The organism is Lapidilactobacillus salsurivasis, from assembly GCF_054785215.1.
In genome coordinates, this window is sequence record NZ_BAAABI010000006.1 from 57,672 (window position 1) to 113,976 (window position 56,305).

64 protein-coding genes, 1 tRNA gene and 2 pseudogenes (2 of these 67 only partly in view) are annotated in these 56,305 nt (G+C 47.6%); 48 read left to right on the plus strand and 19 right to left on the minus strand.

Annotated elements, in window-relative coordinates:
• On the minus strand, positions 1-930 hold the 5' portion of the coding sequence (locus ACYVSB_RS08435) for an IS110 family RNA-guided transposase (protein ID WP_461219112.1). 189 nt of this gene lie to the left of the window's left edge; the window shows 930 of its 1,119 coding nt (coding positions 1-930); the start codon lies at positions 928-930; its stop codon lies off the left edge, out of view.
• Positions 931-1,210: 280 nt separating this feature from the next.
• Positions 1,211-1,366: a hypothetical protein gene (locus tag ACYVSB_RS08440; RefSeq protein WP_461219113.1), complete on the minus strand. Its 156-nt coding sequence runs from the start codon at positions 1,364-1,366 to the stop codon at positions 1,211-1,213.
• A gap of 294 nt (positions 1,367-1,660) precedes the next feature.
• On the opposite strand from ACYVSB_RS08440, the gene ACYVSB_RS08445 reads away from it, so the two are divergent.
• Positions 1,661-1,972, plus strand: coding sequence for a hypothetical protein (locus tag ACYVSB_RS08445; protein WP_461219114.1), 312 nt, complete (start codon positions 1,661-1,663; stop codon positions 1,970-1,972).
• Here ACYVSB_RS08445 and ACYVSB_RS08450 read toward each other — a convergent pair.
• Both ACYVSB_RS08450 and ACYVSB_RS08455 read right to left on the minus strand, forming a co-directional pair.
• Entirely contained in the window at positions 1,907-2,836 is a 930-nt protein-coding gene (locus ACYVSB_RS08450; protein WP_461219115.1) for an SPFH domain-containing protein, read from the minus strand. The genes ACYVSB_RS08445 and ACYVSB_RS08450 overlap by 66 nt on opposite strands.
• A gap of 32 nt (positions 2,837-2,868) precedes the next feature.
• Entirely contained in the window at positions 2,869-3,063 is a 195-nt protein-coding gene (locus ACYVSB_RS08455) for a hypothetical protein (RefSeq protein ID WP_125596736.1), read from the minus strand.
• 416 nt (positions 3,064-3,479) lie between these two features.
• Between ACYVSB_RS08455 and ACYVSB_RS08460 the strand changes: the two genes are divergently transcribed.
• Positions 3,480-4,817, plus strand: coding sequence for an APC family permease (locus tag ACYVSB_RS08460; RefSeq protein WP_461219116.1), 1,338 nt, complete (start codon positions 3,480-3,482; stop codon positions 4,815-4,817).
• 215 nt (positions 4,818-5,032) lie between these two features.
• Here ACYVSB_RS08460 and ACYVSB_RS08465 read toward each other — a convergent pair whose 3' ends face one another.
• Positions 5,033-5,632, minus strand: a complete 600-nt coding sequence (locus ACYVSB_RS08465; RefSeq protein WP_461219117.1) for a DUF4828 domain-containing protein — start codon at positions 5,630-5,632, stop codon at positions 5,033-5,035.
• Positions 5,633-5,765: 133 nt separating this feature from the next.
• Here ACYVSB_RS08465 and ACYVSB_RS08470 point away from each other — a divergent pair, with 133 nt between their 5' ends.
• The 10 genes from ACYVSB_RS08470 (at position 5,766) to ACYVSB_RS08515 (ending at position 15,190) form a co-directional block, all read left to right on the plus strand.
• Positions 5,766-6,764, plus strand: a complete 999-nt coding sequence (locus tag ACYVSB_RS08470) for a Gfo/Idh/MocA family protein (RefSeq protein ID WP_461219118.1) — start codon at positions 5,766-5,768, stop codon at positions 6,762-6,764.
• On the plus strand, positions 6,761-8,041 hold the full coding sequence (locus ACYVSB_RS08475; RefSeq protein WP_461219119.1) for a DEAD/DEAH box helicase: 1,281 nt from the start codon (positions 6,761-6,763) through the stop codon (positions 8,039-8,041). The genes ACYVSB_RS08470 and ACYVSB_RS08475 overlap by 4 nt, the downstream gene beginning before the upstream one ends.
• 350 nt (positions 8,042-8,391) lie before the next feature.
• Positions 8,392-8,688, plus strand: coding sequence for a PTS lactose/cellobiose transporter subunit IIA (locus tag ACYVSB_RS08480; protein ID WP_125596981.1), 297 nt, complete (start codon positions 8,392-8,394; stop codon positions 8,686-8,688).
• A gap of 108 nt (positions 8,689-8,796) precedes the next feature.
• Positions 8,797-10,164: a PTS sugar transporter subunit IIC gene (locus ACYVSB_RS08485; RefSeq protein ID WP_461219120.1), complete on the plus strand. Its 1,368-nt coding sequence runs from the start codon at positions 8,797-8,799 to the stop codon at positions 10,162-10,164.
• A 256-nt stretch (positions 10,165-10,420) separates the two neighbouring features.
• Complete coding sequence (locus ACYVSB_RS08490; protein WP_461219121.1) at positions 10,421-10,645, plus strand: hypothetical protein; 225 nt, start codon at positions 10,421-10,423, stop codon at positions 10,643-10,645.
• Positions 10,646-10,668: 23 nt separating this feature from the next.
• A complete protein-coding gene (locus ACYVSB_RS08495) occupies positions 10,669-10,929 on the plus strand; it encodes a hypothetical protein (RefSeq protein ID WP_461219122.1) in 261 nt (86 codons plus the stop codon).
• Positions 10,926-11,339, plus strand: a complete 414-nt coding sequence (locus ACYVSB_RS08500) for a DUF3284 domain-containing protein (RefSeq protein WP_461219123.1) — start codon at positions 10,926-10,928, stop codon at positions 11,337-11,339. Before ACYVSB_RS08495 ends, ACYVSB_RS08500 begins: the two co-directional genes overlap by 4 nt.
• A 145-nt stretch (positions 11,340-11,484) precedes the next feature.
• Entirely contained in the window at positions 11,485-12,939 is a 1,455-nt protein-coding gene (locus tag ACYVSB_RS08505; protein WP_461219124.1) for a glycoside hydrolase family 1 protein, read from the plus strand.
• Positions 12,936-14,132, plus strand: coding sequence for a GNAT family N-acetyltransferase (locus tag ACYVSB_RS08510; RefSeq protein WP_461219125.1), 1,197 nt, complete (start codon positions 12,936-12,938; stop codon positions 14,130-14,132). The genes ACYVSB_RS08505 and ACYVSB_RS08510 overlap by 4 nt, the downstream gene beginning before the upstream one ends.
• Before the next feature lie 476 nt (positions 14,133-14,608).
• Positions 14,609-15,190 (plus strand): sugar O-acetyltransferase, encoded by a 582-nt coding sequence (locus tag ACYVSB_RS08515; protein ID WP_225422127.1) that lies wholly within the window; start codon positions 14,609-14,611, stop codon positions 15,188-15,190.
• A 453-nt stretch (positions 15,191-15,643) separates the two neighbouring features.
• On the opposite strand, the gene ACYVSB_RS08520 is transcribed toward ACYVSB_RS08515, so the two are convergent.
• From ACYVSB_RS08520 to ACYVSB_RS08530, 3 genes are all read right to left on the minus strand, one after another.
• Positions 15,644-15,717, minus strand: a tRNA-Arg gene (locus ACYVSB_RS08520).
• Between the two features lie 83 nt (positions 15,718-15,800).
• Complete coding sequence (locus ACYVSB_RS08525) at positions 15,801-15,986, minus strand: hypothetical protein (protein ID WP_125596697.1); 186 nt, start codon at positions 15,984-15,986, stop codon at positions 15,801-15,803.
• Positions 15,983-17,221, minus strand: coding sequence for an aminopeptidase (locus tag ACYVSB_RS08530; RefSeq protein WP_461219126.1), 1,239 nt, complete (start codon positions 17,219-17,221; stop codon positions 15,983-15,985). The genes ACYVSB_RS08525 and ACYVSB_RS08530 overlap by 4 nt, the downstream gene beginning before the upstream one ends.
• A 123-nt stretch (positions 17,222-17,344) precedes the next feature.
• On the opposite strand from ACYVSB_RS08530, the gene ACYVSB_RS08535 reads away from it, so the two are divergent.
• From ACYVSB_RS08535 to wecB, 4 genes are all read left to right on the plus strand, one after another.
• Entirely contained in the window at positions 17,345-17,470 is a 126-nt protein-coding gene (locus ACYVSB_RS08535; RefSeq protein ID WP_263853211.1) for a hypothetical protein, read from the plus strand.
• 234 nt (positions 17,471-17,704) lie between these two features.
• Entirely contained in the window at positions 17,705-17,878 is a 174-nt protein-coding gene (locus ACYVSB_RS08540; protein ID WP_164511058.1) for a hypothetical protein, read from the plus strand.
• Between the two features lie 255 nt (positions 17,879-18,133).
• Positions 18,134-18,391, plus strand: a complete 258-nt coding sequence (locus ACYVSB_RS08545) for a hypothetical protein (RefSeq protein ID WP_125596691.1) — start codon at positions 18,134-18,136, stop codon at positions 18,389-18,391.
• Positions 18,392-18,451: 60 nt separating this feature from the next.
• Positions 18,452-19,597 carry a non-hydrolyzing UDP-N-acetylglucosamine 2-epimerase gene (gene wecB, locus ACYVSB_RS08550; RefSeq protein WP_125596688.1) on the plus strand — a complete coding sequence of 382 codons (1,146 nt, stop codon included), beginning with the start codon at positions 18,452-18,454 and terminating at the stop codon, positions 19,595-19,597.
• 249 nt (positions 19,598-19,846) lie between these two features.
• Here the strand turns inward: wecB and ACYVSB_RS08555 are convergent, their stop codons facing one another.
• From ACYVSB_RS08555 to ACYVSB_RS08565, 3 genes are all read right to left on the minus strand, one after another.
• Positions 19,847-20,386, minus strand: a complete 540-nt coding sequence (locus ACYVSB_RS08555) for a GtrA family protein (protein ID WP_125596685.1) — start codon at positions 20,384-20,386, stop codon at positions 19,847-19,849.
• A 6-nt stretch (positions 20,387-20,392) separates the two neighbouring features.
• Positions 20,393-20,848: a flavodoxin gene (locus ACYVSB_RS08560; RefSeq protein WP_125596682.1), complete on the minus strand. Its 456-nt coding sequence runs from the start codon at positions 20,846-20,848 to the stop codon at positions 20,393-20,395.
• Positions 20,849-20,938: 90 nt separating this feature from the next.
• A complete protein-coding gene (locus ACYVSB_RS08565) occupies positions 20,939-21,274 on the minus strand; it encodes a hypothetical protein (protein WP_125596679.1) in 336 nt (111 codons plus the stop codon).
• 314 nt (positions 21,275-21,588) lie between these two features.
• Between ACYVSB_RS08565 and ACYVSB_RS08570 the strand changes: the two genes are divergently transcribed.
• From ACYVSB_RS08570 to ACYVSB_RS08615, 10 genes and pseudogenes are all read left to right on the plus strand, one after another.
• A complete protein-coding gene (locus ACYVSB_RS08570; protein ID WP_125596676.1) occupies positions 21,589-22,023 on the plus strand; it encodes a hypothetical protein in 435 nt (144 codons plus the stop codon).
• A 122-nt stretch (positions 22,024-22,145) separates the two neighbouring features.
• Positions 22,146-22,736: a P-loop nucleotide/nucleoside kinase family protein gene (locus tag ACYVSB_RS08575; protein ID WP_125596673.1), complete on the plus strand. Its 591-nt coding sequence runs from the start codon at positions 22,146-22,148 to the stop codon at positions 22,734-22,736.
• Positions 22,737-22,792: 56 nt separating this feature from the next.
• On the plus strand, positions 22,793-23,053 hold the full coding sequence (locus tag ACYVSB_RS08580; protein ID WP_125596670.1) for a YdeI/OmpD-associated family protein: 261 nt from the start codon (positions 22,793-22,795) through the stop codon (positions 23,051-23,053).
• A gap of 205 nt (positions 23,054-23,258) precedes the next feature.
• Complete coding sequence (locus ACYVSB_RS08585; RefSeq protein ID WP_125596667.1) at positions 23,259-23,714, plus strand: helix-turn-helix domain-containing protein; 456 nt, start codon at positions 23,259-23,261, stop codon at positions 23,712-23,714.
• Positions 23,715-24,059: 345 nt separating this feature from the next.
• Positions 24,060-24,992 (plus strand): 2-dehydropantoate 2-reductase, encoded by a 933-nt coding sequence (locus tag ACYVSB_RS08590; protein ID WP_461219127.1) that lies wholly within the window; start codon positions 24,060-24,062, stop codon positions 24,990-24,992.
• A 43-nt stretch (positions 24,993-25,035) separates the two neighbouring features.
• Complete coding sequence (locus ACYVSB_RS08595; protein ID WP_125596661.1) at positions 25,036-25,578, plus strand: hypothetical protein; 543 nt, start codon at positions 25,036-25,038, stop codon at positions 25,576-25,578.
• Positions 25,579-25,884: a hypothetical protein gene (locus ACYVSB_RS08600; protein ID WP_125596658.1), complete on the plus strand. Its 306-nt coding sequence runs from the start codon at positions 25,579-25,581 to the stop codon at positions 25,882-25,884.
• Between the two features lie 104 nt (positions 25,885-25,988).
• Positions 25,989-26,966, plus strand: coding sequence for a GMP reductase (locus tag ACYVSB_RS08605; RefSeq protein ID WP_125596655.1), 978 nt, complete (start codon positions 25,989-25,991; stop codon positions 26,964-26,966).
• A gap of 266 nt (positions 26,967-27,232) precedes the next feature.
• Positions 27,233-27,466, plus strand: a complete 234-nt coding sequence (locus tag ACYVSB_RS08610; RefSeq protein ID WP_125596652.1) for a DUF1858 domain-containing protein — start codon at positions 27,233-27,235, stop codon at positions 27,464-27,466.
• Positions 27,463-27,651, plus strand: a pseudogene (locus ACYVSB_RS08615) (DUF438 domain-containing protein); the annotation flags it as partial. The gene ACYVSB_RS08610 and the pseudogene ACYVSB_RS08615, both read left to right, overlap by 4 nt.
• 187 nt (positions 27,652-27,838) lie before the next feature.
• Here the strand turns inward: ACYVSB_RS08615 and ACYVSB_RS08620 are convergent.
• Positions 27,839-29,002 carry a radical SAM protein gene (locus ACYVSB_RS08620; RefSeq protein ID WP_461219128.1) on the minus strand — a complete coding sequence of 388 codons (1,164 nt, stop codon included), beginning with the start codon at positions 29,000-29,002 and terminating at the stop codon, positions 27,839-27,841.
• 574 nt (positions 29,003-29,576) lie between these two features.
• Between ACYVSB_RS08620 and ACYVSB_RS08625 the strand changes: the two genes are divergently transcribed.
• Positions 29,577-31,169, plus strand: coding sequence for an ATP-binding cassette domain-containing protein (locus tag ACYVSB_RS08625; protein ID WP_057823587.1), 1,593 nt, complete (start codon positions 29,577-29,579; stop codon positions 31,167-31,169).
• A 138-nt stretch (positions 31,170-31,307) separates the two neighbouring features.
• Here ACYVSB_RS08625 and ACYVSB_RS08630 read toward each other — a convergent pair whose 3' ends face one another.
• Positions 31,308-32,636, minus strand: a complete 1,329-nt coding sequence (locus tag ACYVSB_RS08630) for an IS4 family transposase (protein ID WP_157051236.1) — start codon at positions 32,634-32,636, stop codon at positions 31,308-31,310.
• Between the two features lie 105 nt (positions 32,637-32,741).
• Between ACYVSB_RS08630 and ACYVSB_RS08635 the strand changes: the two genes are divergently transcribed.
• The gene (locus tag ACYVSB_RS08635) at positions 32,742-33,815 is read left to right on the plus strand and encodes an IS30 family transposase (RefSeq protein ID WP_029507734.1); all 1,074 of its coding nucleotides are present in this window, start codon (positions 32,742-32,744) and stop codon (positions 33,813-33,815) included.
• Positions 33,816-34,631: 816 nt separating this feature from the next.
• Here ACYVSB_RS08635 and ACYVSB_RS08640 read toward each other — a convergent pair.
• The 4 genes from ACYVSB_RS08640 to ACYVSB_RS08655 all read right to left on the minus strand — a co-directional run bounded on the left by ACYVSB_RS08640 (position 34,632) and on the right by ACYVSB_RS08655 (position 37,606).
• Positions 34,632-35,867 (minus strand): XRE family transcriptional regulator, encoded by a 1,236-nt coding sequence (locus tag ACYVSB_RS08640; protein ID WP_057824529.1) that lies wholly within the window; start codon positions 35,865-35,867, stop codon positions 34,632-34,634.
• A gap of 286 nt (positions 35,868-36,153) precedes the next feature.
• Positions 36,154-36,519, minus strand: coding sequence for a hypothetical protein (locus ACYVSB_RS08645; protein ID WP_057824527.1), 366 nt, complete (start codon positions 36,517-36,519; stop codon positions 36,154-36,156).
• Entirely contained in the window at positions 36,519-36,887 is a 369-nt protein-coding gene (locus ACYVSB_RS08650; protein ID WP_057824525.1) for a DUF961 family protein, read from the minus strand. Before ACYVSB_RS08650 ends, ACYVSB_RS08645 begins: the two co-directional genes overlap by 1 nt.
• Before the next feature lie 452 nt (positions 36,888-37,339).
• Positions 37,340-37,606, minus strand: a complete 267-nt coding sequence (locus ACYVSB_RS08655) for a hypothetical protein (RefSeq protein ID WP_057824523.1) — start codon at positions 37,604-37,606, stop codon at positions 37,340-37,342.
• A gap of 252 nt (positions 37,607-37,858) precedes the next feature.
• On the opposite strand from ACYVSB_RS08655, the gene ACYVSB_RS08660 reads away from it, so the two are divergent.
• The 4 genes and pseudogenes from ACYVSB_RS08660 (at position 37,859) to ACYVSB_RS08675 (ending at position 42,123) form a co-directional block, all read left to right on the plus strand.
• Complete coding sequence (locus ACYVSB_RS08660) at positions 37,859-38,740, plus strand: helix-turn-helix domain-containing protein (RefSeq protein WP_057824520.1); 882 nt, start codon at positions 37,859-37,861, stop codon at positions 38,738-38,740.
• Positions 38,741-38,825: 85 nt separating this feature from the next.
• A complete protein-coding gene (locus tag ACYVSB_RS08665) occupies positions 38,826-39,974 on the plus strand; it encodes a site-specific integrase (protein ID WP_057824518.1) in 1,149 nt (382 codons plus the stop codon).
• A 129-nt stretch (positions 39,975-40,103) separates the two neighbouring features.
• Positions 40,104-41,456 (plus strand): annotated as a pseudogene (locus ACYVSB_RS08670) (DUF438 domain-containing protein); the annotation flags it as partial.
• Positions 41,457-41,559: 103 nt separating this feature from the next.
• Positions 41,560-42,123: a macro domain-containing protein gene (locus ACYVSB_RS08675; RefSeq protein WP_164511057.1), complete on the plus strand. Its 564-nt coding sequence runs from the start codon at positions 41,560-41,562 to the stop codon at positions 42,121-42,123.
• Positions 42,124-42,312: 189 nt separating this feature from the next.
• On the opposite strand, the gene ACYVSB_RS08680 is transcribed toward ACYVSB_RS08675, so the two are convergent.
• Complete coding sequence (locus ACYVSB_RS08680) at positions 42,313-43,158, minus strand: putative RNA methyltransferase (protein WP_125596975.1); 846 nt, start codon at positions 43,156-43,158, stop codon at positions 42,313-42,315.
• A 315-nt stretch (positions 43,159-43,473) separates the two neighbouring features.
• Between ACYVSB_RS08680 and ACYVSB_RS08685 the strand changes: the two genes are divergently transcribed.
• The 15 genes from ACYVSB_RS08685 to ACYVSB_RS08755 all read left to right on the plus strand — a co-directional run bounded on the left by ACYVSB_RS08685 (position 43,474) and on the right by ACYVSB_RS08755 (position 54,841).
• A complete protein-coding gene (locus ACYVSB_RS08685; RefSeq protein ID WP_125596622.1) occupies positions 43,474-43,734 on the plus strand; it encodes a hypothetical protein in 261 nt (86 codons plus the stop codon).
• Between the two features lie 28 nt (positions 43,735-43,762).
• Positions 43,763-44,035, plus strand: coding sequence for a hypothetical protein (locus tag ACYVSB_RS08690; RefSeq protein WP_125596620.1), 273 nt, complete (start codon positions 43,763-43,765; stop codon positions 44,033-44,035).
• Positions 44,022-44,684: an HD domain-containing protein gene (locus ACYVSB_RS08695; RefSeq protein WP_125596617.1), complete on the plus strand. Its 663-nt coding sequence runs from the start codon at positions 44,022-44,024 to the stop codon at positions 44,682-44,684. The genes ACYVSB_RS08690 and ACYVSB_RS08695 overlap by 14 nt, the downstream gene beginning before the upstream one ends.
• Before the next feature lie 224 nt (positions 44,685-44,908).
• On the plus strand, positions 44,909-45,553 hold the full coding sequence (locus tag ACYVSB_RS08700; RefSeq protein WP_125596614.1) for a deoxynucleoside kinase: 645 nt from the start codon (positions 44,909-44,911) through the stop codon (positions 45,551-45,553).
• A 440-nt stretch (positions 45,554-45,993) separates the two neighbouring features.
• Positions 45,994-46,347, plus strand: coding sequence for a hypothetical protein (locus tag ACYVSB_RS08705; protein ID WP_125596611.1), 354 nt, complete (start codon positions 45,994-45,996; stop codon positions 46,345-46,347).
• Positions 46,348-46,643: 296 nt separating this feature from the next.
• Complete coding sequence (locus tag ACYVSB_RS08710; protein ID WP_461219129.1) at positions 46,644-48,134, plus strand: glycoside hydrolase family 1 protein; 1,491 nt, start codon at positions 46,644-46,646, stop codon at positions 48,132-48,134.
• 271 nt (positions 48,135-48,405) lie between these two features.
• On the plus strand, positions 48,406-49,251 hold the full coding sequence (locus tag ACYVSB_RS08715) for an aldose epimerase family protein (protein ID WP_125596607.1): 846 nt from the start codon (positions 48,406-48,408) through the stop codon (positions 49,249-49,251).
• A gap of 162 nt (positions 49,252-49,413) precedes the next feature.
• Complete coding sequence (locus tag ACYVSB_RS08720; protein ID WP_164511056.1) at positions 49,414-49,587, plus strand: hypothetical protein; 174 nt, start codon at positions 49,414-49,416, stop codon at positions 49,585-49,587.
• A 116-nt stretch (positions 49,588-49,703) separates the two neighbouring features.
• On the plus strand, positions 49,704-49,931 hold the full coding sequence (locus ACYVSB_RS08725; RefSeq protein ID WP_461219130.1) for a hypothetical protein: 228 nt from the start codon (positions 49,704-49,706) through the stop codon (positions 49,929-49,931).
• Positions 49,932-50,108: 177 nt separating this feature from the next.
• A complete protein-coding gene (locus tag ACYVSB_RS08730; RefSeq protein WP_125596601.1) occupies positions 50,109-50,324 on the plus strand; it encodes a hypothetical protein in 216 nt (71 codons plus the stop codon).
• A 536-nt stretch (positions 50,325-50,860) separates the two neighbouring features.
• Positions 50,861-51,697 carry a type I methionyl aminopeptidase gene (gene map / locus ACYVSB_RS08735; RefSeq protein ID WP_125596598.1) on the plus strand — a complete coding sequence of 279 codons (837 nt, stop codon included), beginning with the start codon at positions 50,861-50,863 and terminating at the stop codon, positions 51,695-51,697.
• Between the two features lie 341 nt (positions 51,698-52,038).
• Positions 52,039-52,989 carry a YihY/virulence factor BrkB family protein gene (locus tag ACYVSB_RS08740; protein ID WP_164511054.1) on the plus strand — a complete coding sequence of 317 codons (951 nt, stop codon included), beginning with the start codon at positions 52,039-52,041 and terminating at the stop codon, positions 52,987-52,989.
• A gap of 79 nt (positions 52,990-53,068) precedes the next feature.
• Entirely contained in the window at positions 53,069-53,974 is a 906-nt protein-coding gene (galU, locus tag ACYVSB_RS08745; RefSeq protein ID WP_461219131.1) for a UTP--glucose-1-phosphate uridylyltransferase GalU, read from the plus strand.
• Positions 53,975-54,030: 56 nt separating this feature from the next.
• Positions 54,031-54,363: a hypothetical protein gene (locus ACYVSB_RS08750; protein ID WP_461219132.1), complete on the plus strand. Its 333-nt coding sequence runs from the start codon at positions 54,031-54,033 to the stop codon at positions 54,361-54,363.
• Positions 54,364-54,586: 223 nt separating this feature from the next.
• Entirely contained in the window at positions 54,587-54,841 is a 255-nt protein-coding gene (locus ACYVSB_RS08755; protein ID WP_461219133.1) for a hypothetical protein, read from the plus strand.
• A gap of 18 nt (positions 54,842-54,859) precedes the next feature.
• On the opposite strand, the gene ACYVSB_RS08760 is transcribed toward ACYVSB_RS08755, so the two are convergent.
• The gene (locus ACYVSB_RS08760) at positions 54,860-55,156 is read right to left on the minus strand and encodes a hypothetical protein (RefSeq protein ID WP_461219134.1); all 297 of its coding nucleotides are present in this window, start codon (positions 55,154-55,156) and stop codon (positions 54,860-54,862) included.
• Between the two features lie 177 nt (positions 55,157-55,333).
• Here ACYVSB_RS08760 and ACYVSB_RS08765 point away from each other — a divergent pair, with 177 nt between their 5' ends.
• On the plus strand, positions 55,334-56,305 hold the 5' portion of the coding sequence (locus ACYVSB_RS08765) for a thiolase family protein (RefSeq protein ID WP_461219135.1). It continues 198 nt past the right edge of the window; the window shows 972 of its 1,170 coding nt (coding positions 1-972); it begins with the start codon at positions 55,334-55,336; the stop codon falls past the right edge of the window.

A 56,305-nucleotide genomic window follows, 5' to 3' on the forward strand; every position in this document is an offset into this window, starting at 1 on the left:
GGTCTTAGATTTATGGTTGATTTGTCCCCTGACTAAAGACTGAGCGGATTCGACTAATATCGTTCTAATCGCCGAATTTCCTTGTTTGGTTATGCCACCATAGGCCTGATGATCGCCGCTTGAATGTTCGGAGGGAGTAAGGCCGAGAAAGGCCATATAAGATCGCGCAGTCGGAAACCGTGAGAAGTCTGCCGTTTCAATATGGATCGTCATTGCGGAAGTTATCGCGATTCCTTTGAAGCAGGTTAATTTCCCGATTGACTCCGCGTATCTCTCACTGCGTGAGAGGCTTTCGATTCGTTGATCGAAATGATTGAGTTTATCTTGTAGTTCTTCGATCTGCACAAGATATTCATCAATAACTTCTCGTAAAAGTTTTGAGACAGGAATTGTTTTAACCCAGTCGAAGAAGGGCTGTGTCCACTTTGTTCTAGTTGCACTATATTGAAGTCCCTCCCGCAATAATAGTGCACCAAGTTGTTGTTTAGCCCTCGTCAACGCTTTTTTGAAGGATTTGCGCATTCTGACGTACTCTTTGACTTCAATGTCTTCTTGAATTGGAACATAAACAGCGTGATACGTATTTGCGGCTAAGTTTCTCGCAATCATCTTCGCATCCATCTTGTCATTCTTAACGACCTTGTTTTTTGAAGAGCTATACATGGTTGTAGGCGCCATGATGACACAGTCAATACCTTTTCTGTATAAACTGTAATAAAGCGAGTAACCTAGAACTCCTGCCTCATAACCAGCTAGGAACTGAGTATCTTCAGAACATTCTTCGGCAATCCTTTGAGTAAATTTATCAACTAGTTTTGGATCCGAGGCGCATTTGGTTTCGCCGAGAATTTCACCAGTCTTGCCATTAAGCGCACATAAACTGAACGAATCTTTGTGGACATCCATCCCGATATAAACTATACTTTGCATTGTAATGACCTCCTAATTGTCATGGGGTAAGGGATATTGTTTATACAAACACATTATCTCCCTGAATCCCCGAACTGGCAACTTAGGGGGTCATTTCATATTATCTCTGTTTCGAACTCGGCCTTATTGTAGGCGATAAATCGCCAACAATAATTGGTTCAGAGTGAGAGCCGACCTGCATTGCTTCTGAACATTAGCCTAGCAACTATTTTGGCGGCGGGTTTGTGCCTCCGAAATAGTTGCGTAGCTAAGCGGAAGAAGCTAGGTCGGTGAACACGTTTCAACGCCAGCCGTTCAACGTTATAACAGCCGTTTGGGCAGTCCCGCCAACAGGCAAGCTATGATCAATTGATGAGGAGCCACGCAATTGACAACCATGGTTAGTGGTCACCAGCTTTAAATTGGTGAGACCAGGACAGTCTGCCTGATGAACCAAGGCAAGTTCTTGATGAATCAGCTAGATCGGTCATCTTTCATCCATCCATATTCTCAGTGAATCAGCTGAATCGGTCGGTTTCACCAAGGATTGTTTAGGGAACAGGTAAAGATGTTCAACCAACGCAAACTGTCCCAACCTCCTAATCTGAATCCATTGGTATTGCCGTACCACCCCAAAAGTGGATGATTGTTTTGACCTCTAGCTCGCAAAACCACTTCGTCAGATACCCAACTTCGATTGGAGATCGGCTCGATTCTGCCTAGCAACCGGGTCGGGCCATGCGGCTCAGCAGTGAGATTATTCTTTGCGGCTTTGCCGCTTAGAATAAGGCTCGATTTTGAGACAAGCCGCGGGTTTTGCGGATTGGCTCAAAACGACGCCCACTGCGTTCCAGCCGCACAAATGGCCCGACCCGGTTGCGCTCACGCGCAACACCCACCAGTCCTGCAATCAGGTGAGAGGTCTGGATCAAAACCGAACCATCCCAACAAAAAAAGTCATAACCCCAGCCGGAGTTATGACCACATCAAATTCAAACTAGATTTTCTTCGGAGCGTTGCCGGTGCTGTCCCACAGTTTCTTAGCTGCGGGAATATCGCCTAGGCGATCGAGACTAGCAGAGGGCATGACAATTGTGTTGTTCTGTCCTTCCGCCAATTTCTCCATGGCTTCCAAGTTCTTATATTGCAGATAAGCGTTGGAATCCTTGGTCAGCGCCTCGTTGACAGAGTTGATCTGATCGCGAATGGATTCATATAGCAACCGTTGACTTTGCGCGCGTCCTTCCGCTTCCAAAATCTGAGTTTGCTTGTTACCTTCAGCTTGCAGGATCGCGGATTGCTTGCCACCTTCTGCTTTCGCGATGGCGGCTTGTTTCAAACCGTCTGCTTGCATGATGTTGGCTTCCTTTTCCCGGGAGGCGCGAAGTAATTTGTTCATGGATTCTTGGATTTCTTGGTCAACTTCAACCGAATCGATATTGGCCCGGTCAACGTTCAAACCGTAGCCGGCGGTGACTTCACTCAGCTGTTCAAACAGAGAGCGGTTAATCGCTTCAGTGCCGTTCAAAACATCGTTCAGATCCATATTACCAATGATACCCCGTAACGCGGCCCGAGTGTCCTGAACCATACTGGTGACGGAATCTTTGTTCTTGTAGACATAGGCGTTAACGTCGGTGATGTGGTATTTCAGCGTTTCGGAAATCTTGACCACAACGTTATCTTTAGTGATAACTTCTTGTTCGGCGACACGCATTGGAATCTGTTTCATGTTCACGACTTCGGTGATGCGATAAATGATCGGCATGACCATGTGAAAGCCAGGTTGCAGCGTCCGCACGTAAACACCTAAACGTTCGACGATCCCAACTTCACCAGTATGAATAATGGCGATCGAAGAGAAGAAAATCCACAGCAATAACGCGATGGCTAAGACGATGATAATGATAGTAATGATATTTGACATGCTTAAATCCCCCTTACCTTAGTTTAGTGACACTAATAATCTAACCGGCGATCCGCTACCCGAACAATCAGCGCCAGGGGTGTGATTCGAATAATTTCCAGTAAGTCACCCGCCGTTGCTTTGCCTTCGATCTGATAGTGATAAAAGACGCCGAAAATTTCAATGACACCCGTCGTGATACTGGCCGGATTGATAAAGGTCAAGCCAAGTAAACGATCATCGAGCATTTCGGTCATCCCTTTCTCTGGTTATGATAGTTCTTATTCTACCATTGTTTGGTGTAGAAAAGAATAAGGCGCTGTCAAAATCGGGCGAATCGGCAGAGAATCTGGGCTGGACAACTTCCCACCGAATGGCACCACCGTTCAGCGTTACAGTAACGCCGTTATAACGCCGCTATGCTTTTTGGCTGTTCTTAGGCCTGGTTAAGCACACACAACCGCGTCTGTTTTTGCTAAATTTAGCGTTTAGAACCAGTGGTCAGTTTAAGCAAGACCGAACGAGGCAAGGGACCTTTGCCCGATTGACGGGGGTTTCACAGTGCAGATTCTAAAATAATAAGTAAGATCATGCCTAGATGATGGTGTCAACGCGGAAAATCCTGTAAAATGATAAAATGGATTTTTAGGAAAGGCGCGGCAGGATGGTACAGAAGAAAGCAACATTGAAACGGGAAATGGGGTTGACCTCCGCATTGACCACCGTTATGGGCACGGTGATCGGCGGTGGGGTCTTCTTCAAAGTGTCGATCTTGGCGCGAGATACGGGTTCAGGGAGTTTATTATTAGTGACGTGGGTGCTGGCCGGTCTGTTGACGATTGCCGGGGGTCTGTGCGTGGCTGAGATCGCCACGTCGATCCCGAAGGCTGGCGGCGCCGTTAACTATATTGAAGCGGCGTACGGCAAGCTACCTTCGTTTCTGCTGGGGTGGGCGCAGATTTTGATCTACTATCCGGCCAATATCGCGGCCTTAAGTATTATTTTCGCGACGCAATTGGTGAGCCTGTTGGGTCTTGGCCATAGTTTGATCGTGCCGATCGCGGCGTTGATTGCGCTGTCGATCACCGGACTCAACCTGCTGGGCGCGCGGTTGGGTAGCGCCGTCCAGAATTTGACCCTGTTCATCAAAATGATTCCGATCATCCTGATCATTATTTTCGGGCTGCTCCAACCCCATGGACAATCGGTGCCCTTGTGGCCGGTGGCGCCAGGGAAGAATATTGGCTGGTTCGCGGCGCTCAATGGCGGGCTGCTGGCCACAATGTTTGCTTATGATGGTTGGATCAGTGTGGGCAATATGGCCGAAGAAATGAAGGATCCCAAACGACATTTACCGATCGCCATCGTCTTGGGTCTGGGTCTAACGACAGTGATCTACGCCTTGATCAACTGGGCTTTTTTGAAAAGTCTCCCTATCGGTCAGCTGGCCCATGATCCCATGGCGGCGGCCAGTAGCGCCAAATTGATCTTCGGCCAGTTAGGCGGGCGCTTGGTGACCATCGGCATCTTGGTGTCCGTTTATGGCGCGATCAATGGCTACACCATGACAGGCATGCGGGTCGCCTATGCCATGGGGGTCAATGACACGATTCCCTTCGCCCGTCAATTTCGTCGGTTGACGGGAACCAAAGTGCCGCTGTGGGGCGCGTTGTTTCAAGTGTTGGTGGCGCTGGTCATGTTGCTCTTGGGCAACTTCACCTTTCTGACGGATATGTTGGTGTTCGTCATGTGGATCTTCAATACAATGATTTTCGCTGCGGTGTTTATTTTGCGGCGGAAGGACCCGGGGTTGGAGCGACCCTACCAGGTCAACGGCTATCCTTGGGTGCCCATCATCGCCATTATTGGTGGTAGCTTCATTGTGCTGTCCACCTTGATCACGCAACCGCGGTTAGCGGGGATCGGCTTGGGCATGACCCTGCTAGGCGTGCCGGTCTTTTATTGGCAGCAGCGACGCCAGCGAGCACGCCGCCAGGATTAAGCGACCAGTCTCCGGCGGTGGTCAGCCGCAACCGACTTACCGACTTACGGCCACATCTACTGTTTTCGACCAACGAAAAAAAGCTAGCGCAATCGATTTTTCGATCTGCGTCAGCTTTTTTTATCGTGTTTTTTTTTTATCGTGTTTTTTTGTTTATCGTGAACCATTTTGTTTATCGTGAACCAAATTGAACCGTTGGAAAACAGTGACGTCGGTTAGTCAGGTTGACGCGGTTGGTTATCGTCAGCAAGGTTGTCGTCAGTAGTGGGCGCCACGTCCGTAGTTTCCGGCGTGGGTTCCTCCGCACCAATCGTGGTCGCGGGCTCAGCGCCAAATTCTTCCGGTTCGACCAGGTCAGTCACATCCAAAATCAAGTCGTCTTCTTGAGCCGTTTCTGGCTCGGAATCGGACTGGTCAGTTGATTCAGTGGGGTGGCGGCGAGGAACGTCGCGATTATTGATCACGGGATAGGTCTGGTTGCTGGACTCGTCATAGATTTCCACTGGGCCTAAGTGATTGGCGAAGACCTTCAGTTGGAACCCGTAATGATCGAGAAAGACCAGCTGTTCCCCATCCAGGCCAATGATTCGACCGGGCAACGCCTTATGATCGATCTTGATCGTGAAGTCACGGCCGATCGACATGTCGTGTTTTTGGTTTGTTTTGGGATCAATGAACGACCAGTCACCACCATAGCGCAGTGAGAGATCAGGCTCGCGCTTTTGCTGCTGTTTGCGATGCCGTGTCTGCGTCAGAAACCGACTGACTTGGTTGATGCCATGGATCCCGGCAGCGTAGATATCCGAAATTCGCATTTTTATCTCCTTTGCTTCATACTCCAATCATATCATCAGTTATTCTAAATTGGTACGAAAAACAATGATTTCTCCGTGGCATTTTTGTTACAATAGGGTAACGGGACAAAAGAAAACAAAGGGGTCCATGCACATGACAAATGTAGGAACGATCGGTACCAGTCAAATTACTAGAACTTTCGTTGAGGCGTGTATCGCCAGTCGCGCCTTTAAAGTCAGTCACTTGTACTCGCGGGATAAAGCGAAAGCGCAAGCCTTGATCGATGACTTGTTTTTACCAGAAGCAACGGCGCTAGACGACTTGGAGGCCTTCTTCAGCGCGCCTGACTTAGAAGTCGTTTATGTGGCGTCACCAAACAGTTTACACTTCACCCACGTTAAAGCTGCCTTGGAACATGGCAAGAGCGTGATTGTGGAGAAGCCCGCGTTCGCCACGATTGCCGAGTACGACGAAATCGACGCATATTTGCAGGCGCACCCAGATTTACACGTGATTGAGGCGGCGCGTCATTTATTCGACAGTAATTACTTAACGGCCCAGGAGAAAGTCCGCCAACTGACGGAAATCACTGGGGCAACTTTGACGTATATGAAATATTCCAGTCGCTTTGACGCCTTCCAAGCTGGAAAAAATCCCAACATTTTCTCACCGAAATATGCTGGCGGCGCGCTTTACGATTTAGGCGTGTATCTATTGTATGCCGCAGTGGATTGGTTTGGTGTGCCTGAATCCAGCGCTTATTACCCCACCAAGGCGGAGAACGGCATTGATTTACATGGCTTGGCGCGGCTCCATTATCCTAAATTCGATGTGGCTTTGATTTTCGGGAAGGATCAACAATCTTTCTTGGCCAGTGAAATTTATTCCCACCGCAAGACGCTGTGGCTGGATAATCTGGGCGAACCAACACAAGTGCGGCTTTACGATAGTCCTGCGGTTTATCAAGATCTCAGCCAACATACCGCTGAGAATAGCTTGGTGGAGGAGGTCAACACAATCAGTCTGATGTTCTCCAACCGGGAGGAAGACAAATTCAAACATTACTGGCAGCTGGCTGGTCAAGTCAATCGGTTATTGGTTGAATTGCGGGCCAGCGCCGGGATCGTTTTCGAAAGTGACCAAACAAAATGACAATACAACCTGAATATGTAACGCCGATCCCGCCCTTCCAACCTTTATGGCAAGCGGCGGGCTATACGGTACCCACCCCGATCCAAAAGGCCGTTTATTGGCCGATCAAACGCGGCGAGCCTGTCTTAGGGTTAGCGGCCACCGGTAAAGGCAAGACCTTAGCCTTTGCGCTGCCATTATTAGAAACGTTGCAACCGCGGCAGGGCAGTCAATTACTGATCCTGGAGCCTAGCGCTGAATTGGCGATGCAAGTCCGCGAAGTGGTCCGACCATTTGCGGCGGCCATCGACTTGAAGGTGCAGGGCGTGGTGGGCAAGGCCAATTTGAAGCGCCAATTGACACAATTGAAGACCCATCCAGAAGTCCTGGTCGCCACAGTGGGCCGGTTGACGGAATTGTTGAATCAGCGCCAGCTCAAAGCGGACCGCCTGACCACCTTGGTGATCGACGAGGCCGATCTGCAATTGGATCCGGAACATTTGACCGCGACCCGGGAGCTGATCAGCAAATTCCCCGCCGATACCCAAATGGTTCTGATGTCCGCCACAGAACAGCCGATTTTCCAGGAGTTGGCTCAATGGTTTGGCTATGACTTCGTGCGCTGCGATACCCGGCGTCAAGATCAAGAACAGCAGCAAACCGCCCATGATTTCCTGATCGTCGGCAACCATCATAAGGCCGAACTGATGAAGCAGTTGGCGCGGGGACCGATCGCCGGCGATCACGCCTTGGTCTTCGTCCGCCACCAAGGCCAGGCCCAGACCCTCTTCAAGACCTTGAAATACATCAATTTAAAAGTTGGCATGTTGACAGGGCGCGAATCCAGTCAGGAGCGGCAGCGGATCATGCAACAATTTCGTCAAGGCAAGTTGACTTATTTAGTGACCACGGAGTTAGCGGCGCGCGGCTTGGATTTCGCCGGCCTGAGTTTCGTGATCAATTATGATATGCCCAGCGATCTGACCAGCTATATTCATCGGGCTGGTCGGACCGGGCGGATGAGCCACCAAGGTACGGTGATCAGCTTAGGTAACGACCACGATCGCCGTGATTTGCAAAAGTTGGTGAGCCCAAATTACCAAATTCGGACGGTTTATTTGATCGATAAACAGCTACAAACGGACAAACCACTCAAAACAAAACCAATTCGCGAGAAAAATTGGTCTATGCCAAATGAAAAAGCGGGTCATTTGCCCCAAAAACCAACAGAATTGCGAAAAAAGACACATAAAAAGAAGCGCTTTCGTGATCAGAAAAATATTGGTAAACACCAGTGAATCCTTATTTTAATTTAGGCTTTTCTTAAAGAATCGCCCATTTAGCGCGGCGCCACCCGGTCTTTCGATCGCTGAGGTGGCGCCGCTTTCATTTGCGCTATACCACTAAAAAAGGGTTGACAAATCCAGTAGTGAATCCTTATAATCTAATTATGGTCTGGACCAATCATAAACTTTTAACAAAAACAGACTTGTTGTGAAGTTTTGATTGTGCTAAACTTGGTTGTAGCAATGAAAATGTTTTCATTGTTGGCTGCTGTTGGAGCAGTTTTTGCAATTATTTTTGTTTAAACTTTGAGAGCGGAAGGAGGCTAAGAAGATTGGACGAAGATCAAAATCTACAAGCGGTCATGGGCTTGATTGTCAATGGCGGTAACGCAAAGAGTAGCTCGATGGAGGCAATTCAAGCTGCTAAGACGGGTGATTTTGAGGGCGCTGACGCGAAGCTGAAAGAAGCGGACGCATCATTAGCGGAAGCTCATAATTCCCAGACCGGGATGCTGACCAAAGAGGCGAGTGGTGAGCATGTCACAGTTACCTTGTTGATGGTTCATTCACAGGACCATTTGATGAACGCGATCACTTTCCGTGATTTAGCTGGCGAAATCGTTGATTTGTACAAGAAATTAGCTGGCAAAGAAGCATAGACAACTATGTTTAGCACTTAGCTCTACTAGTTTTTAGCTATTTTTTATTTTTTGGGTTGGTCGAAAGGCCGAAAATATGGGTTAGCTTTTATTTTGGAGGTTATATTTATGCAAGGGATTGTAAATTGGCTTGAGAAATATGTTGTGCCAGTTGCAACAAAAATTGGTTCTATTCCTTGGTTAGTCGCTTTACGTGATGGCTTCATTTCCACGATGCCTGTCACCATGGCTGGTTCGTTCGCAACACTGTTAAACGCGTTGTTGAACACTTATCCTGCTCAATGGGGCTGGGACGGCTTTGTTAAGGGCGTTCAACCAATCGTTGCCATTGATGGCTTGGTTTGGAATGGTACTTTAGGGATCTTCGCGGTCTTCTTCGCAGCAATGTGGGGCTACCACTTGTCTGAGAACTATCATGCTGATGGTTTAGGCGGCGCGTTGGTTTCCTTATCAGCGTTCTTCATCTCTGTTAATAGCACGACTTCATTGAGCTTAGCAAAACCTTTATCTAAAGGTGTCGCTAAAATGTTCACTGATGCTGGCGCAACAGTTGCTGATAAGACCGTTACTATTGGTAGCTTGTTCACCATGGGTCAATTGAACTCAGCTGCTTTGTTCACTGCCATGATCCTTGGCGGGTTAGCAGTTGTTATCTACATCTGGTTACTGCATAAAGACATCACGATCAAGATGCCTGACACAGTGCCACCTGCAGTATCTAAAGCATTTACAGCCATGATTCCTTCAATGGCCGCAATCTTCTTCGTTGCAATCGTTAACTACTTGTTTACAAAGATGACTGGCCAAGTCTTCGGGGATTGGATCAATGCAACGATCCAAGCACCATTGATGAAGTTAGGCCAAGGTGCTGGCTTAGTTATCTTGGTTTCCTTGTTAGTTCAAATTCTTTGGTTCTTCGGTATTCACGGACCAAACGTTTTGGGCCCTATCTTGGAAGGTGTTTGGACACCAACACAGAACTTGAACATCGAAGCATTAAAGAATGGCACGAAGCCAATCTACTACTGGACTCGTAGCTCATTTGATGCTTACGTATGGTTTGGTGGTTCTGGTGGTACAATCGTTCTGTTGGCAGCAATTTTGATCTTCTCAAAACGTGCTGATGAAAAGGCTGTTGCTAAATTAGCGTTTGCTCCTGGCCTGTTCAACATCAACGAACCTGTTATGTTTGGTTTGCCAATCGTCTTGAATGCAATTTACTTCATTCCATTCATTTTGGCACCAGTTGTTAACACAATCATCGCTTACTTCGTAACTGCTGCACATTGGGTCAACCCAGTGACAGTTTCAGTTCCTTGGATCACCCCACCAGTATTGCTGGCATGGATGGCCACGAACTTTGACTGGCGTGCTGCCGTGTTAGCTTTGGTCAATATGGTTATTGCCTTCTTCATCTGGTTACCATTCGTTCTTGCTTCAAGTCGGATGGCTGCTGACGAAGAACAAGCAGCTTAATTACAAAACTGAATAAGTTTGATTAAGTTATCTAGAAAGGGGCTGGCAGGTCATTGATCTGCTGGCCCTTTCTAACTTAAAAAGAGCGCTTTCGTCAATCAGGACTTTTTATTGGCGACATTCACACTTAAAGCGTGACTAAATTTGGCCCGATTTCGCTGATAATCTATCCAGAATTGTTGCATTTAAGCGGGCAAATGGCTTATCCTATAATAGTAATAAAAATATTTTTGACATTTTAAAGGAGATCAAAACTATGATTTTTTTAAACGCACCGATTTCTCAAGACAAGATTATCGACCTGTTGAACAACTACAATGAAAATGGTGTTTCCTTCAAGCTGAAGAGCAAGAATGGGATGAAATTGGTTTTTGAGACCACTGCTGACGACTTGGAAGCGGCCGCAAAATTAGCGAAATCTTTGATTAAGGCGCAATCTTGGGGCATGGTGCTTTACTTCCAAGCTGGGGTAGAGAAATAATGCCTCGCCGCGGTTTTTTGGTAATGAGCATTGGTTTTTTGACCATTATGCTCAGTCCAGCTAGTCCCGGCGCGACTGATATTCGGACCGGCATCATGTTTACTGGTCTGATTATTGTTGGGCTTGGTTTCTGGTTGTATCGTCACGATTCCAAGGTGTACAGTGCGAAGATCGCAGCGGAGAATAAGAAGGCGGATGATGACTACATTCGCGCACATGACCCCAAGGCGAAACATGGCGTTGACGCCGGCGTAACCAAAGAAAAAAAGGTGACTAAGAAATGAAAATTGTGCAGAAATTAAATATTCCCAGCACTTACTTTTATCATAAGATCATCGATTCAGTTCTCTATGACATTCGCAAGCAGACTGGTACGGATGTGACCGAGGAGCAACTGGATGGTTTTAGTTATGTTAAGAAGTTCAATAACACCACGTCGGCTAAATTGTTGATCACCAAATTGGTGCCTAATGAAGCGTATCATTATGAAACGCAATCGACGCAAACCAAGTTCTTGGTCAGCTATGATATCAAGGCGATCGGTGATCACGAAACTGAGTTGACTTATGAAGAACACGTTGAGGCGAAGAGCTGGATGCGTCAAGTCAACAACATGGTCGTTGGTTGGATCATGGGCTGGATGCGGCGGCGTGATTTCCGCAAAATGTTGACGCAGATCGAAGAATCATACTAGATCTGTCGGATCTGGTTTCTTCTGTCGGATCTGGTTTCTGCGGTAGATCTGTCGGATCTGTTAGATCTGCGGAATTTCCTTGATCCGCTAGATTGCGTGATCTGTTGGTAAAATTGATCGGGTTTTAAATATCGGAGGCGAAAGAATGGAACACAAAGAATTGACCGCTTTTCCTAAGAGCTTCTTGTGGGGTTCTGCTTCGGCTGCTTACCAAATCGAAGGGGCCTACCGCGAAGGCGGTAAGGGTCTATCAGTTTGGGATAAGTTCGTCCGGATCCCAGGCAAGACTTACGAAGGAACCAATGGTGATGTGGCCGTTGATCACTATCATCGTTATCAAGAAGATGTTGACCTGATGGCTGAGGCTGGCTTGAAGGCGTATCGTTTCTCCATTGCTTGGACGCGGATTTTCCCTAATGGCAAAGGCGAACCGAATGAAGCTGGTTTGAAGTTCTATGACGATCTGATCAATGATTTGATCGCGCATAAGATCGAACCTGTGGTAACGATTTATCACTGGGACTTGCCCCAAGCGTTGCAGGATGAGTATGGTGGTTGGGAATCTCGGGAAATTATTCCTGATTTCTTGAATTACGCGAAAACCCTGTTTGACCGCTATGGCGATCGGGTCCGTTATTGGGTCACCTTGAATGAACAGAACATTTTTATGCAACATGGCTATTTGATGGCCAGTCATCCACCAGCAGTTAAGGATCCTAAGCGGATGTACGCGGCGAACCATATCGGTAATTTGGTCAATGCAACGGTGATCAAATATTTCCACGAACATGGTTTCCAAGGTCAAATCGGACCAAGTTTCGCTTATAGCCCGGCTTATCCAGCTGACGCGGCGCCAATTAATCAATTGGCGGCGGATAATGCGGAACAATTCAATTCTTACTATTGGATGGATATGTATGTTTTCGGTCATTATCCTGATTTGATTCGGAAATGGCAGACAGAACAAGGTCTCGCGCCTGAAATCACCGAAGCCGACGATGCGTTGTTGAAAGACCCGTTGTCTCATCCAGATTTCATGGGCTTGAATTACTATCAAACCAATACGGTGGCCGCCAATCCGTTAGACGGTGTGGGCATGGCTGCGGAAAATACTTCTGGTAAGAAGGGAACTTCGCAAGAATCCGGTGTTCCCGGCTTATTCAAGATGGCTAAGAACGATCATTTGCAAAAGACCGATTGGGATTGGAATATTGATCCGATCGGCTTGCGGATCGCGTTACGGCGGATCAATAGTCGTTATCAATTGCCAGTTTTGATTACGGAAAACGGGTTGGGCGCGTTCGACACCTTAGAAGCTGATCACGAGATCCATGATGATTATCGGATCCACTTCTTGCGTGAACACGTGAAGGCAATCCACGAAGCCATTAGTGATGGCGTTGACGTCATCGGCTACACCACTTGGAGCTTCACAGACTTACTCAGCTGGCTCAATGGTTACCGCAAGCGTTACGGCTTTGTTTATGTCAATCGTGATGAAGAAAGCGAGAAAGATCTGGCTCGTTATCCAAAGGACAGTTTCTATTGGTACAAACAGGTCATTGCCAGCAATGGTGAGGACTTAGGAGAACAGAAATGACCAAGGTCGTTTTGCTCCAAGAAGCTGATCAAGCGCTCCTCGATCAGTATTTAGAACTTTGTTACTACGCGTTCGATCGCCCCAGCAATGCTGGCCGCCGTGAGAAGTTTATGGTTTTGGCTGAGCACAGCCATGTCTTTGTGATGCTCGACGATGCCGGTCAGGTCAAAAGTGGCTTGATGGTCACCAATTTACCAGTGAACTGGCATGGTCGCAGCTTGCTCATGGCTGGGATCGGGTACGTGGCGACTTATCCGGAATTCGGTGGTCAAGGCGCGATCAGTCAGTTGATGCAGGCGGCTTATGCCCAAATGGCCCAAGATGGGGTTTACTTATCCTATCTGGCGCCGTTCTCCTTCAGGTTTTATCGCCGCTTCGGCTTTGAACAGGTTTTCGATCAGGTCAAGTATCAACTGACCGCCGCTAATTTCCCCCGCTTACCGAAAAACCAAACCGGCTCTGTGGTGCGCGCTGATTTTTCCGCACATTTATCGGAAATGGCTCGGCTTTATCAAGCCAATTTCCAGAGTCAACAAGGTGGGGTGACCCGCCCGGATTGGTGGCAAGCTTATCGTTTCAGTAAACATTCGCGCTGGGAACTGGCTTTATCCAAGGATGAAACTGGCGAACTCGACGGCTATCTGCTCTATGAGCGCGAACCTGGGACCGAGTTTCGGGTTGTGGAGTTGATGGCGACTAGTCCCGCCGCGCAGACACGTTTGTGGACTTTCGTCGGGAAACATGTCAGCAGTTATCAGTCCTTCAGCTATACCAGCAGCAACCAAGCGCCGCATAATGACTGGCTGCCTGAGTCTTATCAGGTCCAGACGACGATCCAGCCTTATATGATGGCCGCGGTGGCGAACTGGCCGGCGCTGCTAGCGAATTGGCAGTTTACCGCCGATTTGGCGCAACCCATCACCCTGGCGATCAGCGACGATTTCTATCCGCAAAACGCGGGTGTCTGGGAACTGACCGTCACCGCTGGTCAAGGCCAACTGAAGCCCAGCACCGCCCAGCAAGTCGACCTGCGCATCGATACCCGTCAGCTGACAAAAGTCGTTTTAGGCTACCGCAGCTTGCGCGAATTGCAGCAGGCCGGCGCTGATCTGCAAGCCGCTCCAGCAACCCTGGACCGCCTACAAGCCTGCCTGACCTATCCCAACAAACCAATGCTCTGGGACTATTTTTAAAAACAGAGTGCGGAGCGCAACGGGTTGACTTTGAGCATTAACCTAGCTCTTGCTTTGGAAGCCGCACTTCGCTTCCAAAACAAGAGCGTAGTTAAGCGCAGAAGTCAGTTGCGCGCAGCACGTTTCAAAAACAGAGTGCGTAGCTAAGCGGAACAGCCAATCCTCGCGCAGCACGTTTCAAAACAGAGTGCGAGCCAGCCCGGTTAGCTTCTGAGCATTAACCTAGCTAGGATTTTGGAAGCGGGTTTCGCTTCCGGAAGCCTAGCGTAGTTAAGCGCAAGAAGCTGGGCTGGCGAGCACGTTTCAAATCAAGAGTTCGAAAAGGCAAGGACCAAGGAGATTCCCATTGGTCCTTGCTTTTTTATTAGGGACAATGAAAGAAGTCCGTTGCCGCATCTCAGGAAAAAGTTGATTGACAATCACCCGCTGGTTCTTTATGGTAATGTTAGAAATCAATTTATTAAGGAGAAATTATGGTGCGAACTGAAAAAGAGAAGAGTTTTGCTGGCGAGTGGTATGATCCCAATGGCGATCCTGAGTTGGTCGCCGACCGGAAAAAGGCGATGGATCTCTGCCACCAGATCAATTTATTACCGACTTACAGCCCCGAACGCGCTGAGCTGTTACCGCAACTTTTCCCTGAAATGGCGGCCAGTGTGGTGATCATCAACCCGATTTGGGTGGATTATGGTAATCATACAACGATTGGCGCGAATTCTTTCCTCAATCGAAATGCATTTCTGATGGATGAGGGCAAAATCACGATTGGCGAACATTGCTTGATTGGGCCCAATTGTGGCATGTACACCGCTAATCACACTTTCGACCCGATCGAGCGGCGCACCGGCGTGGAAGAGGCGCTGCCAATCACGATCGAAGATGATGTTTGGATCGGCGGCGATGTGACGATCACGCCTGGCGTGACGATCGGCCACGGTAGCATTATTGGCGCCAAGAGTTTGGTCAACAAGGATATCCCCGCGAATGTGATCGCGGTGGGCAATCCTTGTCACGTGTTGCGCGCGCTGACCGCGGCAGATAAAGTGCTACCTGAATGAATGGCGCCAGATGATTAATGGCGTGGCGCCGGCAATCGACACGAAAAAAGCAATCACGGGGCTGTGATTGCTTTTTTGAAACGCGCGGAGCGCAACTGACTTCTGTGCTTAGCTACGCTCTTGTTTCGGAAGCGAAGTGCGGCTTCCAAAGCAAGAGCTAGGCTAGTGCTCGAAGTCAACCCGTTGCGCTCCGCACTCTTTTGAAACGTGCTGCGCGAGGATTGGCTGTTCCGCTTAGCTACGCAACAGTTCCGGTGGCAAAGTACGCCACCAAAACTGTTGCTAGGCTAATGCTCACAGCCACCCATCCTCGCTCCGCACTCTCTGATTTGAAACGTGCTCGCCAGCCCAGCTTCTTGCGCTTAACTACGCTAGGATTCCGGAAGCGAAACCCGCTTCCAAAATCCTAGCTAGGTTAATGCTCAGAAGCTACCCGGGCTGGCTCGCACTCTATGCGGTGAGAGGGACTCGAACTCTCCACCTACGGCTTAGGAGGCCGTTGCTCTATCCAGATGAGCTATCACCGCGAAATACCTACTAATTATAATGGTTTTTGGCTGGTTAAGCAATCTGAATTGGCATCTGTTGGTTCGGAATTGTGGCTCGGCGCTCAAAGCGTGCCCATGCCTTGGAAAAGTTGCCACAGGCAGAAGAGGGTGCCCAGCAACAATACCACGGTGATGCTGAGAAAGAGTTTTCGGTCGCGCGGGCGGGTCCAATTCATATAAGTGATCCCGGCGGCAAAACAGGTGAAAATGATCATGGCGCCGCTAAGCATCAACCAGCCGCTACTCATTCGACCCAGTTGCCTTGGCGGAATAGTGGGACGACCGCGCCGCTTTTGGTAATGCCGTCGATGTTCATTTCGGCGGAACCGACCATAAAGTCCACATGGATCTGGCTGCTGTTCAACCCGGCCTTTTGTAAGGCGAGTTTGGTCATGTTGGTTCCGTTCTTGATTGAAAACGGATAGGCGGCGCCCAATGCGAGGTGGTAAGAGGCGTTTTCGTCGAAAAGGGTGTTGAAATAGGTGATGCCTGACTGCGAAATCGGCGATTGGTCGGGAACTAGCGCAACTTCGCCTAAGTGGCGGGCGCCATCATCGGTCGCCAAGAGATGGTCCAGGGTGGCCTGTCCTTGGGCGGCGGTGGCGGCGATCACCTTGCCGTGGGCGAACGTGAAGTGCAAGCCGCTCAGAATCGTTCCCGCGTAACTAAGGGGTTTGGTCGAACTTACGGTCCCGTCGACCCGATTGGCGTCCGGCGCGGTGAAAACTTCTTCCGTCGGCATATTAGGAATAAAGAAGTCGCCCTTTTCGTTGGTGGCACCAGCCGCCTCCCAGCGATGATCTTGCGGTAGCCCAATGACCAAGTCAGTTCCAGGCGCGGTGTAATGAAGTCGATCGAATTGTTGCGCGTTCAGCATTTCCGCCTTGGCGCTTAGTTTTTGGCGATGGTCTTCCCAAGCCTTGATTGGATCGGCGCTGTCTAAGCGCATCGTTTTGAAAATCGCTTGCCAAAGATGATCGGTCGCCACCTCCGCCGTCTCCCCAGGGAAAACCTTTTGGGCCCAGGCCGGACTTGCGGCGCCAATGATCAGCCAGCTCAAGCGATTGCTTTGAGTGGCGCTGCGCACGGCCTGAATCCCTTGACTATCCCGCCGTTGGAACGCGGCGATTTTGTCCGCGGGTAAGCCAGCCAAGGTGTCGGGATCACTGGACATCACGACCAGTCGTTTGATCCGCTGCGTGGCGATGTATTCTGACAAAGTTTCTTGATGGGGCAGCACACTGCTAAGCTCATCATCAGATTGCGCCTGCACAGCCAGCCGCTGGATCTGCGCGTCCTGCCACTGCATGATCACATTGCGCGCGCCCGCTCGATAAGCCGCCGCCACCAATAAGTGGGCAAAAGGCGCCTGCTCAACATCAATGGAAAGCGTCATTAAATCGCCTGGTTGGATATTTAGACCGATTTTGATGGCCAAATCGGCATAGGTTTGTAGTTGCTCGGTGAAATTTCTTGTCGTCATCAGAGATCCTCTTTTCGCTTGTTTAGCTCTAGTTTACCATGCTTTGTGAAGGGAAAGTAGCCTGAGCCTAATTGCAGGTGTGCTGGGTTTGGATGGGGACGCAACCGCCTCAGGACGTTTATCGTGGCTGGAACGCGGTGGGCATCGTTTGAAGCCAATCCGCAAGCCCAGCGGCTTGTCTTCAAATCGAGCCTTATTCTAAGCGATAAATCGCTAAGAATAATCTCACCGCTGAGCCACACGTCCTGAGGCGGTTGCTAGGCAGAATTGAGCCTATCTGCCATCAAGGCGAAGGATTAGACGAAGTGCTTTCGCAAGCGAGAGATCAAACAATTGTCCTTTTTGTGGTGGTACGGCAACGCAAACTGAGTCCAGATGCCTGTGCGCTGTTATTGAACCTTGCTTGATTGCAGGCGTGGTTGGGTTTAGGTGGACGCAACCGGCTGGGACTGCTGTTGCGGACTGGAACGTGGTGGGCATCGTTTGAAGCCAATTCCAAAAGCGGGAATTGTCTTCAAATCGAGCCTTGTCCTAAGCGGCAAAGCCGCCAAGGACAATTTCACCACTGAGCCGCGCAGTCCCAGCCGGTTGCTGAACAGAATTGAGCTCATCTGCAATCAAGGCGAAGGATTAGACGAAGTGCTTTTGCAAGTGTAGTGGTCAAACAATTGCCTACTTTTTGGTGGTACGGCAATGTCAACCGATCTGGATTAGTTGGTTGGTACAGGTTGCATTGATTGGACATCCTTACCTGTTCCCTAAACAATCCTTGGGTGGAAACGTATCAATTCAGTTGATTCACCGAGAACCAGGTCTGTTCATCAGACAGACTATCCTGGTGTCACCAATTCAAGGATTGTAACCACTAACCACGGCCGTCAACTGCGTGGATTTCCATCAATTGACCATAGCTTGCCAATTGGCGCGAGTGCTCAAACGGCTGTTAAAACGTTGAGCGGCTGGAGCGGAGAAATTCGGGGTGAGATCGCCGTGAAATTGTCCTTGGCGGCTCTGCCGCTTAGGACAAGGCTCAGCTTTGAGATTCGCGGGTTTTGCGAAGCTCAAAGTGAAGCCCACAGCGAGCTCACCCCGAATTTCGCAGCGCAAGCTGCGGCCACGCTACTTTTGCCCGCACCACCAGCCCGCCCTGAAGCCCCACACGCAAAGTAAACACCAAGCTAAGTATGCTATAATTAGAGAACAGAACGATGAACTCGCGGAGGTAAGTAGATGGTAAAGCAGATCAAAGTGATGACCGTTTTTGGCACACGGCCAGAAGCAATCAAAATGGCGCCCTTGGTTCTAGAATTACAGCGGCGACCAGAATTCAAGGAGATCACCGTGGTGACCGCGCAACACCGGCAAATGTTAGATCAAGTTTTGGCGATTTTCAAAATCACGCCCGATTATGATCTGGACATTATGAAACAGCGCCAGACTTTAAGCCAAATCACTGGCCGAGTGTTGACCGGGATCGAAGAGGTGATCGCCGCTGAGAAGCCTGATATTGTTTTGGTCCATGGCGATACGACGACCTCCATGGCCGCGAGTTTAGCCGCTTTTTATCAGCAGACGACCTTGGGGCATGTGGAGGCGGGATTGCGGACCTGGAATAAGTATTCGCCGTTCCCCGAAGAAATGAATCGGCAGATCACCGATGATCTCAGTGATTTATATTTTGCGCCAACCAGCCAGAGTAAGGCTAATTTGTTGCAGGAGCACCATTCTTCTGAGCATTTGTATGTTACCGGCAATACGGCGATCGACGCTTTGAAGCAAACGGTCAAGGCCGATTATCATCATGATGTTCTCGATGAAGTCGATCCCGCGAAGAAGATGATTTTGGTGACGATGCACCGGCGGGAAAATCAGGGCGAACCGATGCGGCGCGTGTTCAAGGCGATGCGGCAAGTTGTTGACAGTCATGCTGATGTGGAAATCATTTATCCGGTCCATTTGAATCCGGTGGTCCAAGAGGCGGCCCACGAACTTCTGGGCAATGATCCCCGCATTCATTTGATTGATCCTTTAGATGTGGTTGATTTCCACAATTTGGCGGCGCGGTCTTATTTCATTATGACTGATTCCGGCGGTGTCCAAGAAGAGGCGCCTTCGCTGGGTAAGCCGGTGCTGGTCTTGCGTGATACCACCGAGCGGCCAGAAGGAGTGGCTGCGGGCACTTTGAAGTTGGTGGGCACGGATCCAGAGGTGGTCACGACCAATATGTTGCGATTATTGGAAGATGAGACCGCCTATCAAGCCATGGCCCACGCCAAAAATCCTTATGGGGATGGCCATGCCGCCGAACGGATCTGCACGGCGATCCACGCCTATTTCGATGATCAAGCCCCAGCGCCAACCGATTTTGAAGGCTAAAAGTGCCAGTCGGCCCGGGTAGCTTCTGAGCATTAACCTAGCCAAGGTTTTGGCAGCGGGTTGCGCTTCCGGAACATTTGCGTAGCTAAGCACAGAAGTCAGTTGCGGGCAGCACGTTTCCAAACCCGCGCGGCACATTCAAAAAAAGAACCACCTGATCATCAGCTTGACCGCAATGTTTGCCGGTCGGCGCTGATCAGGTGGTTTTTTATCGGGAATTGACGCGTCCTTGGTTCACTTCCGGACAGGCTAATGTGATTCTTGTTTCTTCTCGGGCTGATCTGGGCTGGTCTCCGAGGGCTCCGGCAAAGACGAGGGCGTGCGGCGGCGGCCCAGCCGTTCCTGCCGCAGCTTCCGTAGTCGCGCGGTCATGGCCTTCTGCTCCTTGCTGAACGTAAAGCGGGTGGTGGCATAGTTCAACAGGCCGACCAAGAGTTGATCGATGGTTTTGGCCCAGAAACTGGACATATGCAATACGCTGATCCCCAGCACCATGATTGCCGAATCCGCCAGCAAGCTCATGCCGCGAAAGAAGAAGAACGCGATCAATTCGGTGAACAGCGCGTAACCCGTTGAGTATTCCGATTTGAAAACGATCGACTTATTAGTGAAAAATCCAAAAACTACCGAAATCAGCCAGGCTAAGGTGTTGGCGAAAATGTAATGAACGTGCAGGCCGCTCTTGATCAACATAAAGGAAACAATGTTGATCACCGAAGCTAGAAAACCGAAAACTGTATAAATCAGGAAATCCCGATGCTTTAGGAGAAATTCACGAAATTTAATCATCGCAAGTTACCCGTTCTGTTGCGCTTTAGCAACTAATTCAGTCACGAATTGTTCTAGATGTTCAATGTCATCAGCTTCGGCGGCCAAGTCGATTTTGACGCTTTCCGCGCCTTTTGTCGCGCCGGTTTGCGCCAAGGCGCGGTCGAAATCGTCAACCGTCGCGCAGAAATGACCTTCATAAAATAAGTCGCCTGAGCCACAAGTGCCATAGATTTTACCGGTCAGATATTCTTCAAGCAAATCATCGTAAAAATCTTGGGCCTCGTCAGGCATGTCGCCTTCACCATAAGTATAGGTCACGATCACGCAGATGTCCGCGTCCTCGAAGTCCGACGCATCGGCTTGGGAAATTTCGGTGGTTTCAACATCAACGTCATGATTTTGGAATGCTTCTTCAACGATTTCTGCGATTTCTTCATTGTTGCCAGTCATGCTGGCGTAAACGATTTTGGCAGTAGTCAATCCACTTACCTCCAATTAGTCATTCTAGTTCTCATTATAAAGATTCGGCTGATAAATAGCCAATAACTTAGAAATTATACCAGAATATTCCTAAAATTCAATCTCGATTGTGGCGGCGTGGCGCTTGGTGGGGCTGGCGTACTTCACTTCGCTGAGTAAAAGTAGCTTGGCCGCGGCTTGCGCTGCGAAATTCGGGGTGAGCTCGCTGTGGGCATCACTTTGAGCTTCGCAAAACCCGCGAATCTCAAAGCTGAGCCTTGTCCTAAGCGGCAAAGCCGCCAAGGACAATTTCACGGCGATCTCACCCCGAATTTCTCCGCTCCAGCCGCTCAGCGTTTTAACAGTCGTTTGAGCACTCACGCCAGTTGGCAAGCTATGGTCAATTGACGGGGAACCACGCAATTGACGAACGTGGTTAGTGGCCACAATTTTTAAATTGGTGACTCCAGCGCAGTCCTTCTGATGAACAGAACTAGTTCTCAGCGAATCAACTGAATCGGTCTGATTCCACCGGTGGGTTGTTAAGGAAACAAGTAGAGGTGTTCAGCTTACAAAAAATGTCCCGACCTGCTAATCCGGATCCGTTGGCATTGCCGTACCACCACAAAAGCGGGAAGCTGATTTTATCAGAGCCCTTATTAAATTATTATCCAGGTTGGCTTGGTTGCCTCAGCAAAAAAGGGTAGAATTAAAGCAAGGGCAGAAATGGCTAGACCATGATCAAGTAGGGGGAATGGGCAGTGCGACGACAACGACAATTAGGGCGGGAAGAAACCTATCACGAACCGGCGGATATTGTTTATCATGACCGCCAGGAAGACTATCATGATGGCGATACTTGGCATGAGGATGTGCGGGTCAGCAGCCACCCGCACCAAACGCAAACCGGTTCCAAGCAGGGGGTGTTCGTTGAGTCCGAGTCCAGCATTACGGCGGGCTCTGGAATAGCGGAGCCCGAATCAGAGCAAGCAGAAACGGATCAACCCGAATCAGAGCAGGCAGAAACGGATCAACCCGAATCAGAGCAGCCAGAAGTGGACATACCCAATGCTAAGAGTGAGCGAATCGGCATGATCTCAGCCGCTATAGGTGTGATCATGACGATTATTATTATATTTAAATTTTTCTGGTCCGTTATTTCGAAATACATTGAATTGTTTGGTCCGCTTTTCTAGTGGTGCTGTTGCGGCCGTGATTGCAGTCGATGGCTACATTTGACTAAAATCCCGGCGTCCATGGTATGATAAGAAAAAAGCGCAGATTTCAGCTCTGCGCTGGTAAAACATAGGTGATCAAAATGATTATTTGGTTAAATGGCGCTTTTGGCGTCGGGAAATCGCAAACGGCGGCGGAGTTGAATCGGCGCTTGAATGGGTCGTCGCGCTATGACCCGGATAATGTGGGGACACTGTTGCGCAAACAGCTACCGAAATCATTGCGGTTGGACAATTTCCAGGATTATCCAGAATGGCGGCAATGGAATTATCAGTTATTGCGGAAAATCGCGTTGCAGGGCAAACAAACGGTGATCGTGCCGGAGGAGTTGCTGGAACCGCGCTATTTCGATGAGGTGATCGGGCGTTTGCGACAAGATCAAATTGATGTTCGCCATTATTTCTTGACCGCGGATCCGGAAACAATCAAGAAGCGGTTGAAGTTGCGCGGGGATCTGCACGACCAATTTGCGGTGACGCGGTTGAAGGATGAACAGGCGCCCTTGGATGACGTTAAATTCGCTCAGAAAATCGATACTTCGCAAATGACTTACGCGGAGATCGCCGATTTTATCGCGCGCGATTGTTCCTTGCGGATCCAACCGGCAATCAAGAACAAGTATGCCCAAGCGGCGGTGCAATTAGGGGATTCCTTCAAGAATCTCTGGCACTGATCGGATTTTTCACGTCAACCGTAAGTGAAAATAACATTGAGTCAGGAGCAAGGCAAATGATCAGTCGAAATTTAGCGGATTATGAGGCGATGATTCCCCAAGTGGCGGAATTATTGGCGGATGATCCAACACTTCAAGCGTTTTTTCGCGGATTGACCCCAGGCTATCAGCGGGAGTGGGCGCGCTATTTGTTTGGCGTCAAAGCCGACGCGACGCAGACCAAACATTTGGCGGAAATGAAGCAGATTTTCGCCGCGGGGTACAAATCTAAACGTGGTTACGCCACTGCCGTGAAGCAACAGCGAACGGCGCAATAACGCGCTGATAAGTTATTGCCAAACGGTCGTTACAGCGTTATATAACGCAAGCGAAAGCCTGAAGGAATAGGAATGCTTGTGCGACTGGCGAGATTTTGACGTGGGCGCTGGTGTAACTGGCAAGCCGCTAGCGCCACCGCTTGTAGCGCAAGCTAGGCAAAAACGGGCGTGACTGCTATACCTAAAAGTGACAGGAGGAAGTTATTTGGATTTCGGAGGACAAGTCAAGAAAATTCGGCAACAACACGCCTTAACGCAGGAACAGTTGGCCCAGCAGTTACATGTGTCGCGGCAAACTGTTTCTAGTTGGGAGAATAATCGTAATTTGCCGGATCTGGCCATGGTGGTCACCATTGCCCAACTTTTCCAAATCTCTCTTGATCAATTGATTTTAGGAGACGAAACGATGGCAAAGAAATTAGTTAAAGATGGTAGTCAAGTGCGCTTGGCCCGGCTCAATATCGCGACCGTGATCTTATTTGTATTAGGCGGCGCCTGCTTCTTGTCGGCGGCGTTGATCGGTTCCTCGCTGGACAGTAACGGCGTTTTACAGGAGCCTTTCTTCCTGATCCCCATCGGTTATTTATTGCTGTTTGGTGGGCTTATCGTGCTATTGGTCAACTTAGGCTTGCGGCTTTACCACCATTTTAAAACGAAATAACCAAGGCGTTATCCAGGCCAAGCGCGGCGAAAGCGGTTAGAATAGACCTGTAGTTTAGTTGTGTGCAGCACGTTTCCAAAAGAGTGCGGAACACAACGGGTTGACTTTGAGCATTAACCTAGGCAGGATTTTGGAAGCTGGTTGTGCTTCCAGAAGCCTGGCGTAGTTAAGCGCAGAAGTCAGCTGTGTGCAGCACGTTTCAAAAAGAGTGCGGAACACAGCGGGTTGACTTTGAGCATTAACCTAGGCAGGATTTTGGAAGCTGGTTGTGCTTCCGGAAACCTGGCGTAGTTAAGCGCAGAAGTCAGTTGTGTGCAACACGTTTCAAAAAAAGGAGTTTTAATCATGAAAATCGCAATTGCAGGTGCGGGCGCAATGGGTTCCCGCTTCGGGGTCATGCTTAGCCGTGCGGGAAATCAAGTCATTCTGATCGATCAGTGGGCGGAACATGTGGCGGCGATCAACGCCAAGGGTTTGACCGTTGATACAGAAACCGGCAGTTCTCAGGTCCACTTACCGGCGTACTTACCGGCCCAAGTGACGGAGAAACCAGAATTGGTGATCCTCTTTACCAAATCCATGGGTCTCCCGAAAATGTTAGCGGCGATCGAACCGATTTTGACACCGGAAACGAAGATCGTTTGCCTATTGAACGGCTTAGGTCACGTGCCAACCTTGGAGAAATACGTTCACCGAGAGAACATTTTTATGGGCGTGACGTTATGGACGGCGGCGTTGATCGGACCAGGTCACGTCAAACTAGTTGGTGATGGTCGCGTCGAAGTTCAAAATATCGTGCCGACGGAACAAGCGGCGGCCGAAGAAATCTGTCGCGTTTTCAGCACGGCAGGGTTAAAGGCGGAATACAGTCCCAATGTGATTTTCTCGATCTGGCGAAAAGCCTGTGTCAATGGGACCTTGAATACTTTATGCACGTTGTTGGATTGCAACATCGCCCAGTTAGGCGCGTTGCCACAGACCGCGAAATTGTTGCGCCAGATCATCGCCGAGTTTGCCCTGGTCGCCAAACATGATGATCAAGTGGCCTTGCCTGTGGAGCCGATCGCCCGAGACATTGAGGCTTTGTATGATCCGAAGAAGGCGGGCGAGCACTATCCGTCCATGCATCAAGACCTGATCGAGCATCATCGTTTGACCGAGATCGATTATCTGAACGGTTACGTCGCGAAAAAGGCGGCGGCAGCTGGCTTGGCGACGCCGATCTGTCAACTGCTGACCGAATTGATCCACGCGAAAGAGGCGTTGTTGGTCAAATAGCGCCGCAACGCTGGTTGGTCATGAAAAATGAATTTGAACGATCATGAATGAATTGGTACCACAGTTGGGCAATCGTCGCAGGCGATTGCTCTTTTTTGTTGGGGTTGATTGCAGGTTTGGCGGGTTTGGATGTGGACGCAACCGGCTGGGACTGCTGTTGCGGACTGGAACGTGGTGGGCATCGTTTGAAGCCAATCCGCAAGCCCAGCGGCTTGGCTTCAAATCGAGCCTTGTCCTAAGCGGCAAAGCCGCAAAGGACAATTTCACCACTGAGCCGCGCAGTCCCAGCCGGTTGCTAGGCGGAATTGAGCTCATCTGCAATCGAAGTTGGGTATTTGACGAAGTGCTCTTGCAAGCTAGAGGTCAAACAATTGTCCACTTTTGTGGTGGTACGGCAATACCAACGGATTTTGATCAGGAGGTCGGGACACTTTGCGTAGACCGAACATCCGTACCTGTTTTCTTAACAGTCCACGGGTGGAAATTGACCGATTCAGTTGATTCACCGAGAACTAGCTTTGTTTATCAGGCGGATTGTACCGGTGTCACCAATTTAAGAATCATAACCACTAACCACGGCCGTTAATTGCGGGGCTCCCCATCAATTGACCATAGCCTGTCAGCCGGCGTGAGTGCTCAACCGGCTGCTATAACGTTGAGCGGCTGGAGCGGAGAAATTCGGGGTGAGATCGCCGTGTCGTTATTCTTAGCGGCTTTGCCGCTTAGAATAAGGCTCAGCTTTGAGATTCGCGGGTTTTGCGAAGCTCAAAGTGACGCCCACAGCGAGCTCACCCCGAATTTCGCAGCGCAAGCCGCGGCCATAATTGAAATACTTAATAACTGCCGCACCAGCTGCAAGAATCTCAGCCATCAAATGAAAAAAGGACAATAAGGATAACAATACAAATATAGTTCGTATTTTACTTGCATATCGGCTGACAAATTGTTAAGATAGTTCTGGCTTAAAAAATATACGAACGATATAGGTGAGTGTGCATGAATACATTTGATTATGATGACGTCCAATTGATTCCCCGCCGCTGTGTGGTCAACAGCCGTCAAGAAGTGGCGACCGCAGTGAAACTAGGGGATTATGAGTTCAAGATCCCAGTGGTCCCGGCCAATATGCAAACGGTGATCAATGAACCTTTAGCGCTATGGCTGGCGAGTCATGGCTATTTCTATGTGATGCATCGTTTTCAACCGGAAACGCGCCTCGCCTTCGTTCAGAAAATGCATCAACATAACTTGTTTGCCTCGATTTCGGTGGGGGTAAAACCAGATGAATTCAAATTTGTTGAGGAATTGCGGGCGGCCCAAGCGACGCCGGAATTTGTGACCATTGATATTGCCCACGGTCATGCGGATTCGGTGATCGCGATGATCAAATTCATTAAGCAAACGTTGCCAGAGACTTTTGTCATCGCCGGCAATGTGGGAACCCCTGAAGGCGTGCGCAATTTGGAAACAGCAGGCGCGGACGCGACGAAAGTGGGCATTGGTCCTGGCCGCGCGTGTATCACAAAAATCAAGACAGGCTTTGGCACTGGTGGCTGGCAGTTGTCCGCGCTGGAATGGTGCGCGGCCGCCGCGACTAAACCAATTATCGCTGACGGTGGGATTCGAACTCACGGCGATATTGCCAAGTCGATCCGTTTTGGCGCCACCATGGTGATGGTCGGCTCAATGCTGGCCGGCTTTGAACAATCTCCCGGCCAAATCGTCGAGCATGCGGGCAAGGTCTATAAGGAATATTTCGGTTCCGCTTCCGAAAATCAAAAACACGAACATCATAATATCGAGGGTAAACATTTACTGTTGCCGTTGAAAGGTGATCTCTACCAAGAATTGACGGACATGGAAGAAGACTTGCAGTCGGCCATTTCTTACGCGGGCGGGCGGGATCTGGCCGCATTACAAGCCGTGGACTATGTTTTGGTCCGCAATACCATCTATAATGGGGACCACGATTAACCAGCCGTTTTATCAAACCCAATATCATCAATCAAAAAAGTTTCACAGCCGGCGCCGGTTTTCGGTCGCCGGCTTTTTTGAACGTGTTCGCTGCCAAAACACTAGCTAGGCTAATGCTCGAAGTCAACCCGTTGCGCTGCGCACTCTGCTTTTTCCTGTCTAATGGGTTTGGAAGCGCCTTTTTTTCAGGGACAATAATTGAATTGTCCACAATTAACTCCTGGCAACATGGTACAATGGGGGTGTAGAAAAGTGAGGTTTTGCGGATGACAACGAAGACAATCAGTTTGGATCAGCCGGTTTTTGACTTGCTTAACCAGGTTCCTGAGGTCCAGCCGGTGATGATCGCGATCGGTTTAGATGGCGTGACTAACCCGCTCATGTTACAAACCGCGGGGCGCTTTATGACCTTGCGTAAAGGCGCGAAAATGAAAGAAATCCCCTTAGTACAACTAATAACGGCGTTACATAACGCCGGATTCGAGGTGGCAGAAGTATGAGTGGAGCTGATCAGATCAAGCATAACGCCGTTTATCGTCAGCAGAAGATCGTGGAGATTTTGAAACTATTGCATAACGGTGGTTCCTTCGAAACGGCCAAGGCGATTTTCGATGAGACGTTTGACCAAGTTGACGTTGCCGAGATTACTTCCGCGGAACGGGAGTTGATCGCCAGCGGTTTGAGCTTGGATTTCTCTCAAATGCTTGTACACCAGGGATTTCACGGATATATTCAGGATGATAATCCTTCGTGAAGGTCATTTTGGAGGTTATTGATAATAAAATTTGAAGTCTGTCGAGGCGTGTGTCGCTGTCTGTGAAAATGGATAGCGTTTTTTGTTAGATTAACATAAATTCTCTTTCATGGAAGTCCTATTTTTTAAACGGACATTGTACTCGATTACTTCCATTGCTTGTTCCTGCGGCTATTTGCATACGTTCCAAGAATGAAGAGTTATCAGAAATTTGTTCGATGGGTAATTCATTTATTGTTCCAATTTTCATATAGTCTATTTTCCCGATTCCGCATCCATAAATATCCCCATCTTCAAATATTGACCAAAGAAGCGTTCCGGCAATACAGCCCAAACAGCTTAATTGTAAATTTTCACCTTGTTCCTCAAAATAAATTGGAATAATATTCTCAAAATCTCTTTTAGCATTATTAACAACACGAGTAAAATCCTTGGCGTAAAAATGTTGATTAGATGCTCGCCCGATATTTGTTATTTCGCCAACCGCAACATTGCTCACACCTAATTGTGCACAATATGCAATTGTATCGTACAGTTTTTTAGTGTCGTTTTGAAAAAGTGTTGTAACACTAACTTGGTGCCCACGAGCTATGCATGATCGAATAAAGTTGGTGGTGCTCTTAAAGGAGCCCTTTACTTGTGTAAAACTATCATGCTCTAGAGGATTGTCATAATATAAGGAAACTTGTACATTTCTGCCGAGTTCTATCAGAGCATTCCCTTTTTTAGGGGCAATTTTGAAACCAGAAGTACTGAATGATATTAAGAAGTTCTTTGATAGCTCATCTATCAATTCATTGAAATGCCTGTATAGAGTCGGCTCACCACCAGACAGTGTAATCAGCGGTACTTTACCTATGAAATGATTTAGGAAATCAACTAACTTGTTGAAGTCTAATTCCTTTGGTTTCAGAATATCCCCCTTATAACAATGCTTACATTTCAAAAAGCACTTATTGGTTAACGAAACATGAAACTCAAGTGGATAGGATTTTCCTTTCTCTCCAGTAATCATAGGAAGCGAGTATGCACAATCTTGCAATGATAAAAAATTTTCATTATTATTCAAAAACTTTGCAATAAACTTTTCGGTTTCATTGGCAGTTAATCCCAAGGAAATCAGTTTACTTCTAAGATTACTACAACTATCAGATTCAAAATAGAGCTCCAGTAAATAGGACTCTACCACATTAAATCTAACAATCTCACCACTAATTAGGGTTCCATAGATTTGCTCCTTATACCAGTGAAATAGTGCAAATTTAGATAAGTCAAAATACATGACACTCCACCTACTCTGCAAAATTATGTACCCCTGAGACCAAATTGGGACACTAAATTCTGTTGCTAATTTTTGTTTTTGATAATTGGCCGAATGATGTTGTACGGTGTTCCACCGGGGCAAGGCATTCCCATCTGTTTACGTGAGCCTTTCTTTTTGCTGTATTTTCTTATTTCACTCAACATATAAATTCCTCCATAATCGGTGCTGGCAAAAGAAGTAATAATTAATACTGTGCTTTAATTCTTTAAAACGACAAGCCTAAATCTTATGTGAAGTGTTCAATGCGGTCTCGGGGCAGTTGCTCAATAAAAAGCAATCTTAATGATAATAAACCACAATTAAACTAACTGTCAATAAATGTTTTGTATATTATGCTAATCAAATAAATTTTAAAATATTAAATCACAGATTATAATAATCCTTTGAAAACCATCAAATAATGTTATTAAACTATGAATTGATTATTGAAAAACAATTAATAATGTGATATATTGTTGCGGTATATTAGACTTAATTGACATATCTAATGCTTAATATTAATTAAAAAAATAATTATTTACGGAGGATAACAGTGAAACTTTTATCAATTAAAATAAAATTCTGGTATTTATTAACACTAGTTGCTACGGTTTTATGGAGTGCAATTTCTGTATTAGTACCGCTGATCAGCGGACGGTTTATCAATGCTGTTACAACTGATCCTCATAATATCTCTGGAATTTATTTTTGGCTGTTTCTGGTGTGTTCAGTACTTCAAGCAACGTTCTCAGCAATCAGTACATTTCTCAGCCTTGATTTAGTCAAACGTGTTAAAAATTTTTTCAGAATCAATGTTGTCCGTTCCTTATTTGCACATCGAAAGTATCAAGAAAAATCATTATCTTCTGCGATTACTGATATTAACGTTAGTAGCTCAACTATTGCTGAACAATACGTCAAGGGTGAAATCGATATTGTCAACTGCATTAGTATGATCATACTTTCATCGGTTGGTCTATTCACAATTAACAAAACACTTTCTGTGGTGATAATTATCATCAGCATAATAATTGTAGTTTTTCCGAAAGTTTTTTCGAAGAAGAGCCAGAAAAACCGCGAAGATCAAATAAACGCTCAAGATATATTAAATAAAAGAACCACTTCATTCGTAAAAGGTATTGAGACGCTTTATAATTTTGGTGCACGAGGCTATTTTAAGAGGCTACTACTAAAAGATAACAGTGCAATTCTTTCCACTGAAGGTAAAGCCAACAACTTTAAAACAGTAACGTACACAGTCAATGCTTTCTTACAAATCACAAAAACATTCGTTATTATCGGACTTGGTGCCTACTTGATTACGAAGAATCAACTCTCTATCGGTGGACTACTAGCGGCGATTCAAATTGCTGCAACTCTTGGTGCACCCATGGAGGTTTTATCAATGTTGCTATACTCACGGCGTGAAGTCGAACCAATTGCAAAACGTGTTCAAGCATATACGACCGAACCAACTACTGAAGCTAAAGTAATAATGGATTCGATTGTAACGGTTAACTTCAATCATTATGGTCAAAAAATTGACGGAAAAGAAGTATTACATGACCTCTCCTTGACTTTTGAAAAGAAGAAAAAGTATTTAATCGTTGGGAAAAGCGGTTCTGGGAAATCAACTTTATTGCGAGCAATTTCAGGTGTAACCGTAGGGGAACAATATGGTGAGCTAGCGATAAATGGCCTTTCTGGAAAATCATTCAAACAAATTAAACTTGTAACACAGTCTCCGGCTATCTTTCAAGCAAGTCTCGCTGATAATTTGTTCTTAGGTGAACGTGTTGATAATCAACGGTTGCAACAAATGATTAACTTTTTAGAATTAAACAATTTAACTGATAGATTTGATCTGATGAATGATAGTATATCTGAAGAAGATCTATCTGGAGGCGAGCGTCAAAGAATTGCATTAGGACGCGCCTTATTGGCAAAACCTGATGTATTATTACTTGACGAGTTTAGTTCAGCACTAGATCCAGATCTTAGCCTAAAATTGGAAAAGCATTTATTGGAACTCCCCTGCATGATTATTTCGGTCTCTCACCATGTTAATCGCGAATTATTTGATCAGTATGATGAAGTTGTGGAAATTGCCAATGGCGTTGTTATCTCTATCACAAATCCGGCGTAACCTATACCCCATTGGAAGCAAGTATTAAATGCCTTTTTGGATAAAGACTCACGATTATAGGAATGATGCTAGGAGCTAAATCATGAAAGCCCAAATCAAGCTTGATTCCTTGTCACACTAGGTATCAGACCGATAAAATTAGATACCAATGTCCGTCAGTTCTGCGCCAATTATTGTGCCAACTTGTGGCGTTAACTGGTTAAACAAATTATTAATCAAGGTAGTAACGCGCGTACTAATTTTTGGCTCGGCTTGAACCATATCGGATAAGCCATCGAGCAATTGTGTTACCGCCAGCGTCAAATCTAATACTGGCAGTAATGTATTCAAATTATGGAAAATATCACCCAATGTTTGGTCATTTGGTTGATGTCGTTGTTGCCACGCCAACAGATCGTAAGCCATCATCGTGATTGCCATATGCGCACAAAGGCCATCGTAATCTTGGAACCGCACGGTAGCTAGACGAAGATATTGCTTAGCTGCCCGAAAATAATTCTCGATCTGCCATCGCCGTGTATAGAGGCCAATGATTTTGGTCGGTGTTAAGGTCGTATCAGTGGTCGCTAGTACTAAATAATCATTGCCTCGATGAGCTTTAGTCACGAAAACTAATTTTATCGGTAACTCAACACCTGACCGTTCAGCCTTAACAATACAACTGTACAGATAGTGTGTGTGCGTTTGCCGGTTTGACCGGCGTAAGTGGCGATACAGATCAGGAATCGTGTATTCTCGGCTCCAATAACGAAAGTAGCTTTTCTTGGTCCGTTTGAGCATACCCACACCGACTAGACCAAGGCGTTTAAGTGCCAGCAGTAGCTTAGATGACGTAAACCAACTATCAAAAAGGACATATTTTGCCTTGATCCCGTTGGCCAGTGCTTGTTTGATTAAGGCCAGGCTAACAGTTGGCATTTCTTGCATAGCTTGAGCCCGTCGCTGTCCAGATAGCGTCCGCCAATCCAGCGTTGACGCTGGTGCCCTAACGCGATTTGAGGCTTTTTTGGATGATAAAACGGCCGTTGTCACTGGTAGGACCAATTGACCGTTACTCCAAGCAATGGTCAGTCCACGAAAGCCAGTCAGATGGCGACTTTTATCGTGGTCAAAGGTGTTCGCCAACAATTCAGTTTGCTTTGCGCTTAGGCGTGGGATCAGTGTATCATCGACGATTAAGGCGCCACTATGGCGTGCATCTAATCGTTTAGTCAAACTAGCAATTACCCGCTGTGCTAGCTGACAGCTTAGGCGTTGCCAATTAATTCGACCGTCATCGAGCATGTTGTAAATCGTGCGCTTAGTGCAAAAAGTCGGTGCTTCGGCACGATAGAGTGTTTGACGCTGGAAAATTGTTTTCAACACCCAAACCAATACAGGGCCTAAAGAAACATCGGAGTGCCGACAATCATTTAGCCGGTGCACCAAGTTGGGTAAATGAACTAACTGACAAAATTGAGAAATAATTTTAAACCGCGCGTTTTATAATTAAGTTAGCCACCCAGCCAAAATGGTAAAAAAAAGACACCAAGACGAAAAATTCAGGTATCATTGAAGTTCCTACAACAAACAATGAAAGAAGTTTTCGTCTTGATGCAAGAACAGTCTATCACACCACGCCCAAAAGGTCACCATTTATCGGAAATCGAACGCGGTCAAATCGCCGCTTGGCACATTGAAGGATGCTCAGCACGGCAAATAGCGATTCGATTAGGCGTCTGCCACCAGACCGTCAATAATGAGCTCAAGCGTGGTCGAGTCACGCAAGTTAAACGCGTTAATAATCAGAAACACTACTTTGAAATTTACAGCCCTGAAGCCGCTCAGAATCGCTATGAAATAAAGCGGCAAAACTGTGGACGTCCATTAAAATTTAGCCAAGTGACGGCCTTCTTAGCCTACTTTGATGATAAGTTCTGCCATGAGGGCTGGTCGCCGGACGCTGCTGTTGGTTATGCCCGTAAGCACCGGTTATTTAAGCCGGCCAAAATGGTCTGTACGAAGACTTTGTACAACTATATCGATGCGCAACTATTGGAGATCCGTAACCTTGATCTGCTGGAAAAAACAAAACGCCGGACGACCCAACACCACTCGCACCAACATCAGCGCCTACTCGGTCGTAGTATTGAAGAACGGCCAAAGCGAGTAGAAACGCGCCACGAGTTTGGTCATTTTGAGATCGATACTGTCATTGGCAAACGTGCTGGTAGCGAGAGTGTCCTATTAACGTTTACCGAACGTAAAACGCGCTATGAGATTGTCCGCTTGATCGAGGGTAAAGACGCCGAATCTGTGGCTTATGCCATGCAAAATATTACGGCTGAATTCGGTGACGTTATGCGGACAGTTACAGCGGATAACGGAACAGAGTTCACCACGCTAACGGCTGCGCTTGAGGGTGTTGCCGAGACTTATTATGCCCACCCTTATAGCTCGGCCGAACGCGCCACTAATGAGGTCCACAATCGTATACTCAGACGTTACTTTCCTAAGGGGCAATCACTCGATCTAGCTACACCCAGTCTGGTCCGTCAAGCTGAATCTCGGCTCAACCATCTCCCGCGCCGCTTACTTAAGTTCTGTACACCAGCTGAAGTATTTCGAAAGGAATTAGCACGTGCGCGCAAAGGCCGAGCCGCCTAATCCTGATCCACCTGGAACTCCCATGAGCCCTTTCGTCTGTGTGCTTTATCGGCACTGGCTAACTTACTATTGCAATTTGCGAATAATTTTAAACCCGCGTTTTTTCGTTTGATCTTGAGGTATACTAGCCATAGCACAAGCACTCCTTGTTGTATTTGTGGTTTAGACGACTCAAGTATACTTCAAGTAGTTGCTTGTGTTTAATTTTGGGTAAAAATAACTTACGGCGACATGGGATTAAGGCTAATATGAACTTTCATGATTTAGCTAGGAGCCTTTGTTGTGCCTCAAGGTTGTCCTCATAGGCTGGACGTTGGTTACTTTTTGAGACGAGTTAGTCTAATTCACATCGCCTTATTTCCGTCCATCTCTGTAGCCCTAGCTGCATAGATCAAAAATCAGGCTAGTAAGTGGACTGCACCAGCCAGTCTCCATTTATTGCAGGCTTACACATTTGCGAAATTTAATGGTGACGATGTCGCTTTGAGTAAAGCTGAGCGTTATTTGAAAGAAATTGATATTGATGTGAGTGACCTTTTTAAGCAGGATATGTAAAGCGTTATCGGAGATTCACATCAATGGAATTATCTATGTGTTTTCCCTGATAAGTCTCAAATGTTTTCTGTTGGTGCGGCTTGCTTTTAGACTGTTTCTACCAGTCCTTGAATCGGTCTGCGAATAACTGAATAAGATTAGGGAGATTTATGTAATCACATTCAAATTGATGAATGTGATTTTTTGATTCCGTTTAACACTTAACTTCTATTTATCGAAAACATATCTTTTCATTTTGTCGTACGGACGTAATAATCACAACTAGTTTTCTTTTACGTGCCAATCCTTATCTTCAATGACTTCATCGCGTGTTGCTAACATTGCCGCGAGCATCTTCTTTTGTCGTGGCTTCATCTCTGATTTGTTGACCAAAGTATCTAATAAGACGGTGCCTGTTGCTTTATCGGCTTCACGTGTCGTTGCGATTGTTGAGCTGAATTGATGCGTCAACGCGTTAAACGATCTTTGATAATTATATTCTCGTGGCTTCAGAACGAGTTTAACTTCTTCTGCGTCGTTAAGGAGATCCAACCAGTCCTGCGAAGCTTGCCATTCACTTCTAGGAATATTAGTTTGTTTCGGCCGATCCAATAGGGTGAGGTAATGGTCGATCACGCCGAGGACTAACCACATGTTATCTGCACATTCTAAGAACTTAACCGCAATATCTTCCGCATAATCATTTTTGAAACGAACTTCATAGCGATTCTTGATGGCTTCATCTTCGGGCAACTGATTATATTTATTCGCCTGCTCCTGATCTTTTTCATAAAAGACAATACGAAGGTTTGATTTTGGTGTGCCGAAGTAAATAGTTTCGCCAGCGGTGTAGGCAATGTCATCATTATCATCACTTGGCGTAAATCCAGAGAAGTTGCCACTATATTTTTTAAACTGACTACTGAAATTTCCTTGTTTAACACGTTTGATCACATCGGGGATATTAAGGATCGGCAGATAATCATTGATGGCGATATCGATCCGTTTGAAAACACCGTTGTTGTGCAAGCAGACCGCGAAGAAACTCGTCCATTCTAAACCATCTTCACCGAATACTTGCTCATATTCGCGACAACCTTGTCCAGTTAGCTCAATAATCACACCTTGTGAGGCTTTATTTGGATCAGATAACACTCTGATACTCCCATAACTAAGTATCTGTGGATAGAAAGGCATTCCATATTCTTCGGCGACAAAGAATTTCGGTCGCAAATTTAAAATCTTCTTGATCACTTCGTCCGGCTGTAGATTATTAAAGCGAACTTTGATGTAGTCAAAGATTGAGTCTAGTGGGTTACCATGATTGATCAACCAGGGCATGAACTGTGTGATTTTTTTTAAGACCTCTCCAGTTGGTAGGCGAGTGCCTTTTTCGTAACGGGATAATGTTGAACGTTCAATATTAAGAATATCTGCTAAAGCCTGTTGTGAAAGGCGGTTGCGTTTACGATAGGTTTTTAGTGCTTGATTCAGGGGGATATTTTCGAGTTCTCTCATTGTTGGCACTTCGCTTTCTTTGATTTTTTAGCTTTGCTTGACACATTTTTTAATTGTTTTTGTGACAGCGATTAACGTTGATATAACGGTATTTATACGTCAATTTTACTTGCTTTTCTTGATTTCAACCCCCGTGTTACAGTTGGGGGTTGAAGGCGGCGGCATTCGCCGCCGAGTCGCTAACGCTCCCGAAAATGATACATTTCCGTCCACTACACCGACACGTGCCTTAAGCTACCGCCGGCACTGTCCGCAGGATACCTGCTCCCGTCTGTGTTACGCGCCACTAGCTTTTTTCTTGGCCGTCCACTTTTCTTAAGCCAGTGATTTTGATTTGAAAGAAGTTATCGACTTCTTTTCTAGTCGGATCAGGGAGGATAGAAAAAGGATTAAACTCAGCGCCGATCAAGGTCACTTCATCTCCGAAAACAAAGTTGCCTTCTAATCTACCAACGAGGGTGACGATCACGGCACCATGAAAGTTCTGACTATATAATTCAATTCGTGTTGACTCAACTTCATCTGGGTCGATGTCACCAGTCAAATCTTCAGGGTGATACTCGGTAAGCACTTTCTGAAATTCTATTCTTCCAAGCGTTTCATCAATCTCTGGATAAAACTTTTTTGGATCAATCCCAAAGGTGGTTGTCATTAGCTTTCCTCCGTAAACTTGAGATCATTGGCAATGATGATCAATAGCGATTTAGCTTTATAGCAAGTATCGCCGTCTTCGCTTTGATAACGATCAATCAATGATCTAACTTGTATTGTTGGATTGACAAGTTCACACGGCTTATCAAAGTTGAGATCACTAATTTTATTCGCGCGATTTGAGATAAAAACGTGAGTGGCACCTGCTTGTACTTCTGATCCGAGTTCGTAACATCGATATTTTAAAATTTTGATTGATCGTCCGCGTTCAGACTGATTATCGTATTGATCTAATGCTGGGGTGGCATTGCGAAAAGTGAGTTTTCCCAATGTTTTTTCAACATTAAATTTTACCGTATCAAAATCCATAACCTCGCTTCTTTCTTGCTCTGAATTGATGAATCGCTCCGCTCATATCATCGCGCTTCGTCTATGTAGATGGATCTTATTCATAGATGTAGGTGTCTTAACCGATCAACCGTTTCAACGGTATAGCATGCAGTTTTTTATACAGCACGGCCAGTGTGTGTACTAAACACCCTGAACTCTACGTTTTTCTTAATGGTACTCGCAACCCGCGGCGAATGCGTCTTGACTAATTCTCAGTATCGACTAGAATGATAGTGTCAGTTATTATCCTAGGTGTTTGAGTCGTCAATTCGGCTTAAATGCCTTTTTTATTTAGTTGTCAAAGATCGATTGAGACTAAGGACTTACCGTCTCAGCTCAACAATTGAACGCTGGCGATCAACCGCTGAATCAAACGATAATTAAGATAGGTGTTGCTTGCATTGCTCGCCTCGACAGCGCTTTGCTTATTTTTAGAACTCGTGTGCTTTACAATACTGATCTAATGTTGCTTTGTCATACCGCTCAATATTTTCTAGAGACACTCTAGGAATATTGAGTTTTTTAAAACTGGTCACGGAAATGCTTAGGTAATCTGCCGCTTGTTTCTGGTTCAGGTACTGCGGATAAGCTTGTTGCTGGATCAAAGCTTGGAACGCTTGTTGTGCTGATTTGATGAACATCAAACTAATTTCTGCTTGTACTTCATCTGGAAGTGCAAATTTCATCTCGCTGGCCATTTGGATCATCCCCCCTGTGTGTATAAATTAATACTTTTAGTATTAACAAATAATCCCTGATGTATCGGTTAATTCACTTTAAAATAACACGATTATTAACATTTTTATTTTACATCGGGATAATAAAGATTGTCAAGCAAAATAACTCATTTCTTAATACGATCATTATTTTCTGTTTTGTATGATTAAACAGAATGCTATGCTATAATAGTCAATAATTAACACGTTACGTTTGTAGGAAGGAGGATACTAATGAACGTTGATAAGATTGAGGTAGGTAATCGCATTCGTGCCATTCGTGAGAAACTCAATTACAGTATGAACGACTTTAGCATTTTGATTGATTCAAAGAAGAGTACAGTAAATAGTTGGGAACGTGGGCTAGCAATTCCAAAAGAGAATATGCTAAAGAAAATTGCACTTTTAGGGAAAGTTTCGATAGACGAGATTCTCTATGGATCTCCAAAGGAATATATTAAGAAACTAGTAGGATTGCATTTTCCCAACGTTGAACTAACGAGCAAACAATACAGGGAACTTACAGAAGCGATAATCTCCAATGATTTTAGTTATGAAAATGATTTGTATACCGTTTTACAAATCACTAAATATATTGAGACATTAAATTCAAAGGTTGAACCGATTTTTTATTTGAAGACTAGTTTGCACAGCACTTATATTTCTATGTCCAGATATGAAAAACAGATAGATTATTTTTTATCAGTTGATGTTAAACGAAATATTGTTCATATTATGCCCTTTACATTTCAACCATTTGATCTTAATTTGTTTATCAAATTAATTACAACTGATCCTGCAATAGTTGAAGCCTTCAATGAACATTTACCAGACATAAATGTGAATATGAAGGCACCACTTCATCTGATTGCTTATGATATGACGAAAAATAGTCGGATGAATGAACGTTTTTTCTTTTTTAATACAACGACCAAAAAGTACGATTGCTTAAAAGAGGCAGAAGAACTTGAAGAACACTTTGGTGAGGAACTACCTCTGAGCTTTCTGTTTCAAAAAGAGATTCTTAAAGAGATATGGTTTCAACAAGCGGGTTTCTCGAGATTAACATCAATGACGCTTGATACAAAGAAATTCATCGAAGAAAATAAATTATGATTTAATTTTTTTGAAACGTTATTAAACCTACCTTTCTATACATAGCACGCCTCGACAGCGCTTTAGCTATGGAAGGTTGATAGATATGGCATCATATAAGCAATATGAAACGAAGCAAGGTAAAAAGCTCTGGAAATTTGATATTTATTTAGGAACTGATCTGCAAACTGGGAAACCTAAGCATACTGTTCGCAGAGGTTTCAACACAAAAAAAGAAGCCTCGCTTGCGGCGTCTAGATTGGAATTAGAGGCCTCGCGTGGCGCTATCGTGAAAGATAACAATATTAGTTTTCAGACGGTCTATGAGCAATGGTATCAAGCCTATGTAAATACGGTCGGTGAGAGTACTTGGAATAGAACGGCGGGTATGTTTGATAATCATATCTTACCGGCCTTAGGGAAATATCGAATCAGAACAATCACAATTGCACAAATACAAAGGGCAGTCAATGATTGGTTTAAAATTGCGGCGCGCAACTACAAGCGTTGGTACAATTATGTCGTCGATGTTTTCGAATTTGCCATCAAGCATGGCTATCTTGAAAAGAATGTTGCCAAACTGATTACAGTACCAAAGAAACGTGAGTCTGCAGGAGATAAGTTTGAAAATTTCTGGGACAAAGACCAGTTGGCTGAATTTTTTAGTTATCTTGATCCAACGTTGGAAATGGAGAAGTACACCTTATTTAGAGTATACGCCTTCTGTGGCGTGCGTCGTGGCGAAGCTCTAGCGTTGACATGGAATGATATCTCATTTAAAGACAGTACGATGCGGATCAATAAGACGCTGACACAAGGCGAAAAGGGTAGACAGATCATTCAGGCGCCGAAGACGAGAAATTCAAGGCGTACCATTGATTTAGATCCTAAAACGCTCAATGATCTTAAAGAATGGAAGACGATTCAGAAACGTAAATATTTGATGTTAGGATTTAACACACTCCAGCCTAATCAATTGATCTTTGCAAATAACAAAAATGGTTATAAGTCTTTGAATACACCGGCAAAGTGGCTTAAGTCAATTCGGGTCGCACATAACTTGACCAAAGTGACTGTGCATGGTTTTAGGCATTCGCATTGTTCGGCGCTATTTTCTGCAGGTGCAACGATCAAGGAAGTTCAGATGAGACTCGGTCATGCGGATGTGGCAACGACGTTAAATATTTATACGCACGTCACCAAAAATCAAAATAAAGAGGTCGCAAATAAGTTAGCGCATTATCTTGATTTCTGATTTCGTGACGGTCAAATTGACGGTCATCTGGTGGTGATTTCTGAGAATCAATGATATCGAGGGGGAACAAAAAACCAGCAACCACGGCGTTTTAACGCTGCGTGATTACTGGTTAATATCAGTAAATGGGTGGCCAGGGGATTGAACCCGATGGAGATCCAACATTTGTGTAACGTTCATGCCGCGGTTTTCAAGGGCAAAATCACGGACGACCAGACAGAAACACCGGATCAAGAACAACCAGGTCATCCGGTCCAAGTTTTGAAATTGGAGAACTTGATCATCGGGTCATTGCTCAAGGATGAATTGTTGCCTTGTTTGAAGAAGTGGCAACAATCCGGGACGGATGAACTGTATTTAGAACGGATGCGCCGGGCTTTGGCGGATTTAGCGACGATCGACCGTCATTATACGCGCAAAGAAAACTTGATTTTCCCATTGATGGATAAGTATGGAATCACTGCGCCGCCGAAGGTCATGTGGGGCGTGGATGATCAGATCCGGGACTTGATCAAGCAAGCGAATCAGTTGGTCAACGCGGCGCCATTGCCGGATAAATATGTTATTGAACAGGCGATCGAAGCGGCCAACAAAGAAATCAAAGAGATGATCTTCAAGGAAGAAGAAATCATGGTGCCCATGGTCAATGAGGTCTTCACCGTGGCGGACTGGGGGTTGATCGCGGCCGAAAGTGATCCGATCGGCTACACCTTGATCGCGCCACCATTGCCTTGGCGACCGACCGCGGCGCAGCTGGCCACGGCCACACCTCAAGTGGATTCGAAGATTGCGAATGAATTGAATGAGATGGCGCAAGCGCTGGCTGCGCAAACGAATCCCAACCGGCCCAAGATCGATCCGCAGGTCAAAAATTACAAGGTCAATGAATTTAAAACGCAGATCGGCGCCCCGACACAAGCAGCAGCGCCAACCGCGACCACGCCACCGACACCACCAACCACGGCACCTGTGGCCGCTCCGGCCCCGGCGCCATCAGCGTCATCAGCATCAACCGGGCCAACCGCTGGCGCCCGTGATCTAAGCGGCGATTATCAACCGACGCATTTATTGTTGAGCGCCCAAGGTTTCGCCCAAGTCGCTTTCAACAATGGCACCTTGGATCTGGCCCAGTTGACGGGGATTTTCAAAGTGCTCCCGCTTGATCTGACCTTTGTGGACGCAAATGACCAGGTCGCTTGGTTCTCCGATGATGGCGATCGGGTTTTCCCGCGGACTAAAGCAGTGGTGGGCCGGGCAGTGGTCAATTGCCATCCGCCAAAAAGCGCCGATCGGGTTTTGAAAATTCTTTCAGATTTCCACGACGGTGTGCGGGATCATGCCGATTTCTGGATCGATTTCCGTGGTCGCCGGGTCTATATTCGCTATTTTGCCGTTCATGATGAGCAAGGGCAATACGCCGGGTGCTTAGAAGTGACCCAAGATATTACCAAAATCCAACAATTGACCGGACAAAAACGTTTGGAAGATGAAGCGGCACCGACTTCCGATGCTGCGTCAGTTAGCGCTGATCCCGCCGCGGCCGATCCGGCTGCCGCGGCGGACACAGACGCCCAGGCAGGTGGGAATGACTGAGGCGCTGGTTTTGACAACCGGCCAACTTGAGCTTCGCGTCTATCAAGGCGATCTGACCCAGGTTCATGCGGACGCGATCGTAAACGCGGCCAATCCGGCGATGAATCCAGGCGGTGGGGTCGACGGCGCCATTAATTTGGCGGCGGGTCCGCGGCTAGCGCCTTTGCAGCGCAGTTTAGGGCCCTTGGCTGTTGGTGCGGCGGTGCTAACGCCAGGCTTCGACTTACCGGCGAAATTCATCATTCATACAGTTGGCCCGATTTATCGTCCAGAGGCCCATGCCCGTGTCAGTCAGCAGTTGCAACAATGTTATCAGAGCTGTCTGGACTTAGCCGCGGCCCAAGAACTGACCAGCATCGCTTTCCCCGCGATCAGTACAGGGGTCTATGGCTTTCCCATCGGGCTGAGCCTCCCCCTAGTTGCCAGCGTTTTGCGGACTTTTGGCCGCCAGCCTAGTTCCATCCGCCGCGTCGATTTGGTTTGTTTCAAGACCGCCGCGGCCGCCAGTTATCAAGAATACTTCGCCGTTGATTTTGGTGAAACGATTTTTCGCTGAGGGCCAATCATGACGGCTTGCCGCCAGCAGTTATTCCAGCAGTTATTGCACCAGTTATTCAACTAAGTTATCCCACCAGTCATTCAACCAGTTATTGAAAAAATCGACCTGTCCCATTTGCGGGAACAGGTCGATTTTGTGTGGTCCAGTTATCAGAATTTTCCGAACTAAAAGCGACATACTTAAGTTTTAGTGAGCTTGGATCACCCGCAGATCGATCGTAATCGCCGTGAATGGATGCGCGGCCAAAGCGGCTTTTTGGTCGGCGGAGGCTTGCCATTCCAATGGCGACATTTGCATCAAATCAGCAAAAGCCGCCGCGTCTGGAAGTTGGTAGGTGTAAGTCAAGCGGGTTTGCTGGTCAATGGTCATTTCTTGGGCCAAATGGTCGAGCACGCGCTGATTGGAATAGGCGATCTTGTCGTCGGGTAGGAAATGCTGGCGCAATTCTTGCAGATAGTGGGCCTCGGGAATGACTTTCAGCAGGTGACCGTCGGGACGCAACACCCGCTGAAATTCCCGATAGTGGGATGGCGAGAAAATATTGAGAATCGTGCTGGTTTGCTGAGCGGCGAAAGGCAAGTTGGTCAGATCCGCCACACACCAGAAAGCGTTCGCCAACGGTTGTCCCGTCGCCAAATAAACGCCGTCCTTGCTAATATCAAAACCAATCTTAGCTTCACTGGCTGGGCGGGCCTGCCCCAGCTGCGCCAGAAAACCACCTTCACCACAGCCCACATCAATGGTCAACGGATTGCTTGCCGGTAACCAACCCTGCAAGAGCGCCACCAAAGGCTGGAAAATCCCGCGCTGGATCATACGTCCCCGAGCGCTGAGCATGTCCGTGTCATAGTCGGTTTTGATTTGATGGGGTAAGAAATATAAAGTGCCCTTCTTGGAAAGGTCGAAAGCATGCCCATTGACACAGGTCAAACCAGCCGCGGCACTGGTTAAGCCCTCCTGGCACAGCGGACATCTAAAATAGTGAGCATTATTTTGGAGAAACAATTGAGCGCGTTGACTTTTTTTCATAATCGTCACTTTCTTGAAACATTTTTTGAAATTGATCCGTTTTAGCGGTTGGGACATTTTGCATGCTCTTTCTAAACTTTGGCGAAGATGCGATCACCACTGAGATAGCGGCCTTCAAGACGGCGATTAAATACGCCAACCAAAATTAATCAGAGAGATAGGAGATAAATGGACGCATCAAACCAACCTAATTATTTATTGTTGAGTGTTGCAATTCTTCAAATTTCGGAAGTAAGAATCGCGATTATCGAGAAATTTTAAGGCCATTCGCAAAATGTTAAAAAAACATTTTGCATGCTAGGAACATCTTTATCCGCTTTGAAACATTTTTTGGTGAGACCGGGCAGATCGGTAGAAATCGCCATAGCTTATCAGACAGACTGCACTGGTGTCGCCAATGTAAAGCTTGTAATCACTAACCACGGTCGTCAATTGTGTGGTTCCCCATCCATTGACTATAGCTTGCCAGATGGCGTGAGTGCTCAAACGACTGTTAAAACGTTGAGCGGCTGGAGCGGAGAAATTCGGGGTGAGATCGCCGTGAAATGGTTGAGAGTGCGAGCCGACCTGGGTAGCTAAGCGGAAGAAGCTAGGTTGGCGAACACGTTTGGCGGCTTTGCCGCTTAGGACAAGGCCTGATTTTGAGACAAGCCGCGCACTTTGCGGATTGGCTCAAAACAGTGCCCACAGCGAGCTCACCCCGAATTTCGCAGCGCAAGCTGCGAACAATTTACTTTTAACACTCAACGCAAGCAACAGCTTTCTTTGCCGCCGCAGATATGCTAAAGTTTATTTTAGCATTTTTGGTGGCGGTCCGCGATGGTCCGTTGCCAATTGCGCCAAGAAGTCAGGTTGGAGGAATCAAGATGGTAACAATTGAACGCATCGCCCAGTTCGTAGCGACCCAAGCAGCTGGCGATCATTCGGGACACGATTTGGCCCATATTCATCGTGTTGTGAACTTAAGCGATTATTTAGTCGGTTTTTATCCTGATGTTGACCAAACCGTGGTGTTGGCGGCGGCCTGGACCCATGATGTGTTGGACGAGAAACTGGTGTCCGATTCAGCACAATTGCAGCAATTGCGCCAGGCGTTGACCGCTTGTTATCACGCGGCTGGTTTAAGCTCAGATCAAGTGACGGCGGTTTACGCGATCATTGACCATATGTCTTACGCGAAAAATCTCCGGAATCATTGGACTTTGACGTTGGCGGGCCAATTGGTCCAAGACGCTGACCGTTTGGACGCGATCGGTGCGGTGGGCATCGGCCGGGCCTTCTATTATGGCGCCAGCACGGGGGCGCCAATGTTCGACCCAGCACTACCACCGCGGGAAAATTTGGATCACACGGCTTATCGCCAAGTTACGCCGGTGATCAACCATTTCTACGAGAAACTTTTCCGATTAGGCGATTTAATGAACACGCCAGAAGCCAAGCGGATCGCCCAAGAACGCACGGCGGTCATGCGCCAATTCGTCGCCGAATTCAAGGCGGAGTGGCAGTTTGGTGCTTCCCAGGATAATTAAGTTGCGCGGGGCCAGCCCTGCTGTACTACATTTAGTGGGTCGAAGTTATTTTAAACACAAGAGAGTGTATTTTTCTGCTTGAAAAAAGGGCGTAGCTTTTGTATGATAGATAAGGTGTTTTTGACGCGATGGTCAGCAGGCTGGTCATCAATTCTCATTGGCCGTCAAAAATAAGGATCGCCTGACTCGCGACGGTCAAGTCTAAAAAGAATGGAAAGAATGTGATGACAGTTTTAGTACTTAGTGGGGCCATTGGAGCCGGCAAATCATCATTAACAGGATTGATTGCGAAACGTTTGGGAACTGAAGCTTTTTATGAGAGTGTGGATGACAATCCGGTCTTGCCATTATTCTACGAAGATCCTAATAAATATGCCTTTCTCTTGCAGATCTACTTCTTGAATACCCGTTTCCACAGTATCAAACGGGCCTTGGCGGCGGACAATAATGTTCTGGACCGCTCGATCTACGAAGATGCGTTGTTCTTCCAAATGAACGCGGATATGGGGCGGGCGAACCAAACCGAAGTCAAGATCTACAAGGATCTGTTGGCGAACATGATGGAAGAAATCAAAGGAATGCCCAAGAAGAATCCCGATTTATTGATCCATATCGACGTGTCTTACGAGACCATGTTGAAGCGGATCACCAAGCGGGGCCGGTCTTACGAACAAGTCACCACAGATCCTTCCTTGGTCAAGTACTATCACACCTTGCTGGATTATTACGAGCCTTGGTATGAGAATTATAACTACTCACCTAAGATCCGCATTGACGGTGACAAGTACGATTTCGTGGAGAACGAACAGGATCGCGTCATCGTCCTGGACCAAATCGAAGCGAAGTTACGGGAAATGGGTAAAATTTAATTGAAAAATCGAGTTTGCATCAGCGAACACCGTGATCCCAACTCAATCAAAATCGAGAATCCCAGCGCAACTCAGCGCTAAAGGAACGACAGCCGGCAAATTAGGCTGTCGTTTTTTGATATAAGCGAATGATGAAGATAGTGAATGATGAAAATATAAAATTATAAAAACATCCCGGAAAGGCGTCAACGCAGCTTGAAAAGTTGAAAATAACTGCCCCGAAATCCCAGAAAAATATGTTCCAGTGTTGCCCTCTAAAACAATTGAAGCGAACGATTTGATGAAGTGCTTCTGCAAGCGAGCGGTCAAACAATTGCCCGTTTTTGAGGGGTACTGCAATATCAACGGATGCAGATTTGTAGGTCAGTAAATCTCGGATAATGCCGGCAACTTTATCTCACTTACCTAAGCGGTCTTGGGTTGGAAACTGACCGATCAAGTTGATTCAACGAGAGCTCGCCTTAGTTCATCAGACAGACTGTGCTGGTGTCACCAATTTAAAGCTGGTGACCACTAACCACGGTTGTCAATTGCGTGGTTCCCCATCAATTGGCCATAGCTTACCAGCTGGCGTGAGTGCTCAAACGGCTGTTATAACGTTGAGCGGCTGGAGCGGAGAAATTCGGGGTGAGATTGCCGTGAAATTGTCCTTGGCGGCTTTGCCGCTTAGGACAAGGCCTGATTTTGAGACAAGCCGCGTACTTTGCGGATTGGCTCAAAACAGCGCCCACAGCGAGCTCACCCCGAATTTCGCAGCGCAAGCTGCGGCCAAGCTACTTTTTTTGCTAGGCTAATGCTCAGGAGCTACCCGGGTCGGCTCGCACTCGAAACGTGCTCCACACAACTGACTTCTGCGCTTAACTACGCACTTGTTCCGGAAGCAAAGGACGCTTCCAAAACAAGAGCTAGGTTAATGCTCAAAGTCAACCCGTTGTGTTCCGCACTCTGGTCCAATTTTGACAGGAAAGCGGGTGATTTTCGCCGCAGTTGACGAGTCAGCGCTTCCTTCGCCGCGGTTACATGGTACAATAAACAGGTAGACAGCCGTAAATCGGCTAATAAAATGATCCGAGAAAGGTGCGATGATTTGATGGCTTTTAAGCAAGATTTTCTCTGGGGTGGCGCGACTGCGGCTAACCAGTACGAGGGCGCCTATTTGACAGACGGCAAGGGGTTGAACACTTCCGACGTGATGACCGTGGGCTCCGCGACGAAATCGCGTTCCATCACTTGGCGTAATCCAACGACCGGCGAGACCGGTAGTAACCCAGCAGGTTGGGGCGGTCCGACCCGTGTCGTCCCTGAAGGAACCGTACCTGCGGATGTGGCCGGGTATTATTATCCTAGTCATGAAGGCACCGATTTCTACCATCATTACCAAGAAGATATTGCCCTGATGGGTGAGATGGGCTTCAAGACTTTCCGGCTCAGCATGAACTGGGCGCGAATTTTCCCAACCGGTGAAGAAACGCAACCTAATCAAGCCGGTCTTGATTTCTACGATCGGGTTTTTGACGAGTGTAAGAAGTACAATATTGAACCTTTGGTGACCTTATCCCATTATGAAACGCCGCTAGCTTTGGCAATCAACTATAATGGTTGGGCCAGCCGCAAATTGATTGGCTTTTTCGAAAATTATGCTACAACTGTAATCAAGCATTATCAAGGTAAAGTGAAGTATTGGTTGACCTTTAATGAAATCAACTGTATGGAATTCGCGCCATTCGTTGCTGGTGGCGTGATCGACGGCACACCGCAAAATAAGGCGCAAGCGGCTCATAATCAGTTGGTTGCCAGCGCCAAGGTGGTTAAGGCCGCGCACGCGATCGATCCGACGATCCAAATCGGCCAAATGCTGGCTTACGGACCTTTGTACGCCTACACGTGTGATCCGGAAGATCAGATCAAAGTGATGGAAGGCATGCAACAATCCTTGTTTTATTCTGACGTGCAAACCGGCGGCCATTACCCTGAATATCAGTGGAAACGCTATGAGCGCCAAGGTATCACCTTGGATGATCGTCCGGAGGATTATGACCTGTTGGCGCAGTACCCAGCTGACTTCTTAAGCTTCTCTTGCTACGGGTCCAACGTGGTCACCACGCATGAGGAAACCGCGAAAAGCGATGGTAATCTCGGCCAAGGTGGGATCAAGAATCCTTATTTGGAAACCAACGCTTGGGGTTGGGCGACTGACCCAGAAGTTCTGCGCTTAGCATTGAATACCTTGACGGATCGTTACCACAAGCCATTATGGATCGTGGAAAACGGGATTGGTTGGGCCGATGAGATCGCCGCAGATGGCAAAGTCCACGACGACTATCGGATCAAATATCTCCAAGCGAATATTGGCTCAATGAAACGGGCCGTTGACCTAGATGGCGTTGACCTGATGGGGTACACCATGTGGGGCTGTATCGACTTGGTTTCCGCCGGGACTGGTGAAATGAAGAAACGTTATGGTTTTGTTTACGTCGATCGCGACGACGCTGGTCACGGAACATTGAACCGGATGCCGAAGGATTCCTTCTACTGGTACAAGAAAGTCATCGCCAACAATGGGGCCGATCTGGCCAACTAACGCCAATTTTTTCGACAGAAAAATAACCCAACTTTACAACAGAAAAATAACCTAACTTAACAACAGAAAAATAGCCCAACTTAACGCTGGGTCCAAACGACGCGCGCTCATCGACTTAGATGTGGCGCGCGTTTTGGTAACGCTGGCGAATCGCTTAATCTTTTCCTAATGAACGTTAGCTTTTTTTAAGTAAATTTTGATGGTTGATCGCTTTCAAATCTCGGCGCCTGTGTCATAATGGAGGTATTCCAAGAGATAAACAGGTGATAAGATGATCACATTAAAAAATAAAACGATGACCGCCCAAATCAATGAAGTTGGCGCTCAGATCAGTCGTTTGGCGCGCTTTGATCAAGCCAAACCGCTGGTCGATCAGCAGAGCGCGGCGGTACTTTTCCCAGCGATCGGTCGTTCTTTTGGTGACAGCTATGATTATGGCAACCAAACCTACGTAATGCCGCAACAAGGGTTCGCCAAGGATGCCCGCTGGCAGGTGTACAGCCAAACTGAGACGCAGGTTACCTTTGAACTGACCGATAACGACAACCTACGCAAAAATTATCCTTTCTATTTCCGCTTTCTGGCGACTTTTCAATTACTGACCGCGGGAATCAAAGTTCAGTATCATTTGATGAACATGGGGAATGTGACCATGGCCTTCTCCTTAGGTACGGAGCTGACCTGTCATTTGGCGAGCGCTGATTGGCATGATTGCCAATTGATCTTGGCGCCGGAAAAGGCCCTGACCTTGGTGCGCGAGCTAGACCAAGACGCCTTTCGCACCGGCGCGATCCAGCCCAACCGCTATTTTCACCGCGGCAAATTGGCGCTGCAAACACCAGAAGTCGCGGAGCAACTGTTGATTCTGACCAACCGGGATATGCAGGCGTTGCGATTGACCAGTCCCACGCAACACCAACAACTGACGCTACGAACCGATGATTTTCCATATTACGCGGTGCAGATCTCGCCAGCGCGGCAAACCATCAGTTTCGGTTTGTGGAATGGATTGCCTGACAAGCGCGGTCTCCGCTCTGATTTATTGCGCAAGGAAGGAAACTTGACCCTACCGGCGCGCGATCAGCTGGTGCTGGGATACACCATCGAACTAAGTTAACCTCACCGTAATTCTGAGAAAAAAACCTAACCATCGCTGAGACCGCAACTGGCCTAGGCGGTGGTTTTTTTGTTTCTGCTTGATTGCAGGTTTGGGTGGGTGTTGCGCGTGAGCGCAACCGGCTGGGACTGCTGATGCGGACTGGAACGTGGTGGGCATCGTTTGAAGCCAATTCCAAAAGCGGGAATTGTCTTCAAATCGAGCCTTGTCCTAAGCGGCAAAGCCGCCAAGGACAATTTCACCACTGAGCCGCGCAGTCCCAGCCGGTTGCTAGGCAGAATTGAGCTCATCTGCAATCGAAGCGAAGGATTTGACAAAGCGCTTTTGCAAGATTGAGGTCAAAACAATCGCCCTTTTTTGGTGGTACGGCAACATCAACGGATTCCAAAAGCTCTGTGCTTAATTGCAGGTATGCTGGGTATAGATGTGGACGCAACCGGCTGGGACTGCTGATGCGGACTGGAACGTGGTGGGCGTCGTTTGAAGCCAATCCGCAAAGTGCGCGGCTTGTCTTCAAATCGAGCCTTGTCCTAAGCGGCAAAGCCGCCAAGGACAATTTCACCACTGAGCCGCGCAGTCCCAGCCGGTTGCTAGGCAGAATTGAGCTTATCTGTAATCGAGGCGAAGGATTTGACGGAGTGATTTTGCGAGCTAGAGAACAAACAATTGCCCACTTTTGAGGTGGTACGGCGATGCTAACTGATTCGGATTTGTTGGTTGGGATAGTTTGCATTGGTTGAACATCTTTACCTGTTTCCTAAACAATCCATGGGTGGGAAACCGACTGATTCAGTTGATTCGCTGAGACTAGGTTTGTTCATCAGGCAGTCTGTGCCGGTGTCACCAATTTAAAGCTGATGATCACTAGCCATGGCCGTCAATTGCGTGGATTCACATCAATTGACCATGGCTCGCTGGTCGGCGTGAGTGCTCAAACGGCTGTTATAACGTTGAGCGGCTGGAGCGGAGAAATTCGGGGTGAGATCGCCGTGAAATTGTCCTTGGCGGCTCTGCCGCCTAGGACAAGGCTCAGCTTTGAGATTTTCGGCGCTCTTCCGAAAAGCTCAAAGTGACGCCCACAGCGAGCTCACCCCGAATTTCGCAGCGCAAGCCGTGGACATCATTGAAACGTGTTCGCCGGCCTAGCTTCTTCCGCTTAGCCTAGCAACTATTCTGGAGGCATAGACCGGCCTCCAAAATAGTTGCTAGGCTAATGCTCAGAAGCTGCCCAGGTCGGCTCACACTCTGGCGTTGGTGAGCTGTTTATCCGTCTGGCGGAAGGTCGGGCTGGGAGTGAGTCAGCCGAGATATTATTGTTGGCGATTTATCGCCTACAATAAGGCCGAGTTTTGAGATTTTCGGTGGGTTTCCGAAAAGCTCAAAATCGTGCCCGCCGCGTTCCACCACCCCCAGCCCGACCTGGAGCCCCACCACATCTGCACTCCACCAACGCCACGCGCAGCGCAAGCTGCGGCCAATCTACTTTTACCAGCAAACGCAAATGATCATTTGCTAAAAATCGCCGACCAAGCAAAGCCACTGCCATCCGCGACCCGCGCTGGTCTTTCTTTTTTACAAGCGGTATAATACTTAGGAATGGAGGCTGCTTATGATTACATTAAAATCTGCGCGTGAAATTGAAGGAATGCGGCGTTCCGGCGAGTTGTTGGCTGGAGTTCACTTGGGCTTGCGCAAGCTCATTAAGCCAGGTATTTCCGCTTATGATATTGAAAAATTTGCTGATGAATATATTACCAGTCGTGGTGGTCACCCTTCTGAGAAGGGTTTTGAAGGCTACAAATACGCGACTTGTGTGGACGTCAATGATGAGGTCGCACATGGGACACCGCGGAAGGATCTTTACCTGAAAGAGGGGGATCTGGTCAAGGTCGACATGACGGTCAATTTGGATGGCTACGAAAGCGATTCTTGCTGGAGTTACGCGGTGGGTGAAGTCAGTCAATCGACGAAAGACCTGATGGAAGTGACCAAGCAGGCCTTGTACTTGGGCATCGCTGAATCCGTCGCCGGCAATCGCTTGGGTGATATTGGTTACGCGATCCAGACGTACACGGAAGATGTCCACGGATACGGCGATGTTCGTGAACTGATCGGCCACGGCATCCAACCAACGATGCACGAACAACCGAATGTGCCTCATTATGGCGAACCTGGAAAAGGCTTGCGACTGAAAAACGGAATGACGATCACGATCGAGCCGATGATCAATGAAGGTACTTGGCAGATCGCGGCTAAGGAAGTCAATGATCCCAATGATTCTTGGGAATATTATGTGACGGCGGACGGCAGTTGGTCGGCGCAATACGAACATACTTTGGCGATCACGCCAGATGGTCCGCAAATTCTGACTTCACAGGATCCTGAAGAGGATGCCCATTACCTGAAATTAGCTCAAGAAATCCTGGCTCGAGGCATCAAAGACTAGAGTGCGGAGCGCAACGGTTTGACTTCGAGCATTAGCCTAGAAATGGATGGCGACGCGCCGGTTCAGCTCAGTTTGCGCTGAAGCGGGCGTTTTTGTATACTTAGTCATTAGTGCTGGTGGCTTTAGCGACGACGTTAAGGCCGCGACCGGGGCGCTGGCGGCAATCGTTGTTCGCCGAATTGGCGGTAGTGGCGTTAGCGTGCTGGTGGCCCCAAGCGACCGTGGCGCGGGGGTGTCAATGATTCTAGCGCCAAACGGTTCGAGTCTCACCGATTATGGCCGTGGTTTTGGTGGCGGTCATGAGCGGCGGTTCAAGTACGAATTCCAGTCGGAGGGGAAAAATGAAAGTGGAAACGACGACTGAGGTACCTTTATTTCATCAAGCATTACCGTGGTACCGCAAATTGTTTGTTTTTATTCAGCGAATTGTTGCGCGGGTGATTTCTAGCAATATTTCCAACGCGGCCAAAGTGATCACGTATTACGTGCTCTTGGGCTTTTTTCCTTTGATCATTTTTATTGGGAATATGTTGCCATATCTGGGGCTTGACGCGAAAACAGTCCTGGAATATCTCGAGATGGCCTTTCCTGAACAAATTTTGCCCTTGGTGCGGCCAATCGTTGTGTCGTTATTGGGCAAAAGTAGCAGTAGCTTGTTGTCGATTGGGGTGATCGCGACTTTGTGGGCCGGCAGTCGCGCCATCAACGCGATCCGCAACAGTATGAATGACGCTTATCAGATCGATAGTTCGAATATTTATAGTGATGTGCCGATCCAAAACGCGATCATGCGCCGGTTTCTGGCTTTTCTATTGACGTTTATTTTCGTGATGTCGGTGATGTTGATCATTGGGGCGTTCACTTTTGGGCAAACATTCTTGGAATGGTTTGTGCCAACCTTTAAGCTATCCAATAAAATCCTAGTGGTTTTCTCCAAATGGAAATGGCCGGTGGTGGTAACGGTGACGTTGGCCGTTTTACTTTTCCTGCAATATTTCTTGCCGAATATTCACTTGAAATTCTGGACTGTTTTGCCTGGGACCTTGTTTACGGCAGGCGGCTGGCTGGTCTTGACGCAAGGCTTCTCCCTGTATGTTCATTATTTTGGCCGTTCTTTCAACAGTTACGGCACCATCGGGACCTTGATCATCGGCCTCTTGTGGCTGAATTTCGCCGCGACGTTGCTGATGGTGGGCACTGTGATCAACGCTATTTTTAATGAATCTTGGCATGGCGAGCCCCAGCAAACAACTTCCGGCGGGCGGCTGGCCCAATTCTTGAAAAACCGCTAAGTTTTCGATTAGCGCTTGGTATATTAGAGCGCTTCAGGTATGCTAGTTGTATGTATGGTAATCTTAAGGAGGCTTTTTGATGAAAGTTCGTAAAGCAGTGATCCCGGCGGCTGGTTTCGGGACCCGTTTCTTACCCGCGACCAAAGCAATGGCCAAGGAAATGTTGCCGATCGTTGACAAACCCACGATCCAGTTCATCGTGGAAGAGGCGAAGGCGTCTGGGATCGAGGATATTCTGATCATTACCGGTAAAGGCAAGCGACCAATCGAAGATCATTTCGATTCCGTGCCGGAGCTGGAGCACAATTTGGAAGAAAAAGGCAAATTAGATTTACTTCGCCTGGTTCAGGAAACAACTGAAATGGGCGTCAATCTTTACTTCACCCGCCAGTCCCATCCCCGCGGCCTAGGTGACGCTGTCCGTTTAGCCAAATCCTTTGTGGCGGATGAACCTTTTGTCGTGATGCTCGGCGATGACTTGATGCAAGACAAGGTGCCTTTGACCAAACAACTGATCCAAGATTACGAACGGACCCACGCTTCCACCTTGGCCGTGATGCAAGTGCCTAAAGAGGAAGTTTCCGCATACGGCGTGATTGATCCTGAAGGCGAGAGCGTTCCTGGACTCTACAATGTTCGCCGCTTTGTTGAAAAGCCTAAAACCGCCGAGGCGCCAAGTAATTTGGCCATCATTGGCCGTTATTTATTGACGCCAGAAATCTTTGATATTTTAGCGGAACAGAAACCTGGCGCTGGTGGCGAGATCCAGCTGACCGACGCGATCGACACCATGAATAAAACACAGCGGGTCTTCGCTCGAGAATTCAAGGGCCAACGCTATGATGTGGGCAACAAGTTTGGCTATGTTAAGACCAGTATCGAATTTGGGTTAAAGCACCCTGAAATCAAGGATGATCTGCGCCAGTTGATCATCGATTTAGGCCAACAACTGGCTCAAGAAGACGCTAAGAAAACTAAGAAATAAGCCTTTGCGATCAAACGTCCTCACCACGAGGACGCTTTTTTGTTGGCGGATTTCTTTTGATGGTCGCGGAGCCGGCATCGTTTGAATTGATTGGAAATGACTGGCTCTTTTTTTTGAACCTGCATTTGATTGCAGGTGTGCTGGGTGTTGCGCGTGAGCGCAACCGGCTGGGACTGCTGATGCGGACTGGAACGTGGTGGGCGTCGTTTGAAGCCAATCCGCAAAGTGCGCGGCTTGTCTTCAAATCGAGCCTTGTCCTAAGCGGCAAAGCCGCCAAGGACAATTTCACCACTGAGCCGCGCAGTCCCAGCCGGTTGCTAGGCAGAATTGCGCCAATCTGCAATCGGAGTTGGGTATCTGACGAAGTGAATTTGCAAGCGAGAGGTTAAACAATCGCCTTATTTTGGGGATGGTACGGTAACACCAACAGATTCGGATTAGTAGGTCGGGACATTTTGGATAGCGCCACCAACTTTATCTCACTAACCTGAGCGAGTTTGAGTTAGCAATCGACCGATTCAGTTGCTTCACTGAGAACTTGCCCCAGTTCATCAGACCGACTGTACTGGTGTCACCAATTTAAAGCTGGTAACCACTAACCACGGCCGTCAATTGCGTGGTTCCCAATCAATTGACAATAGCTTGCAAAATGGCGTAATTGCTCAAACGGCTGTTATAACGTTGAGCGGCTGGAGCGGAGAAATTCGGGGTGAGATCGCCGTGAAATTGGTCTTAGTGGCTATGCCACTTAGACCAAGGCCTGATTTTAAGACAAGCCGCGCACTTTGCGGATTGGCTCAAAACAGCGCCCACAGCGAGCTCACCCCGAATTTCGCAGCGCAAGCTGCGGGCACACTACACTTGTAATCTCGACCCCAGGATGGATCAGTTCAACCAAGCTTCGCCCTGCGTCATCCGAAAGCCATAAACCGCCACTAATTCATCCGCGACCGCCAAATAAAGCGGCATCGTCAAATATTCCGGCTTGTTTAGTAGCACCGCCAGTTCCCACTGTTGCAACGACTTCGGCCGCGCCACCATTTTGATCACCAGACAGTCCTGCTCATTGATGGTCGTGACCGTGATCGCTTGACACGCCCATTTCTCTGTGGGCGTGTGGTAGAAAAATGGTGTTTGCCGTCGTAAGTCTTGGCTCAGTTGCAAAAAATCAATCACTAGCATGAAATCAGCTCCTAATCAAACTTGTTTAATCAAACATCCATGGCTGCTCGGATTCTGAAAATTTGCTATTTTTTAGTTAACTTTCCTGTGAACGGGGCGGTCAGCATGGACAAAAATTTTGCTATCAGTTATTGTTAAGTCTAACAGTTTTCAGTGAAGAATAAAGGAGAAATCAGCTTGGAACGAGTAGTCATCATTGCCGCGAAACGAACCGCGATCGGGAAATTCGGTGGTCAGTTCCGCACCTTAAGCGCGGTTGATTTAGGCGTGGCTTGTTTAAAAGGGTTGCTGGCGGCGGTCCCCGGCGGCGCGACGCAAGTTGATCAGGTTTTATTAGGAAATGTTTTGAGCGCGGGGTTGGGGCAGAATCCGGCCCGATTAGTGGCGCAACAGGCGGGATTGGCGCCACAAGTGACGGCGACCACCGTCAATGATGTTTGTGGTTCTAGTTTGAAGGCGATGCGGTTCGCGCAGTTAACCTTAGCTGCCGGGGCGGCGCGCGCGATCGTCGTGGGCGGGATCGAAAGTATGTCTCAAGCGCCGTTCCTGCTGGCGCGACCGGAGAAAAGACAACCGGTGGATCGCGCCGGCGCATTGACCGATAGTTTGTTCCATGACGGCTTGACCGACACCTTAACGGAGCAAGCGATGGGGGCGCAAGTCGAAGCAATGGCTCAGGAACAGGGCTTCACTCGGGCGCAACAGGATCAATACGCGGTCCTTTCCCACGAAAAAGCGACGGCGGCCACTGCGGCGGGTCGCTTTCAGGCGGAGATCGTGCCAGTGACCGTGGGTGATCAAGCGGTGACGCGCGACGAATCGATTCGCCCGCAAACGACGCTGGCCGCCTTGGCGCAATTGCCGGCAGCTTTTGCGCCGGCTGGGACGATCACGGCGGGGAACTCCTCGCCACTGAATGATGGCGCCAGCATGGTTTTCTTAACCACGGAGCGTGAGGCCCAGGCGCAAAACTGGCCGATCGCGGCTTATTTAGGTGAGTTCAGCGAGGTAGGGGCGCCTTCACCACAATTCGGGACGACCCCGATCGCCGCGGTTCAGGCGGTCTTGGCCCAGGCGCGACTGTCCCTGGCGGCAATCGACGTGGTAGAATTGAACGAAGCGTTCGCGGCCCAGGCCTTGGCGGTGCAG

Coding starts and splice junctions, on each gene's coding strand:
- ACYVSB_RS08450 (WP_461219115.1), bottom strand. CDS start 2,836: ATGTCAAATATCATTACTATCATTATCATCGTCTTAGCCATCGCGTTA.
- ACYVSB_RS08455 (WP_125596736.1), bottom strand. CDS start 3,063: ATGCTCGATGATCGTTTACTTGGCTTGACCTTTATCAATCCGGCCAGT.
- ACYVSB_RS08460 (WP_461219116.1), top strand. CDS start 3,480: ATGGTACAGAAGAAAGCAACATTGAAACGGGAAATGGGGTTGACCTCC.
- ACYVSB_RS08465 (WP_461219117.1), bottom strand. CDS start 5,632: ATGCGAATTTCGGATATCTACGCTGCCGGGATCCATGGCATCAACCAA.
- ACYVSB_RS08470 (WP_461219118.1), top strand. CDS start 5,766: ATGACAAATGTAGGAACGATCGGTACCAGTCAAATTACTAGAACTTTC.
- ACYVSB_RS08475 (WP_461219119.1), top strand. CDS start 6,761: ATGACAATACAACCTGAATATGTAACGCCGATCCCGCCCTTCCAACCT.
- ACYVSB_RS08480 (WP_125596981.1), top strand. CDS start 8,392: ATGGGCTTGATTGTCAATGGCGGTAACGCAAAGAGTAGCTCGATGGAG.
- ACYVSB_RS08485 (WP_461219120.1), top strand. CDS start 8,797: ATGCAAGGGATTGTAAATTGGCTTGAGAAATATGTTGTGCCAGTTGCA.
- ACYVSB_RS08490 (WP_461219121.1), top strand. CDS start 10,421: ATGATTTTTTTAAACGCACCGATTTCTCAAGACAAGATTATCGACCTG.
- ACYVSB_RS08495 (WP_461219122.1), top strand. CDS start 10,669: ATGAGCATTGGTTTTTTGACCATTATGCTCAGTCCAGCTAGTCCCGGC.
- ACYVSB_RS08500 (WP_461219123.1), top strand. CDS start 10,926: ATGAAAATTGTGCAGAAATTAAATATTCCCAGCACTTACTTTTATCAT.
- ACYVSB_RS08505 (WP_461219124.1), top strand. CDS start 11,485: ATGGAACACAAAGAATTGACCGCTTTTCCTAAGAGCTTCTTGTGGGGT.
- ACYVSB_RS08510 (WP_461219125.1), top strand. CDS start 12,936: ATGACCAAGGTCGTTTTGCTCCAAGAAGCTGATCAAGCGCTCCTCGAT.
- ACYVSB_RS08525 (WP_125596697.1), bottom strand. CDS start 15,986: ATGAGTAGCGGCTGGTTGATGCTTAGCGGCGCCATGATCATTTTCACC.
- ACYVSB_RS08530 (WP_461219126.1), bottom strand. CDS start 17,221: ATGACGACAAGAAATTTCACCGAGCAACTACAAACCTATGCCGATTTG.
- wecB (WP_125596688.1), top strand. CDS start 18,452: ATGGTAAAGCAGATCAAAGTGATGACCGTTTTTGGCACACGGCCAGAA.
- ACYVSB_RS08555 (WP_125596685.1), bottom strand. CDS start 20,386: ATGATTAAATTTCGTGAATTTCTCCTAAAGCATCGGGATTTCCTGATT.
- ACYVSB_RS08575 (WP_125596673.1), top strand. CDS start 22,146: ATGATTATTTGGTTAAATGGCGCTTTTGGCGTCGGGAAATCGCAAACG.
- ACYVSB_RS08580 (WP_125596670.1), top strand. CDS start 22,793: ATGATCAGTCGAAATTTAGCGGATTATGAGGCGATGATTCCCCAAGTG.
- ACYVSB_RS08590 (WP_461219127.1), top strand. CDS start 24,060: ATGAAAATCGCAATTGCAGGTGCGGGCGCAATGGGTTCCCGCTTCGGG.
- ACYVSB_RS08595 (WP_125596661.1), top strand. CDS start 25,036: ATGAATGAATTGGTACCACAGTTGGGCAATCGTCGCAGGCGATTGCTC.
- ACYVSB_RS08605 (WP_125596655.1), top strand. CDS start 25,989: ATGAATACATTTGATTATGATGACGTCCAATTGATTCCCCGCCGCTGT.
- ACYVSB_RS08610 (WP_125596652.1), top strand. CDS start 27,233: ATGACAACGAAGACAATCAGTTTGGATCAGCCGGTTTTTGACTTGCTT.
- ACYVSB_RS08620 (WP_461219128.1), bottom strand. CDS start 29,002: ATGTATTTTGACTTATCTAAATTTGCACTATTTCACTGGTATAAGGAG.
- ACYVSB_RS08635 (WP_029507734.1), top strand. CDS start 32,742: ATGAAAGAAGTTTTCGTCTTGATGCAAGAACAGTCTATCACACCACGC.
- ACYVSB_RS08640 (WP_057824529.1), bottom strand. CDS start 35,867: ATGAGAGAACTCGAAAATATCCCCCTGAATCAAGCACTAAAAACCTAT.
- ACYVSB_RS08645 (WP_057824527.1), bottom strand. CDS start 36,519: ATGACAACCACCTTTGGGATTGATCCAAAAAAGTTTTATCCAGAGATT.
- ACYVSB_RS08650 (WP_057824525.1), bottom strand. CDS start 36,887: ATGGATTTTGATACGGTAAAATTTAATGTTGAAAAAACATTGGGAAAA.
- ACYVSB_RS08655 (WP_057824523.1), bottom strand. CDS start 37,606: ATGGCCAGCGAGATGAAATTTGCACTTCCAGATGAAGTACAAGCAGAA.
- ACYVSB_RS08660 (WP_057824520.1), top strand. CDS start 37,859: ATGAACGTTGATAAGATTGAGGTAGGTAATCGCATTCGTGCCATTCGT.
- ACYVSB_RS08665 (WP_057824518.1), top strand. CDS start 38,826: ATGGCATCATATAAGCAATATGAAACGAAGCAAGGTAAAAAGCTCTGG.
- ACYVSB_RS08675 (WP_164511057.1), top strand. CDS start 41,560: ATGACTGAGGCGCTGGTTTTGACAACCGGCCAACTTGAGCTTCGCGTC.
- ACYVSB_RS08695 (WP_125596617.1), top strand. CDS start 44,022: ATGGTAACAATTGAACGCATCGCCCAGTTCGTAGCGACCCAAGCAGCT.
- ACYVSB_RS08700 (WP_125596614.1), top strand. CDS start 44,909: ATGACAGTTTTAGTACTTAGTGGGGCCATTGGAGCCGGCAAATCATCA.
- ACYVSB_RS08710 (WP_461219129.1), top strand. CDS start 46,644: ATGGCTTTTAAGCAAGATTTTCTCTGGGGTGGCGCGACTGCGGCTAAC.
- ACYVSB_RS08715 (WP_125596607.1), top strand. CDS start 48,406: ATGATCACATTAAAAAATAAAACGATGACCGCCCAAATCAATGAAGTT.
- ACYVSB_RS08725 (WP_461219130.1), top strand. CDS start 49,704: ATGCGGACTGGAACGTGGTGGGCGTCGTTTGAAGCCAATCCGCAAAGT.
- ACYVSB_RS08730 (WP_125596601.1), top strand. CDS start 50,109: ATGATCACTAGCCATGGCCGTCAATTGCGTGGATTCACATCAATTGAC.
- map (WP_125596598.1), top strand. CDS start 50,861: ATGATTACATTAAAATCTGCGCGTGAAATTGAAGGAATGCGGCGTTCC.
- ACYVSB_RS08740 (WP_164511054.1), top strand. CDS start 52,039: ATGAAAGTGGAAACGACGACTGAGGTACCTTTATTTCATCAAGCATTA.
- galU (WP_461219131.1), top strand. CDS start 53,069: ATGAAAGTTCGTAAAGCAGTGATCCCGGCGGCTGGTTTCGGGACCCGT.
- ACYVSB_RS08760 (WP_461219134.1), bottom strand. CDS start 55,156: ATGCTAGTGATTGATTTTTTGCAACTGAGCCAAGACTTACGACGGCAA.